The organism is Nocardia jiangxiensis NBRC 101359 (assembly GCF_000308615.1).
GTDB lineage: Bacteria > Actinomycetota > Actinomycetes > Mycobacteriales > Mycobacteriaceae > Nocardia > Nocardia jiangxiensis.
Map to the genome: position 1 here is coordinate 1 of NZ_BAGB01000005.1, position 56,793 is coordinate 56,793.

56 protein-coding genes, 1 tRNA gene and 1 other RNA gene (1 of these 58 only partly in view) are annotated in these 56,793 nt (G+C 66.7%); 33 read left to right on the forward strand and 25 right to left on the reverse strand.

The genetic code is table 11. The annotated features are described in order from the left end of the window. Both ON40_RS01225 and ON40_RS01230 read right to left on the reverse strand, forming a co-directional pair. Positions 1-634 (reverse strand): LysE family translocator (locus ON40_RS01225; protein WP_040817434.1); only part of this gene is annotated, 634 nt, incomplete at its 3' end. An 82-nt stretch (positions 635-716) separates the two neighbouring features. Continuing rightward, on the reverse strand, positions 717-1,202 hold the full coding sequence (locus ON40_RS01230) for a carboxymuconolactone decarboxylase family protein (RefSeq protein WP_040817536.1): 486 nt from the start codon (positions 1,200-1,202) through the stop codon (positions 717-719). 163 nt (positions 1,203-1,365) lie between these two features. Here ON40_RS01230 and ON40_RS01235 point away from each other — a divergent pair, with 163 nt between their 5' ends. Then, positions 1,366-2,289 (forward strand): RNA polymerase sigma-70 factor, encoded by a 924-nt coding sequence (locus ON40_RS01235; protein WP_040817436.1) that lies wholly within the window; start codon positions 1,366-1,368, stop codon positions 2,287-2,289. Between the two features lie 176 nt (positions 2,290-2,465). On the opposite strand, the gene ON40_RS01240 is transcribed toward ON40_RS01235, so the two are convergent. Next, on the reverse strand, positions 2,466-3,398 hold the full coding sequence (locus tag ON40_RS01240) for a GlxA family transcriptional regulator (protein ID WP_040817439.1): 933 nt from the start codon (positions 3,396-3,398) through the stop codon (positions 2,466-2,468). Positions 3,399-3,449: 51 nt separating this feature from the next. On the opposite strand from ON40_RS01240, the gene ON40_RS01245 reads away from it, so the two are divergent. Both ON40_RS01245 and ON40_RS01250 read left to right on the forward strand, forming a co-directional pair. Further along, positions 3,450-4,133: an HD domain-containing protein gene (locus ON40_RS01245; RefSeq protein ID WP_040817442.1), complete on the forward strand. Its 684-nt coding sequence runs from the start codon at positions 3,450-3,452 to the stop codon at positions 4,131-4,133. 20 nt (positions 4,134-4,153) lie between these two features. Further along, positions 4,154-4,573, forward strand: coding sequence for a RidA family protein (locus ON40_RS01250; protein ID WP_040817538.1), 420 nt, complete (start codon positions 4,154-4,156; stop codon positions 4,571-4,573). Positions 4,574-4,661: 88 nt separating this feature from the next. Here ON40_RS01250 and rox read toward each other — a convergent pair whose 3' ends face one another. Then, entirely contained in the window at positions 4,662-6,086 is a 1,425-nt protein-coding gene (rox, locus tag ON40_RS01255; RefSeq protein WP_040817540.1) for a rifampin monooxygenase, read from the reverse strand. A 184-nt stretch (positions 6,087-6,270) separates the two neighbouring features. Further along, the gene (locus ON40_RS01260; RefSeq protein ID WP_040817444.1) at positions 6,271-6,672 is read right to left on the reverse strand and encodes a VOC family protein; all 402 of its coding nucleotides are present in this window, start codon (positions 6,670-6,672) and stop codon (positions 6,271-6,273) included. Between the two features lie 119 nt (positions 6,673-6,791). Between ON40_RS01260 and ON40_RS01265 the strand changes: the two genes are divergently transcribed. Beyond that, positions 6,792-7,727 carry an LLM class F420-dependent oxidoreductase gene (locus ON40_RS01265; protein ID WP_040817447.1) on the forward strand — a complete coding sequence of 312 codons (936 nt, stop codon included), beginning with the start codon at positions 6,792-6,794 and terminating at the stop codon, positions 7,725-7,727. A 69-nt stretch (positions 7,728-7,796) separates the two neighbouring features. Here the strand turns inward: ON40_RS01265 and ON40_RS01270 are convergent, their stop codons facing one another. Then, complete coding sequence (locus ON40_RS01270) at positions 7,797-10,181, reverse strand: MMPL family transporter (RefSeq protein ID WP_040817450.1); 2,385 nt, start codon at positions 10,179-10,181, stop codon at positions 7,797-7,799. Positions 10,182-10,381: 200 nt separating this feature from the next. Here ON40_RS01270 and ON40_RS01275 point away from each other — a divergent pair, with 200 nt between their 5' ends. The 5 genes from ON40_RS01275 to tgt all read left to right on the forward strand — a co-directional run bounded on the left by ON40_RS01275 (position 10,382) and on the right by tgt (position 16,665). Beyond that, positions 10,382-10,966, forward strand: coding sequence for a TetR/AcrR family transcriptional regulator (locus ON40_RS01275; RefSeq protein ID WP_051192505.1), 585 nt, complete (start codon positions 10,382-10,384; stop codon positions 10,964-10,966). A gap of 3 nt (positions 10,967-10,969) precedes the next feature. Next, positions 10,970-11,509 carry an RrF2 family transcriptional regulator gene (locus ON40_RS01280; RefSeq protein WP_040817453.1) on the forward strand — a complete coding sequence of 180 codons (540 nt, stop codon included), beginning with the start codon at positions 10,970-10,972 and terminating at the stop codon, positions 11,507-11,509. A 116-nt stretch (positions 11,510-11,625) separates the two neighbouring features. Continuing rightward, complete coding sequence (locus ON40_RS01285) at positions 11,626-13,362, forward strand: ABC transporter ATP-binding protein (protein ID WP_040817455.1); 1,737 nt, start codon at positions 11,626-11,628, stop codon at positions 13,360-13,362. Beyond that, positions 13,359-15,299, forward strand: coding sequence for an ABC transporter ATP-binding protein (locus ON40_RS01290; RefSeq protein ID WP_040817457.1), 1,941 nt, complete (start codon positions 13,359-13,361; stop codon positions 15,297-15,299). Before ON40_RS01285 ends, ON40_RS01290 begins: the two co-directional genes overlap by 4 nt. A gap of 115 nt (positions 15,300-15,414) precedes the next feature. Continuing rightward, the gene (gene tgt, locus ON40_RS01295; protein ID WP_040817459.1) at positions 15,415-16,665 is read left to right on the forward strand and encodes a tRNA guanosine(34) transglycosylase Tgt; all 1,251 of its coding nucleotides are present in this window, start codon (positions 15,415-15,417) and stop codon (positions 16,663-16,665) included. A 65-nt stretch (positions 16,666-16,730) separates the two neighbouring features. Here the strand turns inward: tgt and ON40_RS53670 are convergent, their stop codons facing one another. The 3 genes from ON40_RS53670 to ON40_RS01305 all read right to left on the reverse strand — a co-directional run bounded on the left by ON40_RS53670 (position 16,731) and on the right by ON40_RS01305 (position 18,388). Beyond that, positions 16,731-16,928: a hypothetical protein gene (locus ON40_RS53670; protein ID WP_174434992.1), complete on the reverse strand. Its 198-nt coding sequence runs from the start codon at positions 16,926-16,928 to the stop codon at positions 16,731-16,733. Between the two features lie 104 nt (positions 16,929-17,032). Then, entirely contained in the window at positions 17,033-17,356 is a 324-nt protein-coding gene (locus ON40_RS53675) for a Fic family protein (protein WP_083895332.1), read from the reverse strand. 258 nt (positions 17,357-17,614) lie between these two features. After that, positions 17,615-18,388 (reverse strand): queuosine precursor transporter, encoded by a 774-nt coding sequence (locus ON40_RS01305; protein WP_174434993.1) that lies wholly within the window; start codon positions 18,386-18,388, stop codon positions 17,615-17,617. A 49-nt stretch (positions 18,389-18,437) separates the two neighbouring features. On the opposite strand from ON40_RS01305, the gene ON40_RS01310 reads away from it, so the two are divergent. Then, complete coding sequence (locus ON40_RS01310) at positions 18,438-18,938, forward strand: DUF4190 domain-containing protein (RefSeq protein WP_040817461.1); 501 nt, start codon at positions 18,438-18,440, stop codon at positions 18,936-18,938. Positions 18,939-19,016: 78 nt separating this feature from the next. Here ON40_RS01310 and ON40_RS01315 read toward each other — a convergent pair whose 3' ends face one another. Genes ON40_RS01315 through ON40_RS01325 form a run of 3 tightly spaced genes read right to left on the reverse strand, consistent with a single transcriptional unit; the run spans position 19,017 to position 21,354 of the window. Beyond that, on the reverse strand, positions 19,017-19,910 hold the full coding sequence (locus ON40_RS01315) for an RDD family protein (RefSeq protein ID WP_040817464.1): 894 nt from the start codon (positions 19,908-19,910) through the stop codon (positions 19,017-19,019). A gap of 50 nt (positions 19,911-19,960) precedes the next feature. Next, positions 19,961-20,881, reverse strand: coding sequence for a tRNA glutamyl-Q(34) synthetase GluQRS (gluQRS, locus tag ON40_RS01320; protein ID WP_040817466.1), 921 nt, complete (start codon positions 20,879-20,881; stop codon positions 19,961-19,963). Positions 20,882-20,883: 2 nt separating this feature from the next. Beyond that, a complete protein-coding gene (locus ON40_RS01325; RefSeq protein ID WP_040817547.1) occupies positions 20,884-21,354 on the reverse strand; it encodes a DUF309 domain-containing protein in 471 nt (156 codons plus the stop codon). Positions 21,355-21,751: 397 nt separating this feature from the next. Here ON40_RS01325 and ON40_RS01330 point away from each other — a divergent pair, with 397 nt between their 5' ends. Next, positions 21,752-21,961 carry a DUF397 domain-containing protein gene (locus ON40_RS01330; protein WP_040817468.1) on the forward strand — a complete coding sequence of 70 codons (210 nt, stop codon included), beginning with the start codon at positions 21,752-21,754 and terminating at the stop codon, positions 21,959-21,961. Between the two features lie 65 nt (positions 21,962-22,026). On the opposite strand, the gene qcrB is transcribed toward ON40_RS01330, so the two are convergent. Further along, entirely contained in the window at positions 22,027-23,670 is a 1,644-nt protein-coding gene (gene qcrB, locus ON40_RS01335) for a cytochrome bc1 complex cytochrome b subunit (protein ID WP_051192514.1), read from the reverse strand. 120 nt (positions 23,671-23,790) lie between these two features. Between qcrB and ON40_RS47780 the strand changes: the two genes are divergently transcribed. Next, on the forward strand, positions 23,791-25,449 hold the full coding sequence (locus ON40_RS47780; protein ID WP_051192516.1) for a WS/DGAT domain-containing protein: 1,659 nt from the start codon (positions 23,791-23,793) through the stop codon (positions 25,447-25,449). A gap of 212 nt (positions 25,450-25,661) precedes the next feature. On the opposite strand, the gene ON40_RS49490 is transcribed toward ON40_RS47780, so the two are convergent. The 4 genes from ON40_RS49490 to ON40_RS01360 all read right to left on the reverse strand — a co-directional run bounded on the left by ON40_RS49490 (position 25,662) and on the right by ON40_RS01360 (position 27,503). Beyond that, on the reverse strand, positions 25,662-25,826 hold the full coding sequence (locus ON40_RS49490; RefSeq protein WP_218008721.1) for a hypothetical protein: 165 nt from the start codon (positions 25,824-25,826) through the stop codon (positions 25,662-25,664). An 84-nt stretch (positions 25,827-25,910) separates the two neighbouring features. Continuing rightward, positions 25,911-26,243 carry a divalent-cation tolerance protein CutA gene (gene cutA, locus ON40_RS01350; protein WP_157186155.1) on the reverse strand — a complete coding sequence of 111 codons (333 nt, stop codon included), beginning with the start codon at positions 26,241-26,243 and terminating at the stop codon, positions 25,911-25,913. A gap of 103 nt (positions 26,244-26,346) precedes the next feature. Then, positions 26,347-26,434 (reverse strand) — tRNA-Ser (locus ON40_RS01355). A gap of 64 nt (positions 26,435-26,498) precedes the next feature. Further along, on the reverse strand, positions 26,499-27,503 hold the full coding sequence (locus ON40_RS01360) for a hypothetical protein (RefSeq protein ID WP_040817470.1): 1,005 nt from the start codon (positions 27,501-27,503) through the stop codon (positions 26,499-26,501). A 138-nt stretch (positions 27,504-27,641) separates the two neighbouring features. Between ON40_RS01360 and ffs the strand changes: the two genes are divergently transcribed. Next, positions 27,642-27,736, forward strand: an RNA gene (gene ffs, locus ON40_RS49125) — signal recognition particle sRNA small type. Between the two features lie 135 nt (positions 27,737-27,871). Beyond that, positions 27,872-29,155 (forward strand): aspartate aminotransferase type Ic, encoded by a 1,284-nt coding sequence (locus tag ON40_RS01365; protein WP_040817569.1) that lies wholly within the window; start codon positions 27,872-27,874, stop codon positions 29,153-29,155. Positions 29,156-29,221: 66 nt separating this feature from the next. On the opposite strand, the gene ON40_RS01370 is transcribed toward ON40_RS01365, so the two are convergent. Further along, a complete protein-coding gene (locus ON40_RS01370) occupies positions 29,222-30,046 on the reverse strand; it encodes a methyltransferase domain-containing protein (protein WP_040817472.1) in 825 nt (274 codons plus the stop codon). Between the two features lie 133 nt (positions 30,047-30,179). Between ON40_RS01370 and ON40_RS01375 the strand changes: the two genes are divergently transcribed. Beyond that, positions 30,180-30,758 (forward strand): HhH-GPD-type base excision DNA repair protein, encoded by a 579-nt coding sequence (locus tag ON40_RS01375; protein ID WP_040817475.1) that lies wholly within the window; start codon positions 30,180-30,182, stop codon positions 30,756-30,758. A 3-nt stretch (positions 30,759-30,761) separates the two neighbouring features. Here the strand turns inward: ON40_RS01375 and ON40_RS01380 are convergent, their stop codons facing one another. Beyond that, complete coding sequence (locus ON40_RS01380) at positions 30,762-31,520, reverse strand: hypothetical protein (protein WP_157186156.1); 759 nt, start codon at positions 31,518-31,520, stop codon at positions 30,762-30,764. A 529-nt stretch (positions 31,521-32,049) separates the two neighbouring features. Next, positions 32,050-33,201, reverse strand: a complete 1,152-nt coding sequence (locus ON40_RS01385; RefSeq protein ID WP_040817481.1) for an LLM class flavin-dependent oxidoreductase — start codon at positions 33,199-33,201, stop codon at positions 32,050-32,052. Positions 33,202-33,479: 278 nt separating this feature from the next. Between ON40_RS01385 and ON40_RS01390 the strand changes: the two genes are divergently transcribed. The 8 genes from ON40_RS01390 to ON40_RS01425 all read left to right on the forward strand — a co-directional run bounded on the left by ON40_RS01390 (position 33,480) and on the right by ON40_RS01425 (position 42,530). After that, positions 33,480-34,184: a DUF8020 domain-containing protein gene (locus tag ON40_RS01390; protein ID WP_040817484.1), complete on the forward strand. Its 705-nt coding sequence runs from the start codon at positions 33,480-33,482 to the stop codon at positions 34,182-34,184. Positions 34,185-34,441: 257 nt separating this feature from the next. Next, the gene (locus tag ON40_RS01395; RefSeq protein WP_040817486.1) at positions 34,442-35,149 is read left to right on the forward strand and encodes a DUF8020 domain-containing protein; all 708 of its coding nucleotides are present in this window, start codon (positions 34,442-34,444) and stop codon (positions 35,147-35,149) included. 123 nt (positions 35,150-35,272) lie between these two features. Continuing rightward, entirely contained in the window at positions 35,273-36,493 is a 1,221-nt protein-coding gene (locus ON40_RS01400; protein WP_040817489.1) for an acyl-CoA dehydrogenase family protein, read from the forward strand. Beyond that, positions 36,490-37,923: an LLM class flavin-dependent oxidoreductase gene (locus ON40_RS01405; protein WP_040817492.1), complete on the forward strand. Its 1,434-nt coding sequence runs from the start codon at positions 36,490-36,492 to the stop codon at positions 37,921-37,923. The genes ON40_RS01400 and ON40_RS01405 overlap by 4 nt, the downstream gene beginning before the upstream one ends. Before the next feature lie 142 nt (positions 37,924-38,065). After that, entirely contained in the window at positions 38,066-39,436 is a 1,371-nt protein-coding gene (locus tag ON40_RS01410) for a styrene monooxygenase/indole monooxygenase family protein (RefSeq protein ID WP_040817495.1), read from the forward strand. 122 nt (positions 39,437-39,558) lie between these two features. Then, positions 39,559-40,674, forward strand: coding sequence for a dimethylsulfone monooxygenase SfnG (gene sfnG / locus ON40_RS01415; protein ID WP_040817498.1), 1,116 nt, complete (start codon positions 39,559-39,561; stop codon positions 40,672-40,674). After that, positions 40,674-41,894, forward strand: a complete 1,221-nt coding sequence (locus ON40_RS01420) for an SfnB family sulfur acquisition oxidoreductase (RefSeq protein ID WP_040817500.1) — start codon at positions 40,674-40,676, stop codon at positions 41,892-41,894. The genes sfnG and ON40_RS01420 overlap by 1 nt, the downstream gene beginning before the upstream one ends. 120 nt (positions 41,895-42,014) lie before the next feature. Next, entirely contained in the window at positions 42,015-42,530 is a 516-nt protein-coding gene (locus ON40_RS01425) for a flavin reductase family protein (protein ID WP_040817502.1), read from the forward strand. Between the two features lie 136 nt (positions 42,531-42,666). Here the strand turns inward: ON40_RS01425 and ON40_RS01430 are convergent, their stop codons facing one another. Beyond that, positions 42,667-43,314, reverse strand: a complete 648-nt coding sequence (locus ON40_RS01430) for a hypothetical protein (RefSeq protein ID WP_051192518.1) — start codon at positions 43,312-43,314, stop codon at positions 42,667-42,669. A 140-nt stretch (positions 43,315-43,454) separates the two neighbouring features. Further along, positions 43,455-44,081, reverse strand: coding sequence for a DUF8020 domain-containing protein (locus tag ON40_RS01435; RefSeq protein ID WP_040817504.1), 627 nt, complete (start codon positions 44,079-44,081; stop codon positions 43,455-43,457). 290 nt (positions 44,082-44,371) lie between these two features. Between ON40_RS01435 and ON40_RS47785 the strand changes: the two genes are divergently transcribed. Then, a complete protein-coding gene (locus ON40_RS47785; RefSeq protein WP_051192520.1) occupies positions 44,372-45,106 on the forward strand; it encodes an LppU/SCO3897 family protein in 735 nt (244 codons plus the stop codon). A 16-nt stretch (positions 45,107-45,122) separates the two neighbouring features. Here the strand turns inward: ON40_RS47785 and ON40_RS01445 are convergent, their stop codons facing one another. Then, positions 45,123-45,986: an SDR family oxidoreductase gene (locus ON40_RS01445; protein WP_040817507.1), complete on the reverse strand. Its 864-nt coding sequence runs from the start codon at positions 45,984-45,986 to the stop codon at positions 45,123-45,125. Positions 45,987-46,230: 244 nt separating this feature from the next. Here ON40_RS01445 and ON40_RS01450 point away from each other — a divergent pair, with 244 nt between their 5' ends. The 9 genes from ON40_RS01450 (at position 46,231) to ON40_RS01490 (ending at position 55,104) form a co-directional block, all read left to right on the forward strand. Next, the gene (locus tag ON40_RS01450) at positions 46,231-47,172 is read left to right on the forward strand and encodes an amino acid ABC transporter permease (protein WP_040817577.1); all 942 of its coding nucleotides are present in this window, start codon (positions 46,231-46,233) and stop codon (positions 47,170-47,172) included. A gap of 38 nt (positions 47,173-47,210) precedes the next feature. Further along, a complete protein-coding gene (locus ON40_RS01455; RefSeq protein WP_051192524.1) occupies positions 47,211-47,996 on the forward strand; it encodes an amino acid ABC transporter ATP-binding protein in 786 nt (261 codons plus the stop codon). Positions 47,997-48,029: 33 nt separating this feature from the next. After that, positions 48,030-49,103, forward strand: a complete 1,074-nt coding sequence (locus ON40_RS01460; RefSeq protein WP_040817509.1) for an LLM class flavin-dependent oxidoreductase — start codon at positions 48,030-48,032, stop codon at positions 49,101-49,103. After that, positions 49,100-50,104 carry an ABC transporter permease gene (locus tag ON40_RS01465; RefSeq protein ID WP_051192522.1) on the forward strand — a complete coding sequence of 335 codons (1,005 nt, stop codon included), beginning with the start codon at positions 49,100-49,102 and terminating at the stop codon, positions 50,102-50,104. The genes ON40_RS01460 and ON40_RS01465 overlap by 4 nt, the downstream gene beginning before the upstream one ends. 100 nt (positions 50,105-50,204) lie before the next feature. Next, positions 50,205-51,095 carry an ABC transporter permease gene (locus ON40_RS01470; protein WP_083895335.1) on the forward strand — a complete coding sequence of 297 codons (891 nt, stop codon included), beginning with the start codon at positions 50,205-50,207 and terminating at the stop codon, positions 51,093-51,095. Between the two features lie 4 nt (positions 51,096-51,099). Beyond that, positions 51,100-52,734 (forward strand): dipeptide ABC transporter ATP-binding protein, encoded by a 1,635-nt coding sequence (locus ON40_RS01475; RefSeq protein WP_040817511.1) that lies wholly within the window; start codon positions 51,100-51,102, stop codon positions 52,732-52,734. Next, positions 52,731-53,537, forward strand: a complete 807-nt coding sequence (locus ON40_RS01480; RefSeq protein WP_040817513.1) for a DUF1684 domain-containing protein — start codon at positions 52,731-52,733, stop codon at positions 53,535-53,537. Before ON40_RS01475 ends, ON40_RS01480 begins: the two co-directional genes overlap by 4 nt. Then, entirely contained in the window at positions 53,534-54,682 is a 1,149-nt protein-coding gene (locus ON40_RS01485) for an LLM class flavin-dependent oxidoreductase (RefSeq protein WP_040817515.1), read from the forward strand. Before ON40_RS01480 ends, ON40_RS01485 begins: the two co-directional genes overlap by 4 nt. A gap of 164 nt (positions 54,683-54,846) precedes the next feature. Beyond that, positions 54,847-55,104, forward strand: a complete 258-nt coding sequence (locus tag ON40_RS01490) for a hypothetical protein (RefSeq protein WP_157186157.1) — start codon at positions 54,847-54,849, stop codon at positions 55,102-55,104. Here ON40_RS01490 and ON40_RS01495 read toward each other — a convergent pair. Further along, positions 55,074-56,294 (reverse strand): arylsulfotransferase family protein, encoded by a 1,221-nt coding sequence (locus tag ON40_RS01495; protein ID WP_040817519.1) that lies wholly within the window; start codon positions 56,292-56,294, stop codon positions 55,074-55,076. The genes ON40_RS01490 and ON40_RS01495 overlap by 31 nt on opposite strands. A gap of 220 nt (positions 56,295-56,514) precedes the next feature. Further along, positions 56,515-56,793 carry the end of a fumarate reductase/succinate dehydrogenase flavoprotein subunit gene (locus ON40_RS01500; RefSeq protein WP_040817521.1) on the reverse strand. 2,418 nt of this gene lie beyond the right edge of the window, so the window shows 279 of its 2,697 coding nt (coding positions 2,419-2,697); the start codon falls outside the window, past its right edge; it ends in the stop codon at positions 56,515-56,517.

A 56,793-nucleotide genomic window follows, 5' to 3' on the forward strand; every position in this document is an offset into this window, starting at 1 on the left:
AGTTCGCGCCAGTCAATGCCATCCCGGCGCCGACCCCGATGATCATCAATCCGCCTGTGCTGCCGATGGTTTCGAGGCGACGGGGCGAACGAGCGAACCAGGAGCGCGCCGTTGCCGCCAGCAGTGCCCAGGTGCCGTCCGAAAGCGCTTGGATCGCAAGAAATACCGCGCCCAGAGTCAGCAGCTGCGCGGGCAGTGCTCCTCGGCTCGGTTCCGCGAACTGTGGAAGGACGGCGGCGAAGAACACGATCGTCTTGGGATTGGTGGCCCCGACGACGAATCCCTGCCGGAAAACCCGGCGGCCGTCGGCGCTGGGGGCCTTCGATTGCAGTGCCGCCGCGAGCTTCTTGCGCTGCCGGATCGTCGTGATGCCCAGGTAGATCAGATACGCGGCCCCGACGACCTTCACGATCAGGAAGAGCATCGCCGAGGCCATCAGTACCGCGCCCAGACCGAACGACACCGCGACCAGCGGCACGAACGATCCGCTGACACCACCGGCGACCGACAGAACCGCGGACCGGCGGCCCAGACTCAGCGCCCGGCCGATGGCGAACAGCACGTTGGGGCCGGGAATGATGATCAGGATCGAGGCGGCGACCGCGAAGGCGGCGATATGCGACAGCGGAACCATCTCCAGGAGCGTAGCCGCGGCCGACCGGACTCCGCGGCGGAATCCGGTGCGGCCGAGCAGCGTCGGCGGGAGCCGCTCGGGGTCAGTTCGCCGCGGCGGCGAAGGTGCCCGGTTGGTAGGAGCCGCCCTTGGTCCGGGTGATCACCAACAGCCGGTTGGCGGCGTTGATCATGGCGACCAGGTAGACCAGTGCGGCGATCTGATCGTCGTCGAAGTGCTCGCGCACCCGGGCCCAGGTGTCGTCGCTGACACCGTGGTCGGCATCGGCCATCCGGGTGCCCTCTTCGGCCAGGGCCAGCGCGGCCTGTTCGGCCTCGGTGAACACCGTGGCCTCGCGCCAGGCGGCGACCAGGTTGATTCGCACGGCGGGCTCGCCGCCGGCGGCCAGCTCCTTGGCGTGGGCATCGACGCAGTATCCGCAGCCGTTGATCTGACTGGCGCGCAGCTCGACCAGTTCGATCAGGGATTTCGGCAGCGGCGACCGCATGATCGATGCGCTGGTGTTGGCGAAGCGCTTGCCGATCTCGGCGCCGAGCTGGTTGGCATTCAGGTCGAAACGGGGTTCCATCGGGTGTTCCTCACTTGCGGTGTCGGATTGGACGACCACAAGACGGCGACCGGCCGACCGGCATAACGGCGTCGCGGTGTGAGGTGGACCACGCCGATTTCCTGTTACGACGCGGCGGTGTCCGGCGTCGGATGGGGGAGACCGTCCAGAGAAAGCAGCAGCCATGGCAGACACGACGCGCACCACATCGCACGATCCCGACAGCCGCCGCCCGGACCTGGCCACCGAAACCTTTGTCGCACACCGTAATCTGCTGTTCACCGTCGCCTACGAACTGCTCGGCTCGGCCGCCGACGCCGAAGACGTCCTACAGGAGACCTGGCTGCGGTGGACCGGCGTCGACCTGGACACCGTCCGGGACCAGCGCGCATATCTGATCCGGATCACCACCCGCCGGGCACTGGACCGGCTGCGCACCCTCGGCCGCCGCAAGGAGTCCTACGTCGGCCCCTGGCTGCCCGAACCCCTGCTCACCGCACCCGATGTCGCCGAGGATGTCGAACTGGCCGAACACGTCTCGATGGCGATGCTGCTGGTCCTGGAAACGCTGCTGCCGATCGAGCGGGCGGTCTTCGTACTGCGTGAGGTGTTCGATCTGGACTACGAGGAGATCGCCGAGGCCGTGGACAAGACCCCGACCGCGGTGCGCCAGCTCGCCTACCGGGCCCGCTCGCACGTCGCGGCCCGCCGCCCGCGCGGAAACGTGTCCGCCGCGGACACCCGGGCCGCGCTGGCGGCATTCCAGCGCGCGGTCGACACCGGCGACCTGCAACACCTGCTCGACATCCTCGCCCCCGACGTCGTATTCCTCGGTGACGGCGGCGGCGTCGCCCGAGCCGCCCTGTCTCCCATCGTCGGAGCCGAAGCGGTCACCGCCGCGCTTGCCGCCGGACTGGGCAATCTGGCCGCCCGAGCACCCGAACCGGCTCACATCAACGGCCACCCGGCACTCCTGCTGCGCATCGATGGCCGGATCGACACCGTCCTGGCGCTGCGCCTGGACGACGGCCTCATCACCGGGCTCTACTCCGTGCGCAACCCTGGCAAGCTCGCGCGGCTACAGCACGAAACCGCCCTGCACCGCTGAGACCGGAGCTGCTTCGGCGCACCTTCGATTCGGCATGCGCTGAGGCGTGTGGTCGATCTCGTGACGTGCCGGATCCAGGGTGACAGGTCGAAGCCGGACGGGTGTTCGACTCGGAAATTTCCCGGGGTTGATCACTTTTCTGTGAGGCAAAATATATTGCGGTAGTGCGTCTTCGGCTAGCGCGTGAAGGTGCGGCGGTAGGTGGTGGGGGTGGTGCCGAGGGCGCGGCGGAAGTGCAGGCGCAGGTTGGCGGCGGTGCCCAGGCCGCAGTCGCGGGCGATGTGATCGATGGGGTGATCGGTGGTTTCCAGGAGTTCGCGGGCGCGGCCGAGACGGGCGTTGAGCAGCCATTGCAGCGGGGTCGTGCCGGTCTCCTCGGCGAAACGACGCATGAGGGTGCGTTGGGATACACCCGCGTGCCGGGCGAGTAGGCGCAGGGTGAGTGGTTCGCCGAGACGTTGCAGGGCCCAGCCGCGGGTATCGGACAGCGACGTCTCACCGGCCACCGGAACGGGTGCGGGGACGTACTGGGCCTGACCGCCTTCACGATGCGGTGCGGCCACCACGCCGCGGGCGATCCGATTGGCCGTCACCGCGCCGAGATCGCGACGCACGATGTGCAGGCACAGGTCGATACCGCAGCACACACCGGCGGAGCTGAGCACCTCGCCCTCGTCCACGTACAGCACGTCGCGCTCCACGCGCACCGCCGGGAAGTCCTGTTCGAAGTCGTCGATGTACTGCCAGTGGGTGGTGGCGCGCAGCCCGTCCAGGATGCCCGCGGCGGCCAGCGTGAACGCCCCGGTGCAGATCGACACCATGCGTTTGCCCTGATCACGGACCTGCGCCAACATCTCGATCGCGGCCTCGGGCGGGCGGCCGGGTGGTTCGCAGCCCGGCACGATCACGGTGTCGGCGGCGCGCACCTGCGCGGGACCTCCCGCGGCGGCCACGGTGAAACCGACGCTCGTGCGCACCGTCGGTGTGAGAGCGCACAGCGTCATCTCGTAGGGCGTCTCCGAACGGGCACTGAAGATCTGCGCCGGAATCGACAGGTCCAGCGGCGTGACCCCGTCCAGCGCCAGCACCGCGACTCGATGCACACCCATGGCAATATCCTAACCAAACGGGGCAAATTTGCCACTCGCCAGGTCAGGCCGATGAACGGCAGGCTGGAGATCATGACCGACCCGGCCCGCGACCTGATCGCACTACCGCGCACACCGCTCGCCGATGCCGTCGTGCACCTCATCCGCGCGGCGGAATCGACCTCGGTGTTCAACCACAGCATCCGCACCTATCTGTTCGCCCGGCTGGCGGCCGCGCGCCGGGCCCTGGCCGCGGGCCGCGACTACGACGACGACCTGCTGTTCGCCGCGGCCACGATGCACGACCTCGGCGTCGCCCCGGACGGCCCGCACATCCAGCGGTTCGAGGTCGAAGGCGCGGACCGGGCCGCGGCATTCCTGCGCGAACGCGGTATCGGCGAGACCGAGGCCGATCAGGTCTGGCAGGCCATCGCCCTGCACACCTCGCCGGGTATCGCGGAACGTCGCGGAGTGCTGTGCGTGCTCGTGCGCGAGGGTGTCGCCGTGGATTTCGGCGGTCCGCTGGGCGCGGAACCGCTCGCGGATCTCACCGAGGAGCAGGCCGAGATCGTGCACACCGCCTATCCGCGACTGGACATGGTCCGCTCGCTCACCGACGCGATCGTCGCGCAGGCCGCGAAGAATCCGAAAAACGCACCGCGATACGCGATTCCGGGCGAATTCCTGCGCGAACGCGAAATCTTCGGCCGCACCAGGCTGGAGCACTCCTGCCGAACGTCCCGATGGGGCGACTGACGAAGAAGGGAAGTATCACCATGACCATTCAGACCGTCGAAATCCCGGAGGGCACAGAAGCTTTCGGGAAGACCATCGATGCCTTCGCGCGCTTCGGCCATTCCGCCGCGGTCCGCGCCCACGGGCTGCTGTTCATCTCCGGTCAGATCGGCCGGCGCCCCGATGGAACCGCCGGTGAAACCGTCGAGGAGCAGACCGAACTGGCCCTGCGCCGCATCGAGGAGATTCTCCGCCAGGAGAACCTCGACCTCACCGCCCTGGTCGACGTCACCAGTTATCACGTCGACATCCGTCACAATCTGCCCGAATTCCTCACCGCCAAACAGCGTTTCATCGACGCGCCCTACCCGTCCTGGACCATCATCGGCGTCGACGGCCTGGCCAGTCCGGAACTCCTCGTCGAAATCCAGGCAACCGCAACATATCCCGAGAACGGCTGACGTTCGGAGGTCGGCGGCGAACTCGGTCCGGCTTCGAAAAGCGTTGCGCCGGAACCGGTGCGCCGCCGACCGGCGCGGGCGTCGAGAATCAGTCGGTGGGCTTGCCGAACCAGCGGGACAGGTGGTCGTTCAGGTCCTGCTGGTTCTCGCCGATCCAGGCGATGTGGCCGTCGGGCCGCAGCAGAGCGGCCGGAACATCCAGTGCCGCAGTGGGATCCGCGATCAGGTCGATCCGGTCGGACCAGCCGTCGACGGAGAGGGTCTCGGTGCGGTCCAGGAGCAGTCCGCGGCCCCGGTGCATCCGGTCGTAGAGACGGCCCTGTTTCAGATCGATATCGCGCAGGCGGCGGCCGAGCAGATCGGGGCCCTCGCCGAAGTCGTAGCGGATGCCGATCGCGGTGATCTTCTCGATGAGGTAGCGGTTCACCTCGTCGAACTCCATCAGTTCGGTGAGCAGTTTGCGCACCGCCTGCGGCCCCGGTTCGGTGGACAGCAGTTCCATCTGGGCGCGGGTGTTGTTCAGCACCTCCGCGGCGACCGGCCGACGTTCGGCCTCATAGGTGTCCAGCAGGGTTTCAGGAGCCCGGCCGCCGATCTGCGCGGCCAGTTTCCAGCCGAGGTTGAACGCGTCCTGAACGCCCAGGTTCAGGCCCTGACCGCCGGTGGGCGGATGGATATGCGCGGCGTCACCGGCCAACAGCACCCGGCCCACCCGGTAATGCTCGGCCAGCCGGGTGGCATCACCGAAGCGGGACAGGAAGCGCGGGGAGTGCACGCCGAAATCGGTTCCGGCGATGGCGCGCAGCCGCTGTTTGAAATCCTCCAGGGTGGGCGGTTTCTTGCGCTCGCTGACCTCGAGGTCGGGGACCACGACGCGATAGATCTGCCCGTCGCGGGTGCCGAGGCCGAATCGCTTGACGGTCTCCCGGATTTCGGTCACCTTGGCGGTGACCTCCTCCTGCGGCACTCCCACTTCCATCTCGCCCAGCAGCGTCTCGGTGCGCGCGGGTTCACCGGGGAAGCCGACGCCGAGCAGTTTGCGCACCGTACTGCGCCCGCCGTCGCAGCCGATCAGATACTTCGAACGCAGCCGCTCACCGTCGGCCAGTTCGACTGTCACCCCCTCGTCGTCCTGCTCGAAACCGGTCACGGTACAACCGCGCCGGACCTGCGCGCCCAGTTCGATCGCGCGTTCGGTGAGCAGTTGATCGATGATCGGCTGCGGAATGCCGAGCACATAGGCGTGCGCGGAATCCAGGCCCTCGGGCGCGGGTCTGGTGATGGCGGCGAAGAAACCACCGGTCGGATGCTGTTTTCCGCGTTCGAGAAAACGATCCAGCAGCCCGCGCATCGCCATCAGTTCGATACTGCGAATATGCAGTCCGAGTGCGCGCACGAACGGCACGGGCTCGGGTTCGGACTCCACGACGAGTACCCGCACCTCGTGCAGCCGCAGTTCGGCGGCCAGCATCGCGCCGGTCGGTCCGCACCCGGCAATGATCACATCGAACATGAACCACCCATTCGCCCAATTCTCACCCACCCAGTCGCCGTGCGGCCCCGTCGTCGGGCACGGCAATACGCCGCGCTGATTCCGGATTTCCGCAGGTTCTGGCTTCGGCCGCCTATTCTGCGGCACCCCCCGGGCCTTGCCGCAAGCCCCGGGGTGCGATATATGTTGAAAGGGGAGGGGGAGTTCAGCGGGCCGCGAATTTCGCGATGGCCGCCTCGGTGACCGGGGTGAAGAGGTTGACCAGATTGCCGTCCGGATCGCGCAGCAGCAGCGCCCGATTTCCCCACGGCATGGTCGTCGGCTCGTTCACGAAATCCGCTACCGCAGCGCGCAGTCGGCGATATTCGGCGTCCACGTCCGGGACCAGGAATTCGATGATCGCGGTGTGATTGTCGGCCGGGCGCGCGCTGCCGGGCCCGAAAAGCGCCACGGTTCGGGTGCTTCCGAGTGCGAGCGTTCCGGCCGGAGTCACGATCTCCGCGAAATCCGGCGTGGCCCAGGCGGCTTCGACACCGGTCACCAGTTCGTAGAACTCGGCCAGTCGGCGGACGTCATCGGTGATGAGGCGGATCGAGACGAGGTTCACGGCAGTGCCCTTCCGGTCGGCGTCGGAGGCGGATCCCCCGGCTTCTGCCAGGCTAGGGATGAAACCGGACAGGTTCTGTCCGCAGAGTTCGGGGGATCGTGGGCGTACGGTGGAAGCTCGTGGACCTACGGATCTTTACCGAACCCCAGCAAGGCGCAACCTACGACGATCTCCTGCGGGTCGCCAAGACTACCGAGGACGCCGGATACGACGCGTTCTTCCGGTCCGATCACTTTCTGAAGATGGGCGAGGTGTCCGGGCTGCCCGGCCCCACCGACGCGTGGATCACCCTGGCGGGCCTGGCCCGCGAGACCTCCCGGATCCGGCTCGGCACCCTCGTCACCGCCGCCACTTTCCGCCACCCCTCGGTGCTGGCCATCTCGGTGGCGCAGGTCGACCAGATGTCCGGCGGACGAGTCGAATTCGGCTTGGGCGCAGGCTGGTTCGCCGACGAGCACACCGCCTACGGCATCGAGCTGTACGAGGTGAAGGAGCGGTTCGACCGGTACGCCGAACAGCTCGAGATCATCACCGGCCTGTGGGAGACCCCCGAGGGCGAGAGTTTCGACTACGCCGGTAAGCACTACCGGCTCCAGGACGCCCCGGCCCTGCCCAAGACGACGCAGCGGCCGCGGCCGCCGGTGATCATCGGCGGCTCCGGCAAGAAGCGCACCCCGGAGCTGGTGGCCCGCTTCGCCCAGGAGTTCAATCTGCCGTTCGCCGACGTCGCCACGGCCAAGGCGCAGGGCGAGCGCGTGGACGCGGCGGCTCGGGCGATCGGTCGCGATCCCGGTGAGATCATCCGCTCGGTCGCGCAGGTGCTGTGCACGGGTCGCGACGATGCCGAAATCGCCCGTCGCGCAGCGGCAATCGGCCGCGAACCGGAGGAATTGCGGCAGAACGGCCTGGCCGGGTCGCCGGCGGAAATCGTCGACAAGATCGGCCGCTACCGTGAGGAGACCGGCATCACCCGGGTGTACCTGCAGGTGCTGGACCTCGCGGACCTCGAGCACATCGAATTCTTCGCGTCCGAGGTCGCGCCGCAGCTGGACTGAGTCGTCGACGAAATGCCGCGGCCCCGCACCCAATTCGTGAGTGCGGGGCCGCGGCGTTCTCTCGCGTGATCAGCCGACCGGTACGGGCTCGCGCTCCCGCGCCGCCTCGCGCTCCCGCTCCTGCAGCGCACGCAGTTTCGTGCCCTCGACGTCGATATCGGGCAGGATCCGATCCAGCCACTTGGGCAGCCACCAGGCCGAACGGCCCAGCAGCACCAGCAGCGACGGAATCAGCACCATGCGCACCAGGAAGGCGTCGAACAGCACGCCCGCGGCCAGCGCGAAGCCCATCGACTTCGCCGTCACGTCGGGCATCATGACGAATCCGCCGAACACCGAGATCATGATCACCGCGGCCGAGGTCACCACCCGAGCGCCGTGGTGGTAGCCCGCCACGACGGCCTCCTTCGGCGACCTGCCGTGGGTGTATTCCTCACGCATTCGCGAGACCAGGAACACCTGGTAGTCCATGGCCAGGCCGAATACCAGGCCGATCAGGATGATCGGCAGGAAGCTGACCAGCGGATGGGTCTCCTTGACCAGCCCGAGCTTGCCCTCCTGGAAGATCAGCACGGTCGCACCGAAGGTCGCGGCCATCGACAACAGGAAGCCCAGGGCCGCGGTCAGCGGCACCAGGATCGAGCGGAACACCAGCATCAGCAGGATGAACGCCGCCGCGGCCACGATCGCCATATAGGGCACGATCTTGCCGAGCAACGCACTGGACACATCGGCGTAGATCGCGGTGGTGCCCGTGATGCCGTATTCCATCCCGTACTGGGACTTGAACTGGTTCTCCGCGCTGCGCGCGTTCTTGACCAGATCCTGGGTGGCCTTGTCGTTCGGCCCGGTCTTGGGCACCGCCGACAACCGCGCACCCGTCGAATGCGTGTAGTCCGGAGCCTGGGTGGCCTGATCGACGACGTTGGTGGCCGCCGGGGTGACGAAATCCATCCCCGGGTAGCCGGCCAGCTTGTCGTGCAGCGCGGTCAGCGCGGCTTGGCGCTGCTCGGGTGCGACACCGCTCAGATCTGCGACGATGGTCAGAATTCCGTTGCTGCCCACGCCGAATCCCTCGGTGCGCAGGTCGTATGCCTTGCGCACGGTGCTGGTGGTGGGCTGGCTGTCCTCACCGGGCAGGCCCAGGCTCAGCTTGGCGGCGGGCAATGCGAACAGACCCAGCACGACGATGCTCAGCACCAGCGTCACCGCGGGCATCCGGCCGATCAGGCGGCCGAACCGCATGCCGTTGGTGACCGAGGAGGCGTCCTCGGGGTCGTGTTTGGCGACCAGCGGCAGCTTCGGCTTGAACAGGTATTTGCCGAACGCGCCCATCAGTGCGGGCAGCAGCGTCAGCGCGACCATGATCGCGAACGCCGCCGCGAGCGCGCCGCCCAGACCCATCCAGGTCAGGAAGCTGACCCCGACGATGCTCAGGCCGCACAGCGCGATGATGACCGTCAGGCCCGCGAACACCACCGCGGAACCGGCCGTGCCGATCGCGGTGCCGGCCGCCTCCTCGGGCGAATCCTGTATCGCCAGTTCGTGTTTGTAACGCGAGACGATGAACAGCGCGTAGTCGATGGACAGCGCGATGCCGATCATCGAGGCCAGAATCGTGGTGAAGCTGGGGATGTTCGCGATCGAGGTGCCGGCCATGATCAGCGCCGAGGCCGCGCCCACGCCGACGATGCCGGTCAGGATGGGTACGAAGGCGGCCAGCAGCGCGCCGAACGCGATCATCATCACGATGAAGGCCACGACGTAGCCGACCATCTCCGAGGCGCCGGTGTCGATGGCGTTGTTCTGCGCGATGGTGCCGTCCATCTCGACGGTCAGCCCGGCGCTGCGGGCGACGTCGGCCACGTCGTACGCGGCCTTGCGGTCGGCGGCGGTGATGTCGGAGAACTTCTTGATGCTGAACGGAACCTGCAGGTACGCAACGGTGTCCGCGGGTGCGGTGGAGCCGTCGCCCTTGCCCAGGACGTTCAGCGGGGCCAGGCCGCAGCGCGCGACGAACGCCGCGTCGGCGCGGTCGCCGGTGAGGCAGCCCATCTTGTCCGCGGCGTCGATCGGATTCATCACGGCGCCGGTCGGATTCATCGGCGTCTTGGTGTGGGCGACGATGTTCAGATCGCCCAGCTTCTGCACCAGTTCGGTGACCGCGGCACGGTTCGCGGGATCGGTGAGCTTCTGTCCGGCCGGTGCGCCGATCACATAGGTGCCGGTGACCGCGTCGAAGCTGAACTGCGCCGACATGCCGGGGAACTGTTTGTCGAGGATGTCCGTCGCCCGCTGGGACGGCAGGTTCGGGATGTTGAAATCATCCTTCACCGGCTGCTTCAGCCCGAGACCGAGCCCGCCGATGATCAGGAAGATCAGGAGCCAGACCGGTAACACGATCCATTTCCGGCGGTAGGCGAACTTGCCCCACCGGTAGAGGTATACGGACACGAGCGGTTTCTCCTAGCGATCGCTGGGTCGTGTGCTGGGCGAGATGTGTAGGCAGCCTTTGTGCGGCCGCCGTGCGTACCGCCTCCACGAGTTTTTCCTGCCTACCGTGCGGTAGGTAGACTACCGAGCCGTAAACGGAGCAACAACCTCGACTTGGCCACGTTCGCCCGCGCCGCGTAGGGGGATGAGAGGATCGCACAATGGCAACGCGCAGTTCTGCCGGATCGGTCGCCGCAGGTAGAAGTACCAAGGACGCGATTCGGGACGCTGCGATCCGCCTGTTCTCCGCCAAGGGATTCGATCAGACGAGCCTGCGCGAGGTCGCAGATGCGGTAGGAATCACAAAGGCGTCGCTCTACTATCACTACGCTTCGAAGCTCGATCTACTCCTTGCGGTCATCCGGCCGATCTTCGACGAACTGCGGGCCAACGTCGATGTCGCCGAGGGGCTCGAGCACAATTCGTCGACCGTTCGCGAGGTGCTCTCGGCCCAGTTGGGGGTGCTGTTGCGCAATCGCACCGCGGGCGCGATGTGCGTGCGGGACAGCGTCACGATCCTCAACGCGATCAGCGATCTCTACCCGGACATCATCGATAACAACCGGCGACTGTGTACCTGGCTGGCCGGTCCCGGTGCGGACGACGCGGCGATGCTGCGGGCCAGTGCCGCACTGGAGATGCTCACCTCGGTGTTCTGGTCGCGCGAACTCGCACCCGGCGCCGACGACGAGCTGATCGAACGAGTCCTGCTGAACGCGGCGCTCGGCGCCCTCGCCGGGGAGTAGGCCGTGCACATCTCGCCGCGGGTCGACAACGCCGTTCGGATACTCCTGGAGATCGCTCGAACGCAGTCCGATTCCCTTGGCACGCACCATGATTCGGTGAAGGCGGAAACCATCGCCGCGGCACAGGAGATACCGCCGAAGATCCTCGAGGCGACCGCCGCGCAGCTGCGCCGGGCGGGCCTGCTGACCAGTCGGCGCGGACCCGAGGGCGGTTATCGGCTCGCGCGCCCGGCCGAGCGGATCAGCATCGCCGACGTCATCCGTGCGGTCGAGGGGCCATTGGCCTCGGTACGCGGGCGACGTCCCGAGGACGTTCGATACTCCGGTGTGGCCGAACCGCTGCAACAGGTGTGGATCGCGTTGCGGGTCAACATCCGTGCGGTACTGGAAGAGGTGTCGATCGCGCAGATCGCCACGGGGCAGCTGCCGGAATTCGTCGACGCGCTGACCGCCGATCCGGGCGCCTGGGCCCGGCGTCCCTCCCTCGAAGGACCCGCGGGTACCGCCGAGCAGGACTCCGACCCGCGACCGAATCGGGTGTGAATCACACGTTCGTGCGGTGTTGCCGAACAGGCCGATGACGTGGGTGCGTCATCCGTGTCCGCCTCGGGAGAAACCTCGGGGACCGGGCCACCGAGAGACGGTAGCCTGCATCCATCATGTTGATCCGACTGCTTCGCACCTTCGCCGCACCGTATCGTGCCCAGCTGGCGGGTGTCGTCGTACTGCAGCTGGTCGCGGTGATCGCGATGCTCTATCTACCGACGCTGAACGCCGACATCATCGATAACGGTGTCACCAAGGGCGATATCGGCTACATCTGGCGCACCGGGCTGTGGATGCTGCTCGTCTCGGGCGTGCAGATCCTCGCCTCGGCGACCTCGGTGTACCTCGGCGCGCAGGCCGCGATGGGGGCCGGGCGCGATATGCGCGCGGCGCTGCTGCACCGGGTGGGCGCCTTCTCCGCGCGGGAGGTCGGGATGTTCGGTGCGCCCTCGCTGATCACCCGCAACACCAACGATGTGCAGCAGGTGCAGCTGCTGGTCGTGATGAGTGTGACCATCCTGGTGATGGCGCCGATCATGTGCATCGGCGGCATCGTCATGGCGTTGAAGCAGGCGCTCGGGTTGTCCTGGATCCTGTTGGTCGCGGTGCCGGTGCTGGCGTTGACCATGGCGGTGATCATCTCCCGGATGGTGCCCGGCTTCCGGGCCGTGCAGTCCCGCATCGACGGGGTGAATCGTGTTCTGCGCGAACAGATCACGGGCATCCGGGTGGTCCGGGCCTTCGTACGCGAACGGCACGAGACCGCGCGGTTCGACCTGGCCAACACCGATCTGACCAAGGCGTCGCTGTACGTCGGGCGCCTGAGCGCGCTGATGTTCCCCGCGGTCATGCTGATCAGCAATGTGACCACGGTGGCGGTGCTGTGGTTCGGCGGGCACGCCATCGACGACGGAACCATGCAGGTCGGGTCGTTGACCGCGATGCTGGCCTACATCATGCAGATTCTGATGGCCGTGATGATGGCCTCGTTCCTGGCGATGATGGCCCCGCGCGCGGCGGTCTCGGCCGAACGCATCTCCACGGTGCTGGAGACCGAATCCTCGGTGGTCCCGCCGCGACAGCCGCAGGCGTTCACCCGCGATCCCGGATCGGTGGAATTCGCCGCGGCCGAATTCACCTTCCCCGGTGCGGAGAAACCCGTGGTGCGCGATGTGCGGTTCCGCGTCGAGCCGGGCGAGACCACCGCGATCGTCGGTTCGACCGGTGCGGGCAAGACCACGCTGATCAATCTCGTTCCGCGCCTGATCGACGTGACCGGCGGGGAGATTCGCGTCGGCGGCGTCGATGTGCGCCAGCTCGACCTGGACGTGCTGCGCGCGCAGATCGGCCTGGTACCGCAGAAGGCGTACCTGTTCACCGGCACGATCGCGGACAATCTGCGCTACGGAAAACCCGAGGCCACCGACGAGGAACTGTGGCACGCCCTGGAGATCGCCCAGGCCGCGGATTTCGTGCGGGCCATGCCGCAGGAACTGCAGACGCCGATGGCGCAGGGCGGCACCACGGTATCGGGTGGTCAGCGACAACGGCTCGCGATCGCCCGCGCGCTGGTGCGCAGACCCCGGATCTACCTGTTCGACGACTGTTTCTCCGCACTCGACGTCGCCACCGACGCCCGGGTGCGCGAGGCGTTGCGTCCGGAGACCGCCGACGCGGCGGTGATCACTGTGGCGCAACGGATTTCCACGGTCCGCGACGCCGATCGGATCATCGTGCTGGAGGACGGCGCGGTGGTCGGGCAGGGGACCCACGACGAACTGCTGCGCGAGTGCGGTGAGTACCGCGAGATCGTGGAATCGCAGTACAGCCCGGAGGAGGCCGCGCGATGAGACCCGGTATGCCCGGACCGGGCGCTCCCGGAACCAAGGCGAAATCCTTCGGACCCTCGCTGAAGCGGTTGCTGCGCCGCCTGGCGCCCGATCGTGTGCTGGTCACGGTGATCCTGGCGCTGGCCGTGATCGCGGTCGTGCTCAACACGCTCGGCCCGCAGATCCTCGGCAAGGCCACCAACCTGATCTTCGACGGCGTCATCGGCAAACAGCTGCCCGCGGGCCTGACCAAGGATCAGGCGATCGCCGGACTGCGCGAGCGCGGCGAGAGCCGGATGGCCGACATGCTGGCCGGAATGGACGTGATCCCCGGCACCGGTGTGGATTTCGGCGCGGTCGGCCGGGTGCTGATGGTGGTGCTGGTGCTGTACATCTGCGCCGGAGTGTTCGGCTGGTTGCAGGGATATCTGCTCACCACGGTGATCAACCGCGTGATCAAACGGCTGCGCGCCGATGTCGAGGACAAGATCCACCGGTTGCCGCTGAGCTATTTCGACAACAATCCGCGCGGTGACCTGCTCAGCCGCGTCACCAACGACGTGGACAACATGTCGCAGAGCCTGCAGCAGACGCTGAGCCAGATGGTGACCTCGGTGCTGACGGTGATCGGCATCCTGATCATGATGTTCTGGATCTCGCCGCTGCTGGCGTTGATCGCGCTGCTCACCGTGCCGGTCGCGGTGGTGGTGACCGCGCAGATCGCCAAGCGGTCCAAACCGCATTTCATCGATCAGTGGAAGTACACCGGTCTGGTCAACGCCCAGGTCGAGGAGGCGTACACCGGGCACGAGGTGGTCACGGCGTTCGGCCGGATGAACGAGGTCGGCCGGGAGTTCGACCAGCGCAACGGCAAACTCTACGAGGCGAGTTTCCGGGCGCAGTTCATCTCCGGGCTGATCATGCCGGTGATGATGTTCGTCGGGAACCTCAACTACGTGCTGATCGCCGTGGTCGGCGGGTTGCGGGTGGCCTCGGGCAGTCTGTCCCTGGGTGAGGTGCAGGCGTTCATCCAGTACTCGCGGGGTTTCAGTCAGCCGCTCACGCAGATCGGATCGATGATCAATCTGCTGCAGTCCGGGGTGGCCTCGGCCGAGCGGATCTTCGAGATCCTCGACGCGCCCGAGCAGATCGCCGATCCGGCGCGGGAGGATTCGCGGCCGGTGGAGCGCGGGCGGGTGGCGTTCGAGGACGTCTCGTTCCGGTACGAGGCGGACAAGCCGATCATCGAAGATCTGTCGCTGGTCGCCGAGCCCGGACACGTGGTGGCCATCGTCGGTCCGACCGGTGCGGGCAAGACCACGCTGGTGAATCTGCTGGAGCGGTTCTACGAGGTGGACGAGGGCGTCATCACCATCGACGGCGTCGACATCACCCGGCTGACCCGCGATCACCTGCGGTCCCGGATCGGCATGGTGTTGCAGGACACCTGGCTGTTCGGCGGCACGATCCGGGAGAACATCGCCTACGGCAATCCCGCGGCGAGTGAGCAGGAGATGCTGGAAGCCGCCCGCGACGCCTTCGTCGACCGGTTCGTGCACTCGCTGCCCAACGGCTACGACACCGTGATCGATGAGGAGGGTTCGGGCGTCAGCGCCGGGGAGAAGCAGCTCATCACCATCGCGCGCGCCTTCCTGGCCAAACCGTCGATCCTGATCCTGGACGAGGCCACCAGTTCGGTCGACACCCGCACCGAACTGCTCGTCCAGCAGGCGATGGCGGCGCTGCGTCGAGATCGCACCAGTTTCGTTATCGCCCACCGTCTTTCGACGATTCGCGATGCCGACCTGATCATCGTCATGGAGTCCGGCCGCATCGTGGAACAGGGCACTCACACCCAACTGCTCGCCGCCCGCGGGCAGTATCACAAGCTCTACAGCGCCCAGTTCGCAGGCGCCGCAACGGATCAGGACCTCGAGGATACGCTCGACGCGGTGTAGTGCCCGCCGGTTTCCGAGCTGTGACGGCCACAGCCGCTCCGCGTCATCGAACAGCGGCGCACCTCGATGCGCACCGGGCGGCGAATGTGTTCTGCCTGCCTGGCAGTATTGCGGGGTGGCTGTTCCCGCTGATTTCTCGTTTTCCATCGGTACCCGGCTGGAGGGGCGGCACGGGCGGTCGGGGGTATTGCGGACGCCGCACGGGAGTATTTCCACTCCGGCGTTCATTCCGGTGGGGACGAAGGCGACCGTGAAGGCGGTATTGCCGGAGACGATGCGGGAGATCGGGGCGCAGGCGCTGCTCGCCAATGCCTATCACCTCTATCTGCAGCCGGGGTCGGACATCGTGGACGAGGCGGGCGGATTGAGCCGGTTCATGAACTGGCCGGGGCCCACGTTCACCGACAGCGGCGGATTTCAGGTGATGTCGCTGGGGGTCGGCTTCAAGAAGGTGCTCGCCATGGAAGCCGTCGGCGTGCAGAGTGACGAGGTGATCGCGAAGGGGAAAGAACGTCTCGCGGTCGTGGACGACGACGGGGTCACTTTCCGATCGCATCTGGACGGAGCGAAACATCGTTTCACCCCGGAAGTGTCGATGGGTATTCAGCATCGCCTCGGCGCGGACATCATGTTCGCCTTCGACGAGCTCACGACATTGTTCAATACCCGTGGCTATCAGGAGAAGTCGCTGGCGCGCACGCACGAATGGGCGCAGCGCTGCATCGATGAGCACGAGCGCCTGACCGTCGAACGCACCCACCGGCCGTATCAGGCGTTGTTCGCGGTCATCCAGGGCGCGCAGTACGAGGATCTGCGCCGCAAGGCATGTCGCGATCTGGAATCGTTGCGGGGAAGTGCCGGAACGGGATTCGACGGTTACGGTATCGGCGGCGCGCTGGAGAAGCACAATCTCGGCACGATCGTCGGCTGGTGCTGTGACGAACTGCCCGAGGACAAACCACGTCATCTGCTCGGCATCAGCGAACCGGAGGATTTCTTCGTCGCCATCGAGAACGGCGCGGACACCTTCGACTGCGTGAACCCCTCCCGCGTCGCCCGCAACGCCGCCATCTACGTCCCCGAGGGCCGCTTCAACATCAACACCAGCCGTTTCCGCCGCGATTTCACCCCCATCGACGAAACCTGCGACTGCTACACCTGCGCCCACTACACCCGCGCCTACATCCACCACCTGTTCAAGGCGAAGGAAATGCTCGCCGCCACCCTCTGCACAATCCACAACGAACGCTTCACAATTCGCCTCGTCGACGATATTCGCGCCAGTATCGACGGCGGCTACTACGACGAATTCAAAGCCGAGGCCCTCGGCCGCTGGCAGGGCCGCATCACAACGCCTACTACCTGAGTCGTCAACTCGCCCAGCATCTTCGGACTCGCGTCCATATTTCCAGGTGAGCGCATCGGCTCAGTTCACCGCAGCAGGATGGCGAGTATGTCGGGTGCGGTGAAGCGCCGGCCGTAGGAGCTGTCGTCGTACCGGCGAAGGACATCGGCGGCGACCAGTTGGGCGACCAGGGTTCTGGCGCGGGCTGGGGTCACGTCGAGGTGCTGACTCACGTTGCGAATGGTGAAAATCGGCTGGGCGAGTGCGTAATCAACCAGTCGCACAGCGTTTTCCGCGCGTAAACCGGCCTTGCGCACTCGAGTCTTCAGTTCGTGCTGCACCCGGATCAGGTCCGTGAGTTGCGTCGCGGTGGAATTCGCCGCCGCACCTACACCGGTTGTGAAGAATTTGATCCATCCGTCCCGGTCGCCTTTCGTGCTGACCGAGAGCAGGCGGTCGTAGTATTCGGCGCGGCGGCTTCGAACCAGGGGGAGACCGTCAGTGTCGGTTCCGACAGCACGCCCGACAGGTGCAGTTGCAGCACGATGAGCAAGCGGCCGATACGCCCGTTGCCGTCGTTGAACGGATGCAGGGTTTCAAACTGATAGTGCGCCATCCCCGCTCGCACCAGGGGGTCGATGGCGGCACTGGGGTGCATGAGCCAATCGATGCAGTCCCGCACCCGGCCTTCGAAATCGAACAATGAAAGCATATGCCCACTTCTGTTGCTTTCTGAGCGCACAATGCAAGAGAACGGCTACTTCTGTTGCGTTTCGAATCGATTTTCGCCCTGGAACGCAACACTGTGACGGCAGGCGCGAGGCCGACAGCCCGTATGTGGACCGGGATCAAGGTCGGGTGGTCTTTTGTAGCCCAGGAAGTATTGGGGCGCAACATCATTCGGACACCCGATCGCTCGGGTGTCCGAAATATATTGAACCTGAGTGGATTACCGTAGGCAGGACACTTGTCAGCTGTAGAGGGCCGGGCGGTCCAGCGGGGCGTAGCTCGGTTCGCGCTTCTTCAGGTAGGCGATGCAGCGGTAGCTGATCGGCATGACGATGACCTCGCAGAGGGTCTTCCAGATGAAGCCCACCAGAACGTAATTCAGGAATGCGCCCCAGGTGTTGATGCCGATCGCGGTGGCGGCGATGGAGCAGAAGACCAGGGTGTCGCCGAATTCGCCGGCGACGGTGGAGCCCAGCAGGCGGGCCCACAGGTGCTTCTCCTTGGTGCGTTCCTTGATCAGCACCAGCGTCACCGAGTTCAGGAACTGACCGATGACGTATCCGGCCAGACCCGCGGCGACCAGTTGCGGGGTGGTCCCGGCGACGGTGCGGAAGGCGTCCTGGTTGCTGTAGAAGTCGGCTGCGGGCAGGCCGATGGCGATCCAGAAGCACAGCACCATCAGCGCCAGCATGCCGAAGCCGTAGTAGATGGTGCGGCGGGCGGCCTTGAAGCCGTAGACCTCGCTGAGGATGTCGCCGATGACGTAGGCCAGGGGGAACAGGAAGAACGCGCCGTCGGTGGTGATCGGCAGGATCTCCAGCGGTCCGAGCGAGAGATGCTGCCCGCCGAAGAATTGCACGCCCTTGGTGGCGCAGATGTTCGAAATCATCAGTGTGGTGGTGAAAACCACCACGATCAGTGTGTAGGGACTCCCCACGGCTCGCGCGAACGACGCGTGTTCGGCCGCGGGGCGCCCAGACTCGTCGATTTCCGGCGTTTGTCTTGTTTCGCTCACGAGGTACTGACGATACCGGGAGTCGGGTGCCTTCGAATAGGCTGGACGAATGACGAATCCCGGCGATTCCGACGAGTGGTGGAAGCAGTACGGCGGCGAGGGTGTGTCGTCGGAGTCGGGGGGCCAGCCATCGGCGCCGCCGCCTCCGCCGTCCTACAACTCGGCTCCGCAGTATCCGGCCGCGCCGCCACCGCAGGCGCAGTCGTATCCGAGTTATCCCCAGGCGCCGATCCAGCCCGCCCCGCAGCCCTATCCGCCCGCGCCCGGATATCAGCCCTACGGCGGTTATCCGCCCGTGCGCAGTTCGAACGGGATGGCCATCGCCTCGCTGGTCACCTCCCTGGCCGGGCTCGCGACCTGCGGTGTCACCTCGATCGTCGGAGTGATCCTGGGGTTCATCGCGCTGAATCAGATCAAGGAGCGCAATCAGGACGGTCGCGGGATGGCGCTGGCCGGGATCTGGATCGGGGTCGGCATCATCGTCCTGGTCGTCGCGTACTTCGTCATCGTCTTCGTCATCATCGCGAACACTTCGTCGAACACCTATTGAGTGCCGGGAGAACGACGAGGGGCGCACCCGTGATCGGGTGCGCCCCTCGGTATTTCGCGGTGCTGCGAGTGTTCGGCCTCAGCCCTTGATCACCTGGGTGCCGCCGGCGATCCGGTCGTGCCAGCCCTGCTTGATCGGGGACTGCTCGATGGTGACCATCATGACGATGACGATGACCAGCGCGGCGATCGATCCGATGCACCACAGCAGGTTGCAGATCGCGTAGATGTTGCGGATGAGCGCCTGCTGGAAATCCGGCTTCGGCGCACCGTTGGGGCCCAGGGTCCGCAGACCGAGGATCTTCTTCCCGAGGGTGAAGCCCTGCGTGGCCTCCATCACCGGGAAGTACAGCGCGCCGACCAGGCCGAACAGCAACCCACCGACCAGCTGAGCGCCGAAGGACATTCCCATCGACATCTGGATGAGGAAGAAGAACAGGTACCCCGGGATGGACACGATGACCATGTCGATCAGCCGGGCGCCGATCCGGATGCCCAGTTCAGCGGGCTGCGCCCCCGGCGGCAGTCCCGGAACGCCCGGCATCCCCGGAAAACCGGGCGCACCCGGTGCGCCGTAGCCGGGCTGCTGACCGTAACCCGGCTGCTGACCGTAACCCGGCTGCTGACCGTAACCCGGCTGCTGTCCATAACCCGGCTGCTGACCGTAAGCCTGCTGCTGCCCGTAAGGGTCCTGCTGCGGATACGGCTGTCCGCCGGTCTGCTGTCCGTAAGGCTGCTGCTGTCCGCCGGTCTGTTGTCCGTACGGCTGCTGCTGTTGTTGTCCGTAAGGGTCCTGCGGTGCCCCCTGCGGATACGGCTGTCCCCCCTGCGGGTACGGTTGCTGGCCGTACGGCTGCTGCTGCGCGTAGTCCGGCTGGCCCGGGTAGGGCTGCTGACCGGATTGGGGGTATGGCTGACCGTACGGCTGGCCGCCCTGGGGGTATTGGTTGGGGTCGTACCCACCGCTTGTCATATTTCGTGTAGTCCTCGTAGATGTGGTCGTGGCTTCGGACTCGGCGTACGTTACGGATTCCGGCTCGGTTCCACCACATCACCAGACGCGAGGATCCACGGCGTGGTGGGCAACACGGCGGGCGCGAATTGCTCGAGCAACTCGTGCGGGTGGTTTGCCCGAAATCCCAGCGAGTCCGCGAGCAGTGCGAATACCTGTTGCGGTGATTCGCCGAGTGCGCGCCGATCGGCAAGTGTGACCGCGCCGTCGCGCTTGGCCAATCGTTTGCCGTCCTGATTGAGCACCAGTGGAACGTGTGCGTACCGTGGCACATTCGCGCCGAGCAGGGTGGCCAGATAGGCCTGACGCGGTGTGGAGGGCAGCAGATCGTCACCGCGGACCACCTGATCGATACCCTGATCGGCGTCGTCGACCACCACCGCCAGGTTGTAGGCCGGGGTACCGTCGCCGCGGCGCAGGACGAAATCGTCCACGATGCCGCGATACCGTCCGCGCAGTCCGTCGACGATCTCGAACTCGGTTGTCCGCGAGCGCAATCGCAGTGCGGCGGGCCGCCCGTCGGCGCGCCGGGCGGTGCGTTCGGCCTCGGACAGGTCGCGGCAGGTGCCCGGATACGCGCCCATCGGACCGTGCGGCGCAGCTGCGGCCTGCTGGATTTCCCTTCGGGTGCAATAACATTCGTAGGTCAGCCCGGCCGCGGTGAGCCGGTCGATGGCGGCGTGGTGCAGCGTGAGCCGCTCGGACTGCCGGACCACCGGCCCGTCCCAGTCCAGGCCGAGTGCGGCCAGATCGGCCAGTTGACGCTCGTCCGCACCGGAGCGTACGCGGTCCAGATCCTCGATCCGGATGCCGAAGGCGCGTCCGGTGGACCGGGCGAACAGCCAGGCCAGCAGTGCGGTGCGCAGGTTGCCCAGATGCAGATCGCCCGAGGGGCTCGGGGCGAATCGGCCCGCGCCGCGGTGTGTGCCCATGTTCAGCCCCGTAGACGAGGAATCAGATCATCCTCGGGAATCTCGCGTCCGGCGGCCAGATCGGTCAGCAGACGCTCGGCATGGGTGCGCAGACCTGGTCCGTCGACGTCGTACGGCAACGGCTCCGCGGCGTCCAGCCGCCCCACGGCCCGCTCGAGCAGTGTCCTCGCACCCTTCGGATTTCCGCGCTGGATGTGCGTCAGCCCGACCGCGTATTGGGCCAGTCCCTGCCACAGCATCCTTTCGGCGAACGGTCCGGACTTCCACGCGGCCTCCAGGACCTCGTGTGCGTTGAAGGCCAGACCGTCGTCCAGGAGTCGCTGTGCGTAGTCCAGCGTCTCGTTCGGGGGCAGCGCGAGATCGTCCGGAATCCGCTCGACACCGGGGCTGCCGGGCGGTAGCGGGCGCCCGAAACGGTCGCGGGGTCGGGCATTGCGGGCATGTCCGGCATCGTCTCGATCGCGTGGCACCACGGCTCCATGATCCACCGTGCTCGCGGCGGGTGCCGGTCCGGGCGGATCGGCGTGGCGGCACGTCCGTCGAATTATGTACCTAATAATGTTTGCCCGACTCGCGAAATATTTGCTAGCTATAATTGCGCAAACAATATTGATGGTTCCGGTCTGGGAAGATATGCATGGTTGGATTCGAAAAGAGGCCAGCGCAACATTGCGGAAACCTGCTAGTGTGCTCAAGGGGGCGAGCCCCCGCAAGGTGCGGAAAGTGGACACGCACCGCGAGTCATGCAGTATGCAGACTGCGCCGTGCAGGCGTAGTAACGGGGTTTTCCGTCTTTTCGAGGTGATCCCGCTGTCGGAACGAATGAAATCAGCTAATTCTCAGGCTCGAAGCAGTGAAGGAGTAAGTGCCGTGAAGGTTGATACGACCGATGCCGTGTGGTTCAAGAGCAGACACAGTGGTCCCGACGGAAACTGTGTCGAGGTGGCGTTTCTCGGCGACGGCAATGTCGCCCTGCGGGACACCAAGGATCACGGCCACGGTCCGGTGTTGGGGTTCACTCCCGGCGAATGGGATGCGTTCGTCGCGGGGGTGACGGATCGGCTGTCGGGGCGAGCCTGACCGGCCGATAGTAATCGACACATCAGGCCCCGGGCCGTGCGGCTCGGGGCCTTCGCGTGTGCGGATCAGTCCCCGTTCCCGGGCTCTCCGGAGTGCGGATCGAGGCGGCTTCGCAGCACCGCGAGTTGCTCGTGTTCTCGATTGCGGTTGTCCGCCTCCAGTTGTGCGGCCTCTACCTGCGGATCGGCGCGTAGGAAGCTGCCCGGGCCCGGTTTGCCGGAAAGACCCAATCGGTTCATTTTCTTCGGAATGGCCGCTCCCTGATATTCCAGCGGAATCGGATGTCCGTGTTCGTCGACCGGGCCCAGCGGCTGATGGATCTCGATGTATTCACCGTGCGGCAGCCGGCGCACGATTCCGGTCTCGATACCGTGCTCGAGCACCGCGCGATCGCTGCGCTGCAGGGCGATGCACATCCGGTAGGCGAGCAGGTAGGCCAGCGGCGGCGCGATCAGCAGACCGATGCGGAAGGCCCAGGTGGTCGCGTTGAGGGAAATGTCGAACTTCAGGGCGATGATGTCGTTGACGCAGGCCGAAGTGAGGACCAGATAGAACGTCAACGCCATCGCGCCGATCGCGGTGCGCACCGGGACATCTCGCGGACGTTGCAGCAGATTGTGTCGCGCGTGATCCCGGCTCAGGCGTTTCTCGATCCACGGATAGCCGATCAGCAGCCCGAAGATCACGCCCATCATCACCGCGACCGCGAACGGTCCCGGAACGGTGTGCCCGAACGGATACATCTCCCAGGCCGGGAACAGGCGCAGGAATCCGTCGGTCCACATCATGTAGAAATCCGGCTGGGTGCCCGCCGAGACCTGAGACGGGTTGTAGGGGCCCATGTTCCAGATCGGATTGATCTGCAGCATGCCGCCCATGAGTGCGACGATGCCGAGGGTGAACATGAAGAACGCGCCCTGATCCGCGGCGAACACCGGTACGATGCGCGCGCCGACGACATTGCGTTCGGTGCGTGCGGGTCCGGGGAACTGGGTGTGCTTCTGATACCAGACCAGGGCGACGTGGGCCGCGATGAGCGCCAGCATGATGCCGGGCAGCAGCAGTACGTGCGCGATGTACAGGCGCGGAATGATGATCGTGCCGGGGAAATCGCCGCCGAACATCAACCAGTGCAACCAGGTTCCGATCACCGGGGTGCTCATGGTGATGCCCGCGAACGCGGCGCGCAGGCCCGTGCCGGACAGTAGATCGTCGGGCAGCGAATAGCCGAAGAATCCCTCGAACATGGCCAGGATCAGCAGCAGTGCGCCGATCACCCAATTGGCCTCGCGCGGTTTGCGGAACGCGCCGGTGAAGAAGATGCGGCACAGGTGCACGATCATCGAGGCGGTGAAAAGCAGTGCGGCCCAATGGTGTACCTGCCGCACGAACAATCCGCCGCGCACGTCGAAGCTGATGTTCAGCGCCGATTCGTAGGCGCGTGACATGGCGACGCCGCGCAGTGGCTGATAGGCGCCGTGATAGACCACCTCGGTCATCGACGGGTCGAAGAACAAGGTCAGATAGATGCCCGACAGCAGCAGAATGATGAAGCTGTAGAGCGCGATCTCGCCGAGCAGGAACGACCAGTGCGTCGGAAAGACCTTGTTGATGGAACGTTTCGCGAAATTCGCCGCCCGATATCGCTGATCCGCCGAATCGGCCTGTGCGGCGAGTGTTCGGCCGATGCGCCCTTCTCGTACTGCCATGGCAGTCACCCCGCCCCGGGAGAGAGATTGGTTATGCTTCTACTACAGAGCGTAGCACTTCGGGATGTCGAGATCGATGGGGTTTTTCGGGCGAAATCGGCACTTGGATATCGTCGTCGGGTGAACTCGCTGGCGCCGCAGGATGCGACGAGATACTGGCTGTCCCGCAGGACGGTCAACGATCTGTTCCTGCTGTACGGCTTCACCGATGCCGGACATTCGTTCGAGCAGTTGCGGGACGAGATGCTGGGGCGTGCTGCGAACATCCCCGATCTGTGTGTGCGGCTGCGGGAACATCGGTTCGCGTATCCGGAGTGGGTGTCGTGTGCGGTTTCGGCCTCGCAGATCTCCGAACCTGTCCTGGCTGCCCCGGTGTGGTCGAATGTGGTTGCGGCACTGGAGGAAATGCTGTCACACGGCGTTCGAGCCGATGAGCATCCCTGGCGGCTGCACCTGTTTCGCGGCATTCGGGATGCGCCGGGTGGTGATGCGCCCGCGCTGGTCGCGGTCCTTCAGCTGTCGCACGCGCTGGCCGACGGGCGGCGTTCGGCCGAGATCGCGCGGGCGCTGTGGAGTGATGCGCCCGGACCGGGCTCGGCTCGGCGGCAGTTGGATGTCGCGAAATCCAGCGTTGCGCCGATCGGATTGGCGCGCAATGTGATCCGCCGCCTCGCAGCGAGATTTCGGTCCGTGGGATCGGTGGTCCTGCCGAGGATTTCGAGCAGCCCGGTGTGCGCAGTCGTTCGCAGGTTCGCGGGGCCAGGCGGGCCTCTGGAGGTTGTCGGGCCGCGGATGGGGTCGGTCGAACGGGTGCGCACGGATCTTCGCGGGCGCGAGGCATCAGTCGAGCCTGTGGTTGTGGCGTTGTCGAGGACGCCTGACGGTTCGGCTGTTCGGAGGTGTGTCGCGTCGCTCCGGCCGGTGGAAGTCGTTGCGCTGCTTGGGATGCCGATTGCGTTGGCCCGCACGGTGATTCGCGGACTGGGTGCAGAACGGGCCCGGCGGAGACTCGATGCGCTCACGGATCAGGGCGAAATTCCCTCGCCTGCAACAGAGTTGCCGCTGACCCGGATAAACCACCCCCCTGCGCCGAGGTCCCACGCGATCCGCATGCTCGTCCGCGAGGATCTGCGCGTCCCCGGCCACACCGTGACCGTGGTGGCCGCAACGGCGATATCCCAGGCCCTGTCCCGCTACCTGGCCCAACACGGCGAACCGAATGTGCTTCTCGGCGCGCAGGTCTCGATGGCCGTGCCCGCGGCCGATGCGCAGCCGACGAGATTCACGTTCCGGCGACGTCGGACTCACCCGCGCAACAACTACGTCGACCTCGCCATCGAACTGCCGGCGCACGAACCCGACCCCCACCGCCGTGCCGACCGCATCGCAGCCGACCTCGCCGCCCGCCGAACTCGCGCCCTCCACCCCCTCATGACCGCCCGCAACGCGGTCACCGAGGTGATCCCCGCCCCCGTACTACGCCGCGACATCGCCGGATACCCCCTCGACCTCACCCCCGAAACCCTCTCCGGCCACACCGTCATCTCCAGCGTCAACCGCGGCCCCGCCGACCTGACCTTCGCCAACGCCCCCGTCCGCTGGACCGCCGGATTCCCCGCCCTGGGAACGGTAATGCACCTGACCCATGGCATCCACGGCCTCGGCAGCACGGTAACCGTCTCGATCCACGCCGACCCGGACGTCATCCCGGACATCGACACCTACACAGCCCTACTCGACACCGCCCTCACCGAGACCACAACAGCCCTACGCTCCTGATACGTACCCCGATCCGGCGGGCCTCCCGCGCCGGCGCGACCGTACGGTTGAATCCTCCTGGGACTGGCCGACTGCGTTGCTCGACGGCCTGTCACGGCGACCATTACCGCCCAGACATCAGCCGACGACATCGGATTCCGTACCGACACAGCAGGATCCATCGCCCAGGCCATCACCAGCGACATCGGGGCCGACCATGGACGGTCCCGAGTTCACCAGCATGCAGGTGCCACCCGACGTGCGCACCGCGGCATGCGCGCGACATACTGGGTGAACTTCACGCCGTCCGGTAGCTCCACATCGACCGTCGACAGCCGGATGTGGCGGTTTTCGTCGACCAGGTTCTCGCCGTGGATCTTCCACTGGGTGCGCTTCACCACTCGACGGTATCGCGTCCGAGGGGCTCTCCGCGCTGCCCGTGCTTCACTTGTCGGCTCGCCGCACGGCATTTGCTCGCGCGCTTACACCTGCTCGGCTGTAGTGCGTTCGACCCATTCCGCGTAGGTGTCCGAGCACCACTCGACGGGAGTTGCCGTGATTTCGGGACTGTCCCACGGGTGCAGTTCCGAGATGCGCGAGGCGAGACGATCACGAACGGGTGTGGAGGTTCGGAGCGAGACGCGCCACTCTCGGCCTTCGTCGAGTTCGCCGTGGTGCCAGAACACCGATACCGCCGGTCCGGTGATCTCCGCTCCGGCAGCGAGACGTTCGGATACGGCGGCCTTCGCGATGGTCCGTGCGTCACCCTCGGTCGGGGTCGTGGAGGTTACCGTCCACACTCGCGCTGTAGTCACACCGGCCACTGTAGAAAGCGGCGCGGGACGGGACCGTCGATCCCCGTGAAATGGAAAACTCCCCGGTCTGAGGCCGATGTACGGCTTCCGACCAGGGAGTTCCTGGCGGAGGATAGGGGATTTGAACCCCTGAGGGCGTTAACCCAACCCGCGTTCCAGGCGAGCGCCATAGGCCACTAGGCGAATCCTCCGGTCAGCAATATACCGGTTGACCCCCTCGGCGCACCAAACCGGCCCGTCGGAGGGGGTTCGGAGTCATTTGTGCAGACCCGTGAGGACCTTCTTGAGCTGGTCCTTGCAGGTGGCCCCGGCGTCCTCCGTGCTGGGGGCGCTGTCGGCGTCGATGCGCAGCTCGATCTTCACCGAGACGTTGGAGTCCATCGCCGCGCAGGTGTAGTTGAGCACGTTGAAGCTGGAGTAGTTCCGCTGCTCGATCGCGTAATAGGCCTGCTGACCGATACCGGTGATGTCACCCGAGCTGCGACCGCTGCCGGTGGTCTTGGTGTCGGTGTCCTTCCACATGTTGTAGTCGGGCGAGCCGTACTTGCTCTGGAACTCGACGTTCAGGGACAGCTGGGAGCTGTCGGTGCTGTATTTGCCCGCGCCCTCGTACGAGCCGTCGCAGTCCAGCGAACCGCCGCCGATGCTGCTGTCGGGTGCGCGCTCGGTGTGCGTCGGGTTGGGTTTGGCCGTGGGCGCCCACTTGCTCAGCACCGTCAGGTCGACCAGGCTGCACGCGTTGGTGACGCTGGACATGCTGTAGTCGCCGTCGACCTTGTTCTTGCCGAGGATCGAGTTGGAGCTGTCGTCGCTGCTGGACACGGCCACGATGCCGATGACCACACCGATGACGACCACCAGACCCACCACACCGCCGATGACCCACAGCGCGGCATTGCTCTTCTGCGGCGGACGCGGCGCGAAGGACGGCTGCTGCGGATAGCCGCCGGTGAACTGCGGCTGTTGCTGCTGCCCGGTGTAGCCCATCTGCGGCTGGGCGACGGGTTGCGGCGTCGGCTGCGAGGGTGGCTGCGGGATCGCGGTCGGCTGCGCCGCCGACTGGGCGTAGGGCTGCGGGTTGTACGCCTGGGGGTTGTACGGCTGCTGGCTGTAACCCGAGGCGCCGTAGCCCTGGCTGCCGCCCATGATGGTCGGGTCGGTGCCGGTGAGCGGTGTGCTCGAACCGGTGCTGGCCGGTGTGGACCACCATTGATTGGAGTCGTTGGGCGGCTCGTCCTGCGGCGGAGTGTTGTCCGTCATTTTTTCCTTCCCTCCGGGTGTGGTAGCCGAAGCCCCCTCGGAACGTCGGACAGATCGTAGCGACTCCACCGCTCCCGCGTCTCCCGCGTTTGGCGGGGGCGCATGCGGACCGAATCCCGGCGAACCGCTACACTGGCCCACGGATCCCGCGCGGCGCGCATCCTGTGAACTCCCCCAGGGCCGGAAGGCAGCAAGGGTCAACGGGCTCTGCCGGGTGCGCGGGGTCCCCTTATTACTCGCCGGTTCGGTCCAACGGGGACCCGATATGGCGCACTCCCCGTAGCAAACCCTAGTAACGTGGACTGCTGGACCGGCGCGGGCCGCGTCCGAGAACAATCCCCCACGCTGCTTGGAAAGGCTGTTGAGTGATGTCCCGGCAAACGCAGATCGGTTTGATGAGCCATGCGGAACTCGTGTCCGAACACGAGACGCAGACCGCGAACTACGCGAAGCTCGAGACCGAGAAGCTGACACTGGATCTCACCCGCGGTAAGCCCTCACCGGAGCAGCTCGACCTGTCGCTGGACCTGCTCGCCCTGCCCGGCAACGAATTTCGCGATGCCGCCGGGACCGACCTGCGCAATTACGGTGGCCAGCAAGGGCTTCCGGAGTTGCGTGCGATCTTCGGCGAGCTGCTGGGCATTCCGGTGGCCAATCTGCTGGCCGGAAACAACTCCAGCCTCGAGCTGATGCACGACGTGCTGACCTTCGCCCTGCTGTACGGCACCGCCGATTCGGAGCGCCGCTGGGTGGACGAGCCGGTGGTCAAATTCCTGTGCCCGAGCCCGGGGTACGACCGGCACTTCGCGATGACGCAGGCGCTCGGTGTGGAGATGATCCCGATCGCGATCGGTCCCGACGGCCCGGACGTGCACGCCATCGCCGAGCTGGTGGCCGCCGACCCGCAGATCAAGGGTCTGTGGGCGGTGCCGAACTACGCCAACCCGACCGGTGTCACCTTCTCCGGAGAGGTTGTCCGGGAACTGGTTTCGATGCCGGCGGCGCCGGACTTCCGGCTGTTCTGGGACAACGCGTACGCGGTGCACCCGCTGACCGACACCACCGAACCCTCGCTGGATGTGCTGGGCCTGGCCGCTGCGGCCGGAAATCCCAACCGCCCCTATGTATTCGCCTCCACCTCGAAGATCACCTTCGCCGGTAGCGGGGTGAGCTTCCTGGGCGGCTCGACCGCCAACCTGGACTGGTACCTGAAACATGCCGGGAAGAAGAGCATCGGCCCGGACAAGATCAACCAGCTGCGGCACGTGAGGTTCTTCGGCGACGCCGACGGCGTGCGCGCGCACATGCAGAAGCACCGCGCGATCCTCGAGCCGAAATTCGCTCTGGTGCTGCGCATTCTGGAGGATCGTCTGGGCGCGTCGAAGATCGCGTCGTGGACCGAGCCCAAGGGCGGCTACTTCATCAGCCTCGACGTGCTCGAGGGCACCGCCGCGCGGGTCGTCGCGCTGGCGAAGGCCGCCGGAATCGCGCTCACCCCGGCGGGTTCGGCCTTCCCGTACGGAAAGGACGCGGACGACAAGAACATTCGCATCGCGCCGAGCTTCCCGCCGCTGGGTGATCTGGAGAAGGCGATGGACGGCCTGGCCACCTGTGTGCTGCTCGCGGCCACGGAGAAGCTGCTCGACAAGTAGATCCGCCGGAACGCGAATGGGCCGCCCGGATCCGGGCGGCCCATTCGTATTCGAAAAGTGTTGCGGCTATTCGGGTTTGTGGGCCAGGACCGCGAACATGGTCACCGACAGGTGGATGTCACCGGATTCCGCGCCCGCCTGCAGATCCGCCAGCAACTGCTCGCGCTGCTGCTCGGTGATCGCGCCGCGGGCCACGGCCATCGCGGAGATCCGCGCGACCAGCGCACCCGCGCCGATCCCGGCGTCCTGCACCAGCGCGTGCGAGCCGACCTCGTCGACGATCAGCCCGGCCTGCTGCAACTGTCCGTGCAGGCGACGTCCGGCGAACGGGTTGGTGGTGTTGCCGATCAGCGTTTCGATCACCTCGTGCACCACCTTCCGGTCGCCCGGATGCACGATCGCGGTGCCCCAATCGCTGTCGGTCACCACGACCCGGCCACCGGGCCGCAGTACCCGGGCGATCTCGGCGGTCGCGCGCGTGGGTGCGGTCAGGTGCTGGAAGACGCGTTCGCACAGGGCCGCGTCGAACGATCCCGCGCCGAAGGGCAGGCCGTACGCGTCGCCGGTGACGAACCGCGCGGGCGAGCCGGACTCGGCGGCATTGCGTTCCGCGGTGGCGAGCAGATTCGGGTCGGGTTCCACGCCGACGGCGTTGCCGTCCGGGCCGACCGCCTCGGCGAAGGCCAGGACCTCCGAACCGGTACCGGAACCGATGTCGACCGCGCTCTCGCCGGGCTGCAGGGCCAGGGCCTCGTGGGCCCAGGAGCGCAGCCGCGCGATACCGGGCAGGGCGGCCTGTAGATCGCGGACGTCGATGAGTTGATCGTGCCCCTCGCGGTCGAATCGATCCGGTCGACGGGCGGAATGCGTGGTGCTGTGTGTGGGCGCCATATAACTTGCCGTTCTGTCTTTCGGCGCCTTGTCCACTGTGGGGGGTATCACCAGAGTGTCAGGCATGCGCCGAGCCTACGCGGCGCATGCGGCTACTCGCCGGTTTCGATTTCGGAGGCGTCATAATGGCGTGATGGCCCCTCAGCTGTGTCTCGCGCAGGAACCCGAAGCGGATCAGCTTCTCTCGGCGGATCCGTTCGCACTGTTGGTCGGCATGATGCTCGACCAGCAGTATCCGCTGGAACACGCGTTTCGCGGGCCGCGCAAGCTCGCCGAGCGGATGGGTGGATTCGATATCCACAAGATCGCGCAGGCCGATCCGGCGGAGTTCGAGGAGTTGGCGGCCACGCCGCCCGCGATTCACCGGTACGGGCGGTCGATGGCGCGGCGGGCGCAGGATCTGGCTCGGTACGTCATCGAGAACTACGACGGGCGTACCGAGCGGATCTGGACCCAGGGCGATCCGAACGGCGCGGAGGTGCTGCGCCGGTTGAAGGATCTGCCCGGGTACGGCGATCAGAAGGCCCGGATCTTCCTCGCGCTGCTGGGTAAGCAGCTCGGGGTGCGGCCGAGCGGGTGGGAGAAGGCCGCCGGGGCGTATTCGGAGAAGAATTCGCGGCGGTCGGCGGCCGACATCGTGGACGGGGAGACGTTGCTCGAGGTGCGGGCCTTCAAGAAGGAACAGAAGGCGGCCGCGAAGAAGAAGGCGTGAGCGTCAGCCGACCGTGATGACGGTGCGCTCGTTGCGCACCTCGGGTGCGGGCAGTGCGGTCACTCGCGGTCGCGGCGCCACCAGTCGCATCGTGTACCAGGTGTGTTTGCGTGCGCCCGAGGCGATCGCGGCTACCGCGCCGCCGAATGCGGCTGCGCCGCAGAGCATCGCCGCGGGGTCCAGGCCCGCGCTGGCCACCTGATGGGTGCCGTACCGGGAGGTGCCGTCGCCCAGGAACATGTCCAGGAGGCTGCCGAGGCCGTCGCCGAATCCGTTGTTGCCCTGGACCATCGAGCGTAGTTCGGGAGCCTTGCCGCTGAGGTAGAGCAGGTCGGCCAGGACGAACATCGCGGTTGCCAGGGAGGCTCCGAGTACCAGATAGGACAGTGCGTCGGTGCGGATGCGCAGGTACATCAGGACGGCGGAGATGGTCACCACCGCGGCGAGTGCGGCCAGGACCGCCCAGACGCCGCTGATGCTCGGCTGGGTGTAGCCGGTCGTCAGCCAATCGGTGTAACCCCTTGTCGCGCCGTCGATTCGGCCGAACGCATCCGAACGCAGCCGCCCGTTCGGACCTGATGCGGTCAGCCACGGCTGGAACATCAGGATGAGGGTGAGCGCCGCCGCGACGGCCGCGGCCACATAGCCTTTGTCGGCGCGGACGGTCGAAATTCGTTGTGTCACAAGGCGGGTGTGCCGGATCGGCGGCGCGGGGAGGTTTTCCGAGTCGTCGTGAACATGCCAGGGTGTCGAAGAGGTCATTGTTCCAGTCGTAATTTTCCGCAGCGCGGATATCGCGATCCAATGATGCGATATGCCATCTCGTGAATGGTGCGACGCGTGTTCATCTCAATGGTTCGTGACAATGAGCAGCGGCGGCCATTGCCTCGTTCACGGTAGTTCGGTTCTCCTGCCGAGGCAACGTGGTTCGAATCCCAGAGAGACTCCGCGCACAGTAAAATCTTTTCGTTTCGGAACGCGTGGATGTGCTGGTGACGTGGTTGAATACTGTTGAAGATCAACATATTTCGCATGTCGACAGGTTGCCGAACGCGGTCGGCCCGCCCAACGCAACTGCTGCTGAACTCGAATTCCTGTGATCGATTAGACAGCATTCATGGCTCGGCGAAGTTGTTTATCGACGCGCTACCGAATTCGAATGTTCCCAATTCTGAGAATGGCGTCGAGTATGAGGTATCGTGCCATGAACTCAGCTATCCCGCGAGCCGCGAATACGACAACGGCGGCCGCTCGGGATGGGACGGCCGCCGCTGCGATATCCGTGCGCGACTCAGCTGCTGCTGGCCGCCGCCGTGGCGAACGGGGTGGTCGCCACGGGACGCACCCGGCGTGTGGGGTGCTTCCACAGACCGCGGCGCTCCAGGATCGGCAGCACACCTTCGCCGAACCAGTACGCCTCCTCCACATGGGGATAACCCGAGAGGATGAACTGCGTGATCCCCAGGCGCGAATATTCGATCAGCCGCTCGGCGACCTCTTCGTGCGATCCGACCAGTGCGGTGCCGGCCCCGCCGCGCACCAGCCCGACGCCGGCCCACAGGTTCGGCGCGATCTCCAGCCGGTCGGTGGCACCGCCGTGCAGATCCAGCATCCGGCGCTGTCCCTCGGACTCGCTCTTGGCCAGATTCGCCTGGACGCGTTCGATATCCGCGGGATCGACCGCCTCGAGCAACCGGTCCGCCTCGGCCCAGGCCTGTTCGGAGGTGTCCCGGGAGATCACGTGAATGCGCAGGCCGTAGTCGAGCTTGCGGCCGTGGTCCACCGCCAGGCGACGGATCCATTCGAGTTTCTTGCTCACCGCGAACAGCGGCTCACCCCAGGTCAGATAGGTGTCCGCATACTGCGCGGCGATCGGGCCCGCGGGCGCCGACGAGCCACCGAAGAACACCGGCGGGATCGGGTCCGGATGGTTGTTGAGCAGGGCGTTGCGGACCTGGAGGTGTTTGCCCTCGAAGCTGATCGGCTCGTGGGCGCCCCACAGCTCGCGCACGATGTGCAGGAATTCCCCGGTGCGCTCGTAACGCTGTTCCTTGTCCAGGAAGTCGCCGTACGCCTGCTGTTCGTGCGGTTCACCACCGGTGACGACGTTGAGCAGCAGCCGCCCGCGCGAATGACGCTGGAAGGTTCCGGCCATCTGCGCGGCCAGGGTCGGGCTGACCACACCGGGACGGAAGGCGACCAGGAATTTCAGCGTCTCGGTCGTCTCCACCAGCATGGCCGTGGTGAGCCACGCGTCCTCGCACCAGGCCCCGGTCGGGGTGAGCACCGCCTCGAAACCGTTCTCCTCGGCGGCCCCGGCGATCTGATTGAGATAGCGCAGCGACGCGGGCCGATCGCCCGACATGGCGGTGCCGTGACCGCCCGCGACCAGGTTGCGGGAATCGCCGTAGGTGGGCAGGAACCAATGGAAATTCAAGCTCATTCGAGCGCAACCCTTTCAGGATGGAGCACGGGCGGTCGACGCCGAACGGTCGGCGATCCAACATCCGATACTGCGCGGGGCGGGGCCGGGAGTCACCGGTTGGAATCTGGGTGTTTCTTAACCTGGTTCGAACACCGCGCGCTGTTCAGGCTTGCCCCAGTCGTTCGTAGTGCGTGCGAGCGGCTGTTCTTCGGCGAACTCCGCCGATATCTCGCGACGCCCGTCATGGATGTGGCCGCTGCCACACGGCGTCGCGATTCGATGATGAGGGAAACACCATGAAAATCAACAAGGCCGCGGTGGTCGCGGCTCTGGTCATCACGGCGCTGGGATTATCGACCGGCGTGGCTTCGGCCACGTCCGGCGGTTCCGACGGCGTGGTCGACTACAAGGCGACCACCACCAAGAATTCGACGATCATCTCCACCGATGCCGGATCGTTGGATGTGCACGACGGCGTATTCGCGATCAAGGCAGCCAATGGCAAGACCTTGGCCGGAACCGAATTGTCTTTCCGCGTAGATGATTTCGTCTTTCCGATCGCCGCGGATATCGCCGGTCGGACCGCGACGCTGACTCCGCAGTTCGACTTGCAACACGCGGTGTACAAGCCGGTGGATCTGCCGTATCAGAACACCGCGCCGTTCAAGACCCCGTACGACCGTGAGCTGGCGGCGTGGAACCGGTTGACGAGCACTGTCAGTGCCGGCGCCACCATCGGCACCCTGGTCGGCGGTTTGACCGGAGGGGCCGTGGGCTGCTTGCTCGGCGGTATCGCCGGTGCGACCGTCGCGGCCGCGGCGATCGTGGGTCTTTTCGGTGCGTTCATCCCGGCCGCTGCTGTCGGCTGCCTCGGTGGCATCATCGCCGTCGGCGCACTGGGTACCCTCGCTGGACAATTGCTGGTGACTGCCCCGGTGACGATTGCCGCGGCCATTCAATATTTCACAACGATCAACGCGCCGTTCACTCCGGCAAAGTAACGTTCGCCGTTATCGCGTCGCCGTCGAGCGCAACGACGACACGATCGGTGAATCGGACCCGGTGCTACCGCACCGGGGGGACACCGCTCCCACCCGGGAATGCAGACCCGGGTGGGAACGGGTCCGGAGTGAGCCTGTGCGTGGCTCCCTCAGGATTCCGTGCGCCGGGCGGATTCGTCCGAATAGGTGGATTTGCCCGAATGCCGAGGCGTTGCAGCGCCTCAGTCCTGTTGCTTGATGATGAGGGAAATATCAAAGTGAAGATGAGGAAGTTCGCGGTGGTCGCGGCTCTCGTGACAACTGCCCTCGGCGTGACCGCCGGGGCTGCCAACGCTGCACCGTCGCAGAGCGCGCCGGAGGCGATCAACTACAAGGCGTGGACGACTCCGACCGCTTCGATCGTGAAGACCGATGCCGGTTCGATGGACGTCGAGAACGGCGTCTTCAAGATCAAGGCTGCCAACGGAAAGACCGTTGCCGGAACGGAACTGAAGTTCCGCGTCGATGATTTCGAGTTCCCGATCGCGGCGAACATCGCGGATCACACCGCCACCCTGACCCCGCAGTTCGATATGCAGCACGCGGTCTACAAGCCGGTCGATCTGCCGTACCAGAACACCGCGCCGTGGAAGACCCCGTACGACCGTGAGCAGGCGGCCTGGAACCGCATGAAGGACACCATCGCCACCGGTGCCACCGTCGGCACCCTGGTCGGCGGTCTGACCGGTGGAGCCGTGGGCTGCGTGCTCGGCGGTATCGCCGGTGCGACCGTGTCCGCGGCCGCGATCGTCGGTCTGTTCGGTGCGTTCCTGCCCGCAGCGGTGATCGGCTGCTTCGGTGGCATCATCGCCGTCGGCGCGCTGGGCACCCTCGCGGGTCAGCTGCTGGTCACCGCCCCGGTCGCGATCGCGGCTGCGGTGCAGTACTTCCAGACGATCAACGCGCCGTTCACCCCGGCCAAGTAATTTCGAATCCGCAGGGCCCCGTCCGGAATCCGGGCGGGGCCCTGCGGCGTTCGCGGCGGTGGTGTTTCGATCCCGCTGCGCGTAAACCGTGAGCGAAATCCGTGTTCGGGCGATCGTTCGGATATGACCTCCACCGCACCACGCACCACCACCGATCGCGAGCTCACCGAGATCTTCGCGCCCGTCTTCGACCGGATCGCGACCGGAGCGCTGCAGCGCGAGATCGACCGCCGCCTGCCGTACGAGGAGGTGGGCTGGCTGCGCGAGGTGAAGTTCGGTGCGCTGCGAGTGCCCGTCGAATTCGGCGGCTACGGTGCGAGCGCGCGTCAGCTGTTCGGCCTGCTGATCGATCTGGCCGCGGCCGAATCCAATCTGCCGCAGGCACTTCGGGTGCACTTCTCCTTCGTGGAGGATCAGCTGCTGGCCCAGCCTTCTCCCGCGAGTGAGCAGTGGTTGCGGGCGGTGGCGGACGGGACGCTGGTCGGCAACGCGATCACCGAACCCGGTGTGGGCGCGGTGGATCGGTATCGGACCGCCCTGACCCCGGACGGGCCGGGCTGGCGGTTGAACGGCGTCAAGTACTACAGCACCGGGTCGCTGTACGCCGATCACATCCTGGTGGCGGCGGACAAGGCCGGTGAGCGGGTATCGATACTCGTCGACGCCGAGGCCGAGGGGGTGCGGCAGCACGACGACTGGGATGGTTTCGGCCAGCGGCTGACCGCAAGCGGCACAACCGAATTCGAGAACGTCGCGGTGGCCGAGGACCGGATTCTCGGACCGGGATACGGCGGGCCCGGGGCCACCTACGCCACCGCTTATCTGCAGCTGGTGCAGCTCGCCGTGCTGGCGGGTATCGCCCAGCGCGCCGAACTCGACGTGCGTACCTGGGTCGCCGAACGTACGCGCACCTACACCCACGCCGCCGCGGATCTGCCGCGCGAGGATCCGCTGGTGCAGCAGGTGATCGGTCAGCTCTCCGCCGCGGCGTTCACCGCGCGCGCCACCGTGCTGGCCGTCGCCGACCGTCTGGACGAGGTGTTGGATTCGGGCGCGAGCGATGAGAACGCGCTGGTGGCACTGGAACTCGCGTCCGCACAGGCGCAGCTGGGCGTGATCGATATCGTGCTCGCGGCCACCACCAAACTGTTCGAGGTGGGCGGCGCGTCCATCGTGTCCGAGCGACTGCGGCTGGATCGGCACTGGCGCAACGCCCGGACCATTTCGGTGCACAATCCGGCGATCCAGAAGGCCCGCGCCATCGGCGATCACCTGCTCAACGGCACAGAACTGCCGTTCGCCTGGAGTGCGGGCGCGCGGGGGCCGCAGGAGTCCGGCAAGTGACCCGGCGGATCCGGCTCAACGCCTTCGACATGAATTGCGTTGCGCACCAATCGCCCGGGCTGTGGCGGCATCCGAAGGACCAGTCGCATCGGTACACCGAACTGAGCTACTGGACCGAGCTGGCGAAACTGCTCGAGCGCGGCCGCTTCGACGGCATCTTCATCGCCGACGTCCTGGGCACCTACGACGTGTACGGCGGTGACGACACCGCCGCGCTGCGTCAGGGCGCGCAGATCCCGCTGTCCGATCCGCTGCTGCTGGTCTCCGCGATGGCCGCTGTCACAACGCATCTCGGCTTCGGCATCACGACCGGGACCGGTTTCGAACATCCGTATCCGTTCGCCCGACGGCTGTCCACGCTGGATCATCTCACCGGCGGACGCCTGGGCTGGAATGTGGTGACCGGCTATCTGCCTTCGGCCGCAAGGAATTTCGGCGAGGCGGATCAACTCGACCACGACGATCGCTACGACCGGGCCGACGAATACCTCGAGGTGCTCTACAAGCTGTGGGAGGGTTCCTGGGAGGAGGACGCGGTGGTGCGCGACGCCGACGCCGGGATCTACGTGGATCCCGACAAGGTGCACCACATCGGGCATTACGGGACGCATTACACGGTTCCGGGAATCCACCTGTCCGAGCCCTCGCCGCAGCGCACGCCGGTGATCTATCAGGCCGGCGCCTCGACGCGCGGTACCCGGTTCGCCGCGGAGAACGCCGAGGCGATCTTCGTCGCCGCGCCATCGAAACATGTTCTGGGGCAGACAGTATCGCGTATTCGGGAGGCGTTGCGCGAGGCCGGTCGCGATCCGTATTCGGCGCGGATCTACGCGCTGGCCACCATCATCACCGATGCCACCGAGGAGGCCGCCGAACGCAAGCACCGGGAATACCTGGAGTACGCGAGCGTCGAGGGCGGGCTGGTGTTCATGTCGGGGTGGATGGGGATAGATCTGTCCGAATACGATCTGGACGATCCGATCGGCCAGGTGCACAGCAATGCCATCCAGTCGGCGGTGTCGGCCTTCCAGGAGTTCGACGACGACGGCCGGGAATGGACGGTGCGTGATATCGCGCGCTGGGCCGGTATCGGCGGGATGGGGCCGGTCTTCGTGGGTTCGGGCGAGTCGGTGGCGGACCGGTTGCAGGAGTGGGTGTCCCAGACCGATGTGGACGGGTTCAACCTCGCCTATGCGATTACCCCGGGCAGTTTCGAAGACGTTGTGCAACATGTGATTCCGGTGCTGACCGAACGCGGCGCCTATCCCACGGAGTATGTGCCGGGCACGTTGCGCAATGCGTTGTTCGGCGCGGGGGACCGGCTGCCGCAGGAGCATCGGGGCGCGCGTTATCGCCTGGGCGGCAACGGATCCACCGCCTATCCGGCATCGGTGCGACGTCCGGATCTGACCGTCGGCGCACAGTCCTGAGTCCGGCCCGAATTGTGAAATTGAGGATTTCACAATTCGGGCCTTTTCGTCGTGACCGAGAATAAAGGAAACGGGTTCCACAGATTGGTTCTCGGTGATTACAACACTCTGCCTCCCATCGGCTCGATTGCAGAATTTCCTTATGACTGAACAGAATTCGTCTCGAACCGCAGCAATTATCGGAGCCGGCCAGACCGGCGTCACCGCCGCGCTGGGCCTGTTGGACGCGGGTTTCCAGGTCACCATCCACAGCGATCGCGATCAGCGGAGTCTGCGCGATGACGTCCCCGCCACCGGCACCGCTCTGGGCTTCGGCGAGGCCCAGGCGGCCGAGGCCGCGCTGGGCCTGGACACCTACGCCGACCGCGCCCCCAATCACACCGGGCTCAGTGTGCGTTTCGCCGGACCGGAGAACGCCGAATTGATCGGATTCGACGGTACTTTCGACGGATTCGTCGGCATCGCGGTGGACACCCGGCTCAAGGCCGACGAGCGGCTGACCGCGTTCCAGGAGCGTGGCGGGCGATTCGTCGTGGCGGAGGTGACCCCGGAGAAGCTGGATGCGATCGCGGCCGACAACGATCTGACCCTGGTCGCCACCGGACGCGGCGGTCTGTCGGATCTGTTCGCGATCGATACCGACCGTACCGTGTACGCCGAGCCGCAGCGCAAGCTGCTGACCGTCACGCTCACCGGATTGGGTTACGGCCCCGAGGTTTTCGCCCATCGCAGCACGGCAGGCGGTGCGCACAGCCTGTTCTCGATCTTCGCCGAGCAGGGTGAGGCGTGGTGGGGGCCGTATCTGCACAAGGATGTGGGTCCGTCGTGGGCCTTCCTGGGCTGGGCCCGGCCCGGCAGTGACTGGGACAAGCGTTTCGCCGCAGCCGATTCCGCGGCCTCGGCGCACAAGATCGTCAAGGAGATCTACCGCGACTACATCGACTGGGATCTGCCCGAGGTGCTGTCCACCCAGGTGATCGAGGAGGATCCCGAGTCCTGGCTGAAGGGTGCGGTGCGCCCGGTGGTCCGCAAGGCCGTCGGCGCGACGGCGAACGGACATCTGGTGGTCGCGATCGGCGATACCGCCGTCGCGTACGACCCGGTCGCCGGACAGGGTGCGCAGAGCGGACTGATCCAGGCACAGCGCCTGGTCGCGGCCGCGGCGGCCCACGAGGGTGCATTCGATCGGGCCTGGCTCGAGACGCAGTACGAGGACTTCCTGCGCTTCCGCTCGGACGCGGCGGCGAAGGCGACCCGGCTGTTCCTGAGCGATCCGGAACTCGCCGACATCAGCAACCGCTTCTTCCCCGCCGCCGCGGTGGACGAGAAGTTCGCCTCCGCGCTGGTCTCACTGCTGCACCGCCCGCAACCCTTCCTCGACATCGACTCGGTGGCCGCGGCCGACGCCTACATCGAGCAGGTCACCGGCGCCAAGGCCGAGGCGGTCCTGGCGAAGTTCGCCCCGGCGGGCCGCTTCGAGCGTTCGCAGTACAGCGCGGCCGCCGCCGTCTGAGGCGATGCGATCGCGACGATTCAAAACCTCGTGCCGGGCAGTTCGCGGTGCTGAAGTGAAGGGCACGCGAGGTGCCCGGTCAACGAGGGCGCAGGATCCGGCCGACACCACTGGGAGCAGGAGTGAGTACCGAAAAGATTGCCGAGCAGACTCGATTCGCCTACTGGGTGCCCAATGTCAGTGGCGGGCTGGTCACCAGTGATATCGAGCAGCGCACGTCGTGGGATTTCGAGTACAACAAGAAGCTGGCCCGCACCGCGGAGAACAACGGTTTCGAGTACGCGCTGTCCCAGGTGCGCTACACCGCATCCTACGGCGCGGAATTCCAGCACGAGTCGACCTCGTTCAGCCTCGCGCTGCTGGGGGCGACCGAACGGCTGAAGGTCATCGCCGCAATACATCCGGGGCTGTGGCATCCGGCGGTGCTGGCGAAATTCGGGGCGACGGCGGATCACCTGTCCAACGGGCGATTCGCGATCAACGTGGTCTCGGGCTGGTTCGCCGGAGAGTTCAAGGCGCTGGGCGAACCGTGGCTCGAACACGACGAACGGTACCGGCGCAGTGCGGAATTCCTCGAGGTGATTCGGAAGATCTGGACCGAGGACGCGGTCGATTACGGCGGCGACTTCTACCGGATTCGCGATTTCACGCTCAAGCCCAAACCGCTGAACACCCCAGAGCGGCCGAATCCCGAACTGTTCCAAGGCGGTAACTCGACCGCTGCCCGCCGCAACGGCGGACGTTTCGCCGACTGGTACTTCTCCAACGGCAAGGATTTCCACGGCGTCACCGAACAATTGGACGATCTGCGCAGCGTGGCGCGTGCGCACGATCGCGAAGTGAAGTTCGGGCTCAACGGATTCATCATCGCCCGCGACACCGAGAAGGAAGCCCACGACACCCTGCGCGAGATCATCGCCAAGGCGAACAAGCCCGCGGTGGAGGGTTTCCGGGACGCGGTGCAGCAGGCCGGGGCCTCCACCGGGGACCGCAAGGGTATGTGGGCCGATTCCACCTTCGAGGATCTGGTGCAGTACAACGACGGTTTCCGGACCGGGCTGATCGGTACCCCGGAGCAGATCGCCGAGCGGATCGTGGCCTACCGCGATCGCGGCGTCGATCTGATTCTCGGTGGATTCCTGCACTTCCAGGAGGAGATCGAGTACTTCGGGCAGCGGGTGCTGCCGCTGGTGCGCGAACTCGAGGCGCAGCGCCGTCCGGCGGCTGTGGCGGGCTGATGACCGCCACAGCAGCACAACGCATCACCTCCGCCGGGCACGCCCGGCAGGTGGCGCGGGATCTGGCGGCGGAGTTCGCCGTCACCGCTGCCGAGCGGGATCGCCTGCGGCAGTTGCCCTATGGCGAGGTGGAGCGGTTGGCGGCCAGTGGACTACTGGCCGTCACCGTGCCCGCCGCATTCGGCGGTGCGGATCTGCCGCCGAGTGAATTGGCCGAGGTGGTCCGGACTCTCGCGGTCGCGGACCCGAATATCGCGCAGATTCCGCACAGCCATTTCGTCTACCTGAATTTGCTGCGGCTCGCCGGATCGCCGGAACAGCAGCAGCGCTATTTCGCGCAGGTGCTCGATGGCGCGCAGATAGCCAACGCCCAGTCCGAGCGCGGTGGCGCGACGGTTGCGGAGGTGGCGACCACGTTGCGTCCGGACGGGCGGGGACTACGCGTCGATGGAACCAAGTATTACTGCACCGGTTCACTTTTCGCGGGAATTCTCGCGGTGCTGGCCCGGCTGGAAGATCCCGAGGAACGTGCCGGACTGGGCCCGGGAGAGTACGTGGCCTTCCTGCCCGCGAGCAGCCCCGGAGTCGAGATCGTCGACGACTGGAATGCGTTGGGGCAGCGCACGACCGGCAGTGGCACGGTGCGATTCGACGGCGTCCGGGTGCAGGCCGATCAGCTGGTGGCGCGGGACGCGGCGGTGCGTGCGCCGACCGGATACGGGGCGTTCGCGCAGTTGCTGCACGTGGCCATCGATACCGGTATCGCGCGTGGAGCCTTGAGCGCCGCAACCGAATTCGTCCGCACCCGCAGCCGCCCGTGGTTCGAGGCACAGGTCGAACGCGCCATCGATGATCCGCTGGTGATTCAACGCATCGGTGAGCTGGCCGTGTCGGTGACCGCTGCCGAGGCGACGCTGACCGCCGCCGGACTGGCCGTGGACGCCGCCACCGCGAGTACGGATCCGGGACAGGACGTCGTCGCGCGGGCCTCGCTCGCGGTCGCGGCGGCCAAGATCCTCGCCGACCGCGCCGCGACCGAGGTGTCCGCCGCGCTGTTCGAGGTCGGCGGAACACGCAGTGCTGCAACAGATCTCAACCTGGACCACTTCTGGCGCAACGCCCGCACCCACACGTTGCACGACCCGGTGCGCTGGAAATACCAGCACCTGGGCCGCGCACTGCTGCACGACACCCCGCCGCCCCTGCACGGAGTGCTGTAACTATGGCGTCTGCTTCGCTCCGGCGGGGTTTGCGGCGCCCGAAAGCCGCAAACGGCGGTGGTTGCGTTCGACGGCTCCGGTGAACCGCAGCCGCGAGTTTTTCGCTCAGAGAGGTACCCCATGTCCGAACTGCAGGAGATTCCCGCCGACGCCGCCGGTTTGCGCAGCGCCTTCGCAGCCTTCCCCAGTGGCGTGGTCACCGTGTGCGCCGAAATCGACGGTGCGCGTTACGGATTGGCGGTGAGTACGTTCGTGCCGGTATCGCTGGATCCGCCGCTGGTGTCGTTCTGTGTGCAGAACAGTTCCTCGACGTGGCCGCTGTTGTCGCAGGCCAGTCATCTGGGGCTGAGTCTGCTGGGCACCGATCAGCAGGCCGCGGCGCGGTCGTTCGGGTCCCGCACGGGTGATCGGTTCGCGGGGGTGGGGCTGCATCGCGGGACGGGGCATGCGGTATTCGTCGAGGGCGCGTCCGCGTGGATCGAGGGCACCGTGCATGCCCAGGTGCCGGCGGGAGATCACCAGGTCGTGCTGGTGCACATTCAGCGGCTGGCCACCCGCGCCGATGTCGATCCGCTGGTCTTCCACGGCAGTCGATACCGGCGTCTGCACACCGAGGAATTGCGCGCCGCCGGGTGAGCCGACCTGGCGTGTCGGCCTTCGTGTCGTCGGTGATATCGATCACGTGTTCGGGCGAATGCCCACAGGTGGGAAATAGTTTTCTCGGGAAACGTAAACCGGTGTGTGGTAGTGAATTCCGTCTCGTGCGGCCGGATCAGAACGAATGCGCGGGCCGGAAACACAGGCGTTCGCGCGGTCCCGCATCCGCGCGGGTATTGGTGACGACACCGGCCGCGAGTCCCCGCGCACTCAGGCCGTGCCGCTGCATGTCCTGACTGAATCCGTCGAGGTGAATGAGGGTGTGCCGGATCAGGTCCGCGGCGATACCGGCAGGTTCGGTGCAGGCCACGCGGTACGCGGCAACCGCCCGGGGATCCTCGGTCAACGCCGCGAGGGCGCCCAGACGCACGCGCTGCGTGAGGCTTTCCCAGAGACGTGCCTGGTCAGCGTTGTGGATGACGCGCCGACCGCCGCGGTAGTCCAGATCGCGAATGATGTTGTCTGCGGATTTGCCGAGCCGGGTTTCGCAGACCACCGCCCACAGGGCGCACAGCCAGCTCAGCCCGCGCAGGATGGTGATCCGCTCCTGTGCGCCGCGCAGGGCGAGATAGGCGTCGGCCGAAGCCTGGGTGGTGGTGTCCTCCCACTGGAACACCAGGGTTTCCAGCTCGATCAGGAAATCCCCGGGCAGTTCGGCCTCGTCGGGGCGGACGATCCCGACTGCCCGCTGCGACAACGGATCCCGCAGTTCGACCATCGCCGGATCCGCGGTGGGGATCCAGTCGTGCCCGTGCCCGGTCATCAGCGCAACCCTCAGGTCGATGCGGACGGGCGACCGGTAGGGGCCGCCCCTTCGCATTGAGCCACGAAATATCCGGGCGCGCAACGTCCCAGCGCAGAGCCCGCGACCTCGTGTCGAGATCGCGGGCTCGTGGGGTGGGATCAGGGCTTGCCGGACAGCACCGCTGTGACCGCGTCCATGAACGGCTGCCCGCCCATGGCGTATCCGCCGCCGATCGCGCCGATCAGCAGGCCGACGGGCCCGGTGAGCCAGCTCAGGAAGAAGAAGCCGCACACCGCGCCGATCAGGCCGCCGAGCACGCCGCCGATCACCACGCCGACGATGTTCTTGTTGACCTCGGCCATCAGCCGGGCCATCGAGCTGACCGGCTGCATCTCGCCGACGTCCTTGGCGCTCGGGGCCTTGGGCTCCAGCACGAGCCGGCGGCCGTCCGCGCTGATCTGCTGCGCGAGATGCACTGTGCCGCCGTTGATCCGGAACGCCAGCGGCACCTTGGCGAGGGCGGTGCCGTCAGTGTTCTTCAGATCGACCTCGGTGCCGTTGGCGGCCAGCTCGAAGCGGCCCTTGTCGACGTCGGTGGTCAGCTTGTGCGACAGGTCCGACAGGACCGAGTGATAAGCGACGCCGTGATCGACACCGGAGGCGGTGGTCTGTTTGGCCACTGCGGGGGAATGGGGTACCGATGGGCTCGCGGTCGCGGTCCCCGCGGCGATGCCCACCGTCGCAACCGCGAGAAATGCGGTTGCGGCGAACTTGCCGAACTTCATACAGATTTCCTATCGGAGCCTACCGCCGGCATGTGCAGCCGGACGGCGAATGACTGTACCGGGTCCGAAGCTTGTTGGCAGACATGGCTATACACGAGGGGGCGTTCGGCATCGTTATTCAATTGTTATATGTAAAGGTGCGTGCGGGTTCTGAGTAAAAATATGCAACTTCACAATTCGCGCAGGCCATCGTAGGTGGTGTATGCACTGTGTGATCGCAAAACACGTGTGTTCAAACTTGGAATCTCGCGATACGGGTTCGAAGTGTTACAGCTCTGGAGGACGGTTTCGTGCCGCGTCGTCGTGTCCACGCCGGAATCATCCTGGTGGGCTTCGTAATCGCTTCCGGATTGGCGATGGCGTGCCTGATCTTCGCCGCGCTGTCGGTGGGCGGCCATCACGTGAACGCCGCTGACGCCAGCGCCTCACAGACCTCGGTGCCGACGACCGCGGCCACCACCACGACGACCAAGGCGTCGCACGCGTCGAAGACGGCCGTCGCCAAGACGCCGGGCACGGCCAAGTCGACCACCATCCCACCGCTCCCGCCGCTGGCCGCCGCCTCCTCGGCCGCACCGACGCCGACCTCCGCGGCGCCGACCAACAACGGCGCGAATCAGCGCGACGCCGCGGACCCGGTCAGCGCGGGCGACTGCGTGGCAGGGGTCGGCTCGGACGGTTCGTTGACCAAAACCTCCTGTGGCAGTTCGAATTCCAGCTATCGGGTGAACAGCAAGGCGAGTTCGAGCGGGCAGTGCCCGGCCGATTCGGATCGTTCGGTGTCTCAGACGCTGCCCGGCGGCGCGAAGGACACGCTCTGCCTGGACACCGACTGGGAGGTCGGTCGCTGCATGGCGGTCTCGGGCAACACCGCGACTCCGGCCGACTGCGCCGACGCGGCCCCGGGGACGATGCGGGTGCAGGCGATCAACCGCAATACCGCGGATGTGAACACCTGCACCGATGCGAACCACGGCGTGGTCTACAAGCAGCGCAAGTTCGTCGTCTGCCTGGCCCAGATGTGATTCACCCGCGAATTATTCAGTGCGACACCGGAGTTCGCCGCTGAGCATCGAGCAATCGGCTGAACTGCCGGTTGGCCAGCCGCATCGCGATCTCGTACGGCAGGGCGAATTTGCGGGCGAACCAGTAGCCGATCCGGATATCCGCCGAGGTGTGCACCAGATAGCGGTTGTGCTCGACGCCGGACAGGATCCGCTCGGCCACCCGTTCCGGGCTCGCGGCATGTCCTTCGAACACTCCGGTCAGCCGCTTGACCCGGGGGTCGTTCCGGTCGACGCCGACCACCTGCACCGTGCCCACCAGTGGTGTGCGCACCGCGCCCGGGACGACCAGGCTCACCCCGATGTGATGCCGCTCCAGATCGAATCGCAGCACCTCGGAGATGCCGCGTAGGCCGAATTTGCTGGCGCTGTAGGCCGCGTGCCAGGGCAGGGCGAGCAGTCCGGCGGCCGAGGACACGTTGACCAGATGTCCGCCGTGCCCGGCGCGCACCATCGGCGGCAGGAAGTTCTCGATGACGTGGATCGGGCCCATCAGATTGACCTCGACCACGGACTTCCAGTGCTGGTGCTCGAGGTTCTCCACGGTGCCCCAGATGGCGATGCCCGCGATGTTCATCACGACGTCCAGGCTCGAATACCGCTCGTGGATCCGCGCGGCCCAGGCCCGCACCGCCTCGTAGTCGGCGATGTCCAGGGCCTGCGCGTCGAGTACCTCACCGCCCGTGGCGCGGATCTGCGCGACCGTCTCGTTCAGCCCGTCCTCGGCGATATCGGTGAGGAACAGGCGCATCCCCCGCCGCGCCGCCGCCACGGCGGTCGCGCGCCCGATGCCGCTGGCCGCGCCGGTGATCAGGCACAGGCGGCCGTTCAGGTCTTTCATGACGGACTCCCTCCGGCTTGTCCGAACAGCGTGGTTCTGCGAAGGAGTTCACGCTAGCTCATTGCGAACAACAGTGTACATAGAAAATTATGCGCCCCCGGGTTCGCCCGAGGAAGCACCCGCCAACAGTTCAATTCACGGTGAGCAGGAGTACCGACAGCCGGACGCCGCTGTTCTAGCTTCGAGGAAGCGGCATCGCCGCCGCCGGGTGCGAGCGCTACCGCCGGGATCGCTGGAGGAGTTCATGAGCACGGTGACCGCTGTCGACAGTCCGCCGGTACCGGAGGCCGATGAGGGGGCCCTGCCGGTCGCGCGCACCTGGCATCCGTGGCGCTGGCTCGTCGCCGCGCTGGCCCTGATCGTGGTCGCGCAGTTCGCGCACGGTCTGGTCACCAATCCGGGCTGGGACTGGCCGACCTTCGCGCGGTATTTCACCGCGACGTCCGTACTGTCCGCGATGCGGGTCACCCTCGAGCTGACCTTCTGGGGAACGCTGTTCGGCTTCCTGCTCGGCGTCTGGGTCGCGGTCGCGCGATTGTCGAAAATTCCTGTGCTGCAGGTGATCGCGTGGGCCTACGTGTGGGCGTTCCGATCGATTCCGCTGATCGTGCAATTGCTGTTCTGGTTCAACATCGCCTACCTGTACAAGCGGATGGCGATCGGGATCCCGTTCGGCCCGGCCTTTTTCACCTTCGACGTGAACGGCGTGATCAGCGGCTTCACCGCGGCGGTGATCGGTTTGGCATTGCACCAGGGGGCCTATTCGGCCGAGATCATCCGCGCCGGAATCATCTCGGTGGATCCGGGACAGTTGGAGGCGGCCAAATCGCTCGGGCTGCCGTGGCGGCGGCAGTTCTTCACCATCGTTGCGCCACAGGCGATGCGGGGCATTCTGCCCAATGCCGCCAACGAGGTGATCAGCCTGTTCAAGGGCACCTCGATCGTCTCGGTGATGGCCATCGCGGAGCTGTTCTACCAGGTCCAGGTGATCTACGGCCGCAACGGCCGGGTGGTGCCGCTGCTCATGGTGGCCACCGTCTGGTACATCGTGCTCACCAGCGTACTGAGCGTGGTGCAGTACTACATCGAACGACATTTCGCGAAGGGGGGTCAGCGGGATCTGCCGCCGACGCCGTGGCAGCGGGTCCGCGCGAAGGTCGAGGAGATCACGGGGGAGCGGCAGTGACCGAAGACGTGGATACCGCGCGCGCAGCGGCGGATCGGCTGGACGCATCCGCGAAGTCCGAGAGTGGATATGCCGTGGAATTACGCGGTGTCCGTAAGCATTTCGGTGCGCACGAGGTGCTGCGCGGGATCGATCTGGCGGTGCGGCCCGGCGAGGTGACGGTGATCCTGGGGCCCTCGGGCTCGGGCAAGTCGACGCTGCTGCGCACCATCAACCATCTGGAGAAGGTCGACGCCGGCACGGTCCGGGTCAGCGGCGAGCTGGTCGGATACCGCCGCAAGGGTGCGGTGCTGCGCGAACTGAACGAACGCGAAATCCTGCGCCAGCGTTCGAGGATCGGCTTCGTCTTCCAGAACTTCAACCTGTTCCCGCATCTGACCGTGCTGGAAAACGTTGCGCTGGCACCGGTTTCCGCGCAGCGCAGACCGCGCGCGCAGGCGCGGGCCGAGGCCGCCGAACTGCTCGAGCGGGTCGGTCTCGCGGACAAGGCGCAGGAATATCCGCGCCGACTGTCCGGCGGGCAGCAACAGCGGGTGGCGATCGCGCGGGCGCTGGCCCTGCGCCCGCGGGTGGTGCTGTTCGACGAGCCCACCTCGGCCTTGGATCCGGAACTGGTCGGCGAGGTGCTCGACGTGATCCGCGGTCTGGCCCGCGACGGCTCCACGCTGGTGATCGTCACCCACGAGATCGGATTCGCCCGCGAGGTCGCCGACACCGTGGTGCTGATGGACGACGGCCGAATCGTCGAGCAGGGCCCGCCCGCGCAGGTGCTGGACCAGCCGACGCATCCGCGCACGAAAGCCTTTCTCGCCCATGTTCTCTGACGCCATCGGCCCACTCGCGGAGGTCCGCCACGCATGAAGTTCCTGCTGCTGACCCTCATCACCCATCAGCCCGATCCGGTGACCGGCGCGACCGAGACCCCCGCGCAGCGCCTGCGCCGGGTGGTCGACAGTGCGCGGCTGGCCGAGGAACTCGGCTACGACGGCTTCGCAGTCGGTGAGCGGCACGAGGATCCGTTCATCTCGGCCGCACCGCCGGTGGTGCTGAGCCATATCGCCGCGGTGACCTCGCACATCGCGTTGTTCACCGGTGTCACCACCTTGAGCCTGCTGGATCCGGTGCGGGCCTTCGAGGACTATTCGACGCTGGACAACCTCTCGGGAGGGCGGCTCGAACTCGTCATCGGCAAGGGAAACGGTGCGGCGCAGGCGAAACTGTTCCACGTCACGCCCCAGGATCAGTGGGAGCGCAACCGCGAGGGGTACGAGCTGTTCCGCCGGTTGTGGGACAGCGAAAGCGTCACCTGGGCAGGTAAATTCCGGCCGTCGCTGACCGAGGCGAAGGCGCTGCCCCGGCCGCTGCAGTCCCGGTTGCGGATCTGGCACGGCAGCGCCACCAGCCGCGAATCGGTGGAATTGGCTGCCCTGCACGGTGATCCGCTGTTCTCGGCCAACGTCACCAATCCCATCGAGCCGTATGCCGAACTGATCGCGTACTACCGGCAGCGCTGGGCCGCACACGGTCACGATCCGGCCGAGGCGCTGGTCGGCGCCGGGACCGCCGGGTTCTACGTGACCCGTGATTCGCAGGACGCGCTGCGGGCGTACCGGCCGATCTTCGCTGCGCGCCAGAAGGTCGCGCGTGCGCACGGCCTCCCGATCGTCTTCGAGACCGTCGAGGATTTCGTCGAACGCAGCTCCGCGCTGATCGGCAGTCCGCAACAGGTGGTGGACAAGGTGCTGCGCTATCACGAGCGATTCGGGCACGAGGCGATCCACCTCAGCGCCGACAGCGACGGGCTCACCGCCACGGAGCATCGCGCGAGCCTCGAACTGTTCCAGGCCGAGGTCGCGCCCGTCTTGCGGGAGCGCATCGCGAGCCGCCCGCTGGGCGCGCAGCGATATCTCGCCGAGGAGGCTGCTCGATGACCCGATATGTCTTCTTGCGAGTGTCGCAGGCGATCGGTGTGCTGTGGGCGGCGTTCACCGTCACCTTCGGCGTGCTGTATCTGCTGCCCGCCGATCCCGTGCAACTCGCGATCGGGGCGAATCCGGGGGTGCAGGTGGATCCGGCGGCCGTGGCCGAGCTGCGGGCACGGTACGGACTGGACAAGCCGGTGTGGCAACAGTATTGGACCGCGCTCGAGCACGCGCTGCACGGCGATCTGGGGCATTCGCTGAGTACCGGGCAGAGTGTCACCGGCGCGCTCGGCCAGGCGCTGCCCTCGACGCTGGCGCTGGCGGCGCTGGCACTGGTGCTGGCGCTGGTCTTCGGCACCGCGCTCGCGCTGGCCGCCGCCTACACCGAACAGCGCTGGCTGCGCAGGCTACTGACCGCACTACCGCCGATCGGTGCGTCAGCGCCCACCTTCTGGGTGGGATTGCTTCTGCTGCAACTGTTCTCGTTCCGGCTGCGGCTGGTTCCGGCGTTCGGCGGCACCGGATTCGCGGGGACCGTGCTGCCCGCGGTGACCCTGGCCATCCCGGTCGGCGCGGTCATCGCCCAGGTCCTGTACACCGGTCTGGTCGGGGTGTGGCGTCAGCCCTTCGTCGAGGTGGCGTTCGCCAAGGGGGCCTCGCGGTGGTGGGTGCAGATACATCATGTGCTGCGACCCGCACTGGCCCCGGCGCTGGCCGTGTCCGGCGTCTGGGTCGGCACGGTACTGGCCGGATCGGTGGTCGTGGAGACGGTGTTCTCGCGCGCCGGAATCGGCCGGTTGACCCAGACCGCCGTACTCGCCGAGGACATTCCGGTCGTGCAGGGCGTGGTGCTGCTGACCGCACTGGCCTTCGCGGTGGTCAATCTCGTGGTCGACCTGATTCAGCCGATCGTGGATCCCCGTGTGCGACAAGAGTTCCGGCGCAGGGATGAGCCACGGAAGTCCGGCGACAACCACGCGGGGACCGAGCGGCAGGAAATATCCGGATGAGTTCACGAGCGAGTCGAGCCGGTGCGCATCGCACCTGTGGGAACAACGTGCCGGGGTCTGGTCCGCAGACGTCGAGGTGGGGCGTCAGCGAGGTGCGGATATGAGCGAAAATTCCAGCAGCACAACGGTTTTTCGGTCCAATGAAGCGGATGTCGAGCCGCGGGCAGTGCGGCGGTTCGTGCCGGACGCGCGCGCACTGCTGACCTCCGGTCGGTCGGCGGCACTGCCATCGATCGTGCTGCTGCTCGTGCTCGGCTGGGCGGTGGTTCCGTCGCTGTTCGCCGGGGCCGATCCGCTGCGCGGCGTTCCGGCGGAGAAATTGCGCGGGCCGAGTGCGCGGCATTGGTTCGGTACCGACAATCTGGGGCGGGATCTGTATACGCGGGTGGTACACGCCACCGAACTATCGGTCACCGCAACAGTTTTCGCGGTGCTGATCGGGTTGCTCGCGGGTTCGCTGCTGGGTCTGCTCGCCGGGTCGATCGGCGGGCGGGTCGATGCCGCGATCATGCGGCTGGTCGACGTGCTGCTGTCGATTCCGGAGCTGCTCAGCGCGCTGGTGCTGGTCACCGCCCTTGGCTTCGGCACCCGCAACGTCGCGATCGCGGTCGGCGTCGCACTGGTCCCCACCTTCGCCCGGGTGATGCGGGCCGAGGTGGTCCGGGTGCGGCGCGCGCCGTACGTGGAGGCGGCCTTCGCCGCCGGTGTGCGCTGGCCCGGCGTGCTGGTGCGGCATGTGCTGCGCAATGCGTACGCCCCGGTCGCAGCGTTGGTGGCGGTGGAATTCGGGGTCGCCGTCCTGGCGGTGTCCTCGCTGAGTTTCCTCGGCTACGGTGCGCGCCCGCCGACGCCGGAATGGGGATCGTTGATCGCCGACGGTCGCGACTACCTGGCCACCGCGTGGTGGATGACGACGTTCCCCGGACTGGTCATCGTCGCGGTCGTGCTGTCCGCGCAGCGGCTGGGCAGCATCTGGGGAAAGACGGAGTGACGGCATGAGCGACGAAGCATTGTTGCGGGTACAGGATCTGCGGGTGGAATACTCCGGCAGCGGCGGGCCGGTCGTCGCAGTCGCCGGTGCTTCGCTGACGGTCTCGCAGGGGGAGACCGTCGCCCTGGTCGGTGAATCCGGTTCGGGCAAGTCGACTTTCGCGCATGCGGTGATCGGATTGCTCGGCGGCGGCACGGTGGCCGGCGGCCGGATCACCTTCGCGGGCGAACGGATCGATGACGCCTCCCCGCGATATCTGCGCGCCATCCGTGGCGCGCGGATCGGGTTGGTGCCACAGGATCCGGGCGTCTCGCTGAATCCGGTGCTGCGCATCGGCGATCAGGTGGCCGAGGCGTTGCGCATCCACGGCCGGGCGGACCGCCGCACCGCGCGAGCGCGGGCGGTGGAGATTCTTGCCGCGGCCGGACTGGACCGCCCGGAACTGCGTGCGCGCCAATATCCGCAGGACCTCTCGGGTGGGCAGCGTCAGCGGGTGCTGATCGGCATCGCCCTGGCCTGCGGCCCGGAGTTGGTGATCGCCGACGAGCCGACCAGTGCGCTGGACGTCACCGTGCAGCGCCGCATCCTGGACCACCTCGCCGCACGCACCGCCGAATCCGGTACCGCGGTCTTGCTGATCACCCACGATCTGGGTGTCGCGGCCGACCGCGCGGACCGTATCGTGGTGATGCGTCGCGGTGAGATCGTCGAATCCGGGAGTACCGCGGAGGTTCTCGGCAATCCGCAGCACGAATACACGCGGCGGCTGCTGGATTCGGTCCCGACACTGGACGCGCCGACCCGGCCGGTCCGACCTCGAGGCGCGACGCCGCTGCTGTCGGCCACCGGACTTCGCCGTACCTTCCGGACCGGTTCGCACGGCAGGCTCACCGCTGTCGACGACGTCACGATGCACATCGATCGCGGCGAAACCCTCGCGCTGGTCGGTGAATCCGGCTCCGGCAAGAGCACCACCGCTCGAATCCTGACGCTGCTGGAACGACCCGATGCGGGCACGATCACCTTCGACGGCCAGGGCGTCGGCGGGCTGCGCGGTGCGCGGCTGCGCGAGTTCCGGCGACGGGTCCAGGTCGTCTATCAGAATCCGTACGCATCGCTGAATCCCAAGCTGAGTATCGGGCAGAGCATCGCGGAACCATTGCGGGCCTTCGGTATCGGCGATCGGCGGACGCGGCGCGAGCAGGTCGGCGAACTGCTCGAGCAGGTGGCGCTGCCGCCGGACCACCGGGATCGGCTGCCCGCCGAACTGTCCGGCGGGCAGCGTCAGCGGGTGGCGATCGCCCGTGCCCTGGCCCTGCGCCCGGAGCTCGTGGTGCTCGACGAACCGGTCTCCGCGCTGGACGTCTCGGTGCAGGCGCAGATCCTCGAACTGCTCGAGCGCCTGCAACGCGAACTGTCGCTGAGCTACCTGTTCATTTCGCACGACCTGGCCGTGGTGCGGCGGGTCAGCGACCGTGTCGCGGTGATGCGGGCCGGTCGAATCGTCGAAACCGCGCACACCGCAACACTGTTCGATCAACCGACGCACGAATACACCCGCGAGCTGCTGTCGGCCGTCCCCGGCGGACGGGATACGTCCGAGAAGCTCACCCACCGTGAAGGAGTACCTGTGTCATGACCACGGCGACCACCGAATTCGAACAGCACTGGCGTGCGTGGCATGCCGAACGCGAGGCGTGGGCCCGGGAGCCGCTGGGCTGGTTGAGCCTGACCGGATTGCACTGGCTGGGCGAGGCCGAGGAGAACGTCGAGGGGCTGCCCGGCCGCTGGCGCGTCGACGGTGAAACCGTGGTGGTGACAGCCGATTCCGGCGACGGATACGTCCTGGACGGGCCGGCGCTCACCGGCCGCACCACGCTGACCCCGGGCGAGGGAGCCCCCGGTATCGAGGTGCGCGTCGGCGACCGCCTCGTCGAGGTTATTCGCCGCACCGGGCAGTTCGCGCTGCGCATCCACGATCCGGCTGCCCCCGCTCTGGCGGCGTTCACCGAAATTCCCGCCTTCGCACCGGATTCGCGCTGGGTGGCCGCGGGCGAATTCACTCCCTACGACACCGCCCGCACCGTCACCACGGGTGCGGTGGTCGAGGGGCTGGAACACCATCATCCGGCGGCGGGCACCGTGCGCTTCACCCTCGGTGGGGCCGAGCATACGGTCGTGGCCTTCGGCGACCCGAAAACCGGTCTGCGCCTGCTGTTCACCGATGGCACCAGCGGTGTGAGCACCTATCCCGGCGCCCGGTTGCTGCCGATCGGGACGCCCGGCTCGGACAATAGGGTGCGGCTGGACTTCAATCGCGCACAGAATCTGCCCTGCGCCTTCACCGATTACGCGACCTGCCCGGTCGCGCCGCCGGAGAACCGGCTCGGCGTGGCCGTCGAAGCGGGCGAACGCGATCCGCGGCGGGAGGTGCGGTCGTGACGGTCTCGGGCGGGCGCGTCCCGCTGTCGGTTCTGGATCTGTCTCCGGTCAGCGCGGGATCCACACCGCGCCAGGCGATTCGGAACACGATCGAGTTGGCCCAGCGCGCCGAGGGGTGGGGGTATCGGCGGTTCTGGGTGGCGGAACATCATTTCGTGCGAGTGGCGAGTTCGTCACCGGTGACGCTGATCGGGCTGATCGCGGCAGCCACCGAGACGATCCGGGTGGGCTCGGCGGCGGTGCAGTTGGGGCATCACGCGTCGGCCTCGGTGGTGGAGGCGTTCGGGACGATCGATGCGCTGTATCCGGGCCGCCTGGATCTCGGTCTGGGCCGGTCGGGACATCGCGCCGATCAGATTCGCTCGGCGGGCGTGCCACCCGTGCACACCCCCGAACGGCCCATCCAGGTGCGTGACGGTGTGGTGATTCCGCCGCCGTTCAGCCCGGGACAGTTGCTGGACACCGTTCGTCTCCAGGCCGGGCTGCGGGCGCTGACGCTGCCCGGTGCACGGCCGCTGGACTACACCGAACAGGTCGAGCAGATTCGCGCCTTCCTGGACAGCGGGTACCGATCCAGCGAAGGCGTTGTGCTGCACGCTGTTCCGGGTGAGGACGCGCAGATCGAACTGTGGCTGTTCGGCAGCAGCGGCGGGGAGAGCGCGCGGCTGGCCGGACGACTGGGACTGCCCTTCGCGGCGAACTACCACGTCTCCCCCGGCACGATTCTGGAAACCGTTGCCGCATACCGGGAATCGTTCCGACCCTCGGCTCGCTACCCGAAGCCGTACCTGGTGGTGTCCGCGGACGTCGTCGTGGCGCCGGATCATGCGACGGCCGAACATCTCGCCTCCACCTACGGGCACTGGGTGTACAGCATCCGCAGCGGTGCGGGCGCGGCCGAATACCAGGACCCCGATACCGCGCAGCCGCTGTCCGAGCAGCAGCAACGTCTGGTACGGGATCGGATCACCACGCAGTTCGTCGGCACCCCCGCCGAGGTGACCGCCCGCCTGGCCGCGCTCCAGCAGCTGACCGGCGCGGACGAGCTCGTGATCACCAGCGTCACCCATCGTCACGAGGACCGGCTCACCTCGCACCGCCTACTCGCGCAGGAGTGGGGGTTGTCGCACGTGCGCGCGGCCTGATCCACGGGCGCAAGCATCGAACCCTGGGTGGAAATCCGGGCCGGAGGGTGGAATTCGGCACAATTCGATCGACCGCCGTTCGGGCATCGCCGGATATTGGTCACTGCGACACCACGGGTGCGCCGGTCCCGGCTTTCGGTGGCTGCACCGGATCGGCTCGGGCGATGACCACCGCCGATCTGGCCCGGCTCACCGCACCGGGGCAGATCGGATTCGCCCTGGTGACTCCGTCCGACGACGATCGGGTCCGGTGGATTCAGCAGCACTGCAAGGCATTACCGCCCGACAGACAAGCACGATTCGGTGCGGGCGTATGGCTGCGGACCGGTCCGGCATGCGAAGCCGCCCGCCACACATCGGTGACGGGCGGCGGAAACGCCTGCGCTACGGGCTATTTCGTGGGAGCCCAGTCCTCCAGGTAGGCGCGGTAGGTGCCCATCGGCAGCGCGACGTCGTAGACGAGCGCGCCGGAGGGCGTGAACTCCGAGATGTGCGGGGCCATACCCCAGCCCACCAGCGTATTGCCACCCGGCAGGCCCTGTGCGTTACCCATCGCCGGAGCGACCAGGTTGCTCGGGTGAATCTGGTTGCGCACCAACGTCGCCCGACGCGCGGCGGGGTCCACGTGGATCCACTGCACACTCGACACACCCAGCGTCTGCTGACCGCTGGAATTGTCGTTGAACAGCCGGATCGTATCGGGGCCGTCGAATTCGGCGTCGTGCTGGAAGGCGAACTGCACGCCCGGACCCAGGGCGAGGGTGGAATGCTTACCGCCGAGCTGCCAACGGATCTTCCCGGTGTGGATGTCGACGTCGTACACCGCGGAGGTGTCGCGCATCGAGATGACCAGATTCCCCTGGGGATCCAGCGCGATCGAATTCATGTGGAACGGGTCGTAGACCGCGGAACCCGGCGAGGAGGTACTCGCGGTGGTGTCGGTGAGCGGGACGTGCTGGGCCGCACTCCACTGGAACAGCACCTTCTTGCTGGCGACGTCGACCACCGAGGCGACGGTGTCGTACATCTTGCCGTTCTTCGGGCCGCCGATCGCACTGAGATCCGCGTCGACCTCCCGGTACGCGGTGATCAGCGCGCGGCCGTCGGGGGTCAGCCGGAACTCGTGCACATCCGAGTTCAAACCGTTTCCGGCACTGAGCGTTTCGATGACGTGGCCGTGCTCGTCGGCGATGTGGTCGGTGCCCGTGCCGTGCCCGCCGACGGTGCTGCCCTGCCACCAGGTCAGCACCCGTTTGCCCTGATAGGTCTGGGTCCGGAAGTTCGATACGTCCTGGCCCTTGGGCGGGGTGTATCGCCAGACCTCGCGACCGGATTTGTCCATCACCACGTTGCCGGGCGCGGCCTGCGGCACATTCGACAGCGCCTGGCCCAGCCCCGGCACCAGCGCGGCCGCACTCACTCCGCTGGTGTAGTAGATGTACCCCGGACTCGCGCCGGGCTGGTTCACATCGACCGTGTAGCTCAGCGCGCCCACCGGCACGCTCGGCAGTGGCGCCGCCGCGGCCGACGGAGCGAGTGCGGCCCCGAGCCCGACGGCGGCCGCGGCCAGAGCGGCGGCGCCGCGTCGGATATGGTGCGAATTCCGTATCATATGATTCCTAGCCAGGCTAATGAATGGATCCGGGCGGGAGGCTACCTCCTGTTTCTGTGGTGACTCTGTGACACGCAGCGTAGGCCGACGATGATCGGACCCCGAACCCGCACAGCATGTTCCGGTGTGTCGGCCCACGCTCGAGGTGTCGCGCCGCGCACCCGCCGCAATCGGCAGCGAGCAAGCCGCACGGTGCGGGTGCATTCGTTGGAATGCCGGGTCAGCCGAGGGCGCGACGGGCATATGCCCGCACGTCGGCGTCGGAATCGTCGACGGCCTGGCGGAGTGCGTCGCGGGCGGCGGCGTTGTCCGGCCAGAGACCGAGGGTGAGGACCGCGGCCTTGCGGACGTCGGGGTGCGGGTCGGACAGGACGGTGCGCAGGGGGTCCGCGGCCAGGTCGGGACCCAGGGCGGTCCAGCCGCGGACCGCGCCTTCGCGGATCTGCCAGGCCGAATCGGTGAGGGCGGTGGTGAGGACGGGCGCGTCGGTGGGGTCGCC

What these genes read in the sequence shown, in the direction of transcription:
- ON40_RS01230 (WP_040817536.1), bottom strand. Translation starts at nt 1,202, where the DNA reads ATGGAACCCCGTTTCGACCTGAATGCCAACCAGCTCGGCGCCGAGATC.
- ON40_RS01235 (WP_040817436.1), top strand. Translation starts at nt 1,366, where the DNA reads ATGGCAGACACGACGCGCACCACATCGCACGATCCCGACAGCCGCCGC.
- ON40_RS01240 (WP_040817439.1), bottom strand. Translation starts at nt 3,398, where the DNA reads ATGGGTGTGCATCGAGTCGCGGTGCTGGCGCTGGACGGGGTCACGCCG.
- ON40_RS01245 (WP_040817442.1), top strand. Translation starts at nt 3,450, where the DNA reads ATGAACGGCAGGCTGGAGATCATGACCGACCCGGCCCGCGACCTGATC.
- ON40_RS01250 (WP_040817538.1), top strand. Translation starts at nt 4,154, where the DNA reads ATGACCATTCAGACCGTCGAAATCCCGGAGGGCACAGAAGCTTTCGGG.
- rox (WP_040817540.1), bottom strand. Translation starts at nt 6,086, where the DNA reads ATGTTCGATGTGATCATTGCCGGGTGCGGACCGACCGGCGCGATGCTG.
- ON40_RS01275 (WP_051192505.1), top strand. Translation starts at nt 10,382, where the DNA reads ATGGCAACGCGCAGTTCTGCCGGATCGGTCGCCGCAGGTAGAAGTACC.
- ON40_RS01285 (WP_040817455.1), top strand. Translation starts at nt 11,626, where the DNA reads ATGTTGATCCGACTGCTTCGCACCTTCGCCGCACCGTATCGTGCCCAG.
- ON40_RS01290 (WP_040817457.1), top strand. Translation starts at nt 13,359, where the DNA reads ATGAGACCCGGTATGCCCGGACCGGGCGCTCCCGGAACCAAGGCGAAA.
- ON40_RS53675 (WP_083895332.1), bottom strand. Translation starts at nt 17,356, where the DNA reads ATGCTTTCATTGTTCGATTTCGAAGGCCGGGTGCGGGACTGCATCGAT.
- ON40_RS01310 (WP_040817461.1), top strand. Translation starts at nt 18,438, where the DNA reads ATGACGAATCCCGGCGATTCCGACGAGTGGTGGAAGCAGTACGGCGGC.
- ON40_RS01315 (WP_040817464.1), bottom strand. Translation starts at nt 19,910, where the DNA reads ATGACAAGCGGTGGGTACGACCCCAACCAATACCCCCAGGGCGGCCAG.
- gluQRS (WP_040817466.1), bottom strand. Translation starts at nt 20,881, where the DNA reads ATGGGCACACACCGCGGCGCGGGCCGATTCGCCCCGAGCCCCTCGGGC.
- qcrB (WP_051192514.1), bottom strand. Translation starts at nt 23,670, where the DNA reads ATGGCAGTACGAGAAGGGCGCATCGGCCGAACACTCGCCGCACAGGCC.
- ON40_RS01360 (WP_040817470.1), bottom strand. Translation starts at nt 27,503, where the DNA reads ATGACGGACAACACTCCGCCGCAGGACGAGCCGCCCAACGACTCCAAT.
- ON40_RS01365 (WP_040817569.1), top strand. Translation starts at nt 27,872, where the DNA reads ATGTCCCGGCAAACGCAGATCGGTTTGATGAGCCATGCGGAACTCGTG.
- ON40_RS01370 (WP_040817472.1), bottom strand. Translation starts at nt 30,046, where the DNA reads ATGGCGCCCACACACAGCACCACGCATTCCGCCCGTCGACCGGATCGA.
- ON40_RS01375 (WP_040817475.1), top strand. Translation starts at nt 30,180, where the DNA reads ATGGCCCCTCAGCTGTGTCTCGCGCAGGAACCCGAAGCGGATCAGCTT.
- ON40_RS01380 (WP_157186156.1), bottom strand. Translation starts at nt 31,520, where the DNA reads ATGACCTCTTCGACACCCTGGCATGTTCACGACGACTCGGAAAACCTC.
- ON40_RS01385 (WP_040817481.1), bottom strand. Translation starts at nt 33,201, where the DNA reads ATGAGCTTGAATTTCCATTGGTTCCTGCCCACCTACGGCGATTCCCGC.
- ON40_RS01390 (WP_040817484.1), top strand. Translation starts at nt 33,480, where the DNA reads ATGAAAATCAACAAGGCCGCGGTGGTCGCGGCTCTGGTCATCACGGCG.
- ON40_RS01400 (WP_040817489.1), top strand. Translation starts at nt 35,273, where the DNA reads ATGACCTCCACCGCACCACGCACCACCACCGATCGCGAGCTCACCGAG.
- ON40_RS01410 (WP_040817495.1), top strand. Translation starts at nt 38,066, where the DNA reads ATGACTGAACAGAATTCGTCTCGAACCGCAGCAATTATCGGAGCCGGC.
- ON40_RS01420 (WP_040817500.1), top strand. Translation starts at nt 40,674, where the DNA reads ATGACCGCCACAGCAGCACAACGCATCACCTCCGCCGGGCACGCCCGG.
- ON40_RS01425 (WP_040817502.1), top strand. Translation starts at nt 42,015, where the DNA reads ATGTCCGAACTGCAGGAGATTCCCGCCGACGCCGCCGGTTTGCGCAGC.
- ON40_RS01430 (WP_051192518.1), bottom strand. Translation starts at nt 43,314, where the DNA reads ATGACCGGGCACGGGCACGACTGGATCCCCACCGCGGATCCGGCGATG.
- ON40_RS01435 (WP_040817504.1), bottom strand. Translation starts at nt 44,081, where the DNA reads ATGAAGTTCGGCAAGTTCGCCGCAACCGCATTTCTCGCGGTTGCGACG.
- ON40_RS01445 (WP_040817507.1), bottom strand. Translation starts at nt 45,986, where the DNA reads ATGAAAGACCTGAACGGCCGCCTGTGCCTGATCACCGGCGCGGCCAGC.
- ON40_RS01450 (WP_040817577.1), top strand. Translation starts at nt 46,231, where the DNA reads ATGAGCACGGTGACCGCTGTCGACAGTCCGCCGGTACCGGAGGCCGAT.
- ON40_RS01460 (WP_040817509.1), top strand. Translation starts at nt 48,030, where the DNA reads ATGAAGTTCCTGCTGCTGACCCTCATCACCCATCAGCCCGATCCGGTG.
- ON40_RS01465 (WP_051192522.1), top strand. Translation starts at nt 49,100, where the DNA reads ATGACCCGATATGTCTTCTTGCGAGTGTCGCAGGCGATCGGTGTGCTG.
- ON40_RS01470 (WP_083895335.1), top strand. Translation starts at nt 50,205, where the DNA reads ATGAGCGAAAATTCCAGCAGCACAACGGTTTTTCGGTCCAATGAAGCG.
- ON40_RS01475 (WP_040817511.1), top strand. Translation starts at nt 51,100, where the DNA reads ATGAGCGACGAAGCATTGTTGCGGGTACAGGATCTGCGGGTGGAATAC.
- ON40_RS01480 (WP_040817513.1), top strand. Translation starts at nt 52,731, where the DNA reads ATGACCACGGCGACCACCGAATTCGAACAGCACTGGCGTGCGTGGCAT.
- ON40_RS01490 (WP_157186157.1), top strand. Translation starts at nt 54,847, where the DNA reads ATGACCACCGCCGATCTGGCCCGGCTCACCGCACCGGGGCAGATCGGA.
- ON40_RS01495 (WP_040817519.1), bottom strand. Translation starts at nt 56,294, where the DNA reads ATGATACGGAATTCGCACCATATCCGACGCGGCGCCGCCGCTCTGGCC.